Raw genomic sequence first — 50,465 nt, forward strand, 5'->3', positions numbered from 1 at the left:
GGGTAATTCTGCAGCAGTACTGTGGTTTCAGGCAACCGGGTTTCCTGTCTCACCGAGGTTATCGTCCGTGAAAGTAGGACGGCGGTCCGCCAATAGTACCACCCCGATTGGTCCAGATCCAAGCATCGTGACCACACACGCCTTACGAGGCCGGAGTCACTTGAGAACCAGAGCGAATCATAGCTATTCGGAAATGCAAGCATTGTGCATCCGAATGATTGATGTATGGGCGACATCCTCGTTCAATCAGAGAAGCGGAAAACCGGGAAGACTTGGCTCTGAAACACGACGGGGAATGCCCAGATTCGGCTGTCCTCGTACCAAGGTGAAGCTTCGGATGTGAGATTGTGATATCCGGTTGTGGATTCGCGAAGTGAAAACGTGACTGTATCTACCGCGTTCGCCCTGTAATTTATTTGAATGACCGTCCAAACACGGGTCGTGTCGGATATCATCGTGGAGTCAATAACGACACACTCTGCAATAGCCGAATCAGTCGAACCTCCCGAAGATCCCCACGACCACCAATAGTAATTCTCATGGTATTGATAGAGGCATCGCAATCCTTTGGTTAAGGGGAATATATCCGTTGCGTCGGATTGTGCAGCAGTTTCGAGGATGCCAAAGAACAGGGAAAACAGAATCGAACATGCGCGTGTCATGGTTGCGCTCCTTTCAGGAATGACGATCATCCTTCGATTGTCCGGCGAAAGGGTCGGGCTACCGAAGCAGAAGAAGTTTCATGGTCTGGACAAAATTGTTAGTTGACAATTGATAGAAGTATACTCCGCCTGCCAATCCGTTGGCGTGAAACTGCACTGAGTGTTCCCCCGCTTCCTTCACATCATCCACCAACGTTGCCACTTCCCGCCCCAACACATCAAACACCTTCAAAGTCACAAGCGACCTCACCCCGCCCCTCTCCTGAGAGGAGAGGGAGTATCGTATCGTGGTTGTTGGATTGAAAGGGTTGGGATAGTTTTGATGCAGTTTGAATTCTACAGGATTTCGAACTGGCTCCGAGGCAGCGTTTACCCTGTAATTGATAATCTCCACGTAAGCCCTACTGTAAGCGGCCGAGCTTCCGCTGCGACGATCCGTCCAGCAGGGCCATGCTTTGCCGCCGGCAGCTGCGGTCTCGTAGTAATCGCCATTGTAACCGGTTCCTCCGGGTACAATGTGGGGGGCCCAAATTGTGCGCACGTCGCTGACTATCCGATTCTGCCACGTTGCGCCGCCGTCAGAAGAGTAGGCTGCACAGCGGTTCACCATGAAATTGAATCCTACCGAATCCTGGCTGTAATACGAGACCGTGATGTCACCCGTTGTCGGATCGACAGCAAGAGAGGGCATGAATTGCCACTTACCCGGACCAACGTCTGCCTCGTTAACACGGATGGAGCCGCTCCACGTTTCCCCTGCGTCTGTTGATCGACGAACGTAAATATCTGCCTGTCCTGTGGAGGGAGTATCAAGCTCTGCCGTAACGACGTAGATCCAACCGCGGCGCGGGCCGTTCGAGCGATCGACATCGTGATAGGGATAGCTCATAGTTCGTGAATTTATTTGCGGGATGAAACCGTTGCTTATTCTTACACCATTGATAGGGAAGGCAACAACCGGCGCGCTGAATGTTTCTCCGCCGTCAACCGATTTGGCCAAACCGATTCCCACTTCAACAACGCCGGTCAATGTCGTGTAGTGTGCCCACGTCAGATATACTTCGCCATTTGGCCCGATAGCGATGTGTGCGCCTTGGCCCCGATTGGAACCTATGGGAAGCGCCTGACGATTTCCCCAGTTCAGCCCCTGATTGGTCGAGCGATTGAAGAAGACTGGATATCCGGGAACGTTGAAGTCTGTCCACGCAGCATAGATATTATCCGGATACGTACCGGAATAATCTGCGGCAGCATGTACTTTGTCATCGGATGTGCTGAGGGCATTGTCGGCATTTGTCACGGGGCTCCACGTTGCGCCGAAGTCTGTTGTGCCGGTTATGGAAATGCCTGCAGGCGCGCCAAGTGTTGCATAGTAAGCACGCCCGCTTCTGTCAAAGAACGCAACCGGATCGCCATAGGAATTGGAGATTGAGGGAGGATTGCTTTCACTTTGCAGAGAAGAGGGCCACGTTCGACCGCCGTCGGTGCTGAAAGCCCACGTCTGATGAACAACGGGATTCGACCCGGGAATTCTCCCCATGGTTGAGACCATCAGTTGGTCGAAATTCGAGAAGTTCACGGCGATGGAGTTTTCGGTTTGCCAATAGAGCGAGGGATCAAAAACCTGAATGTCGGGATTGTTCGGCGGGGAGTTGGGCATAGACTGTGGGGTCAAGGGAACCTGCGCACCTTCTTGAAGCGGTAATGAAAAGGAACGTGGCAGCGGATCAACGCCGTGATTCCACCGCTGCATTTGGTTGGACATGGCCGAGTAGTCTTGCGCAGCCAACGGATGCCCGACAGCTACAACGAACGGAAGAACCCTCACGAAACAAGATACCCTCATAGAAATGGACTCCTCATGCTACTCAAGGTAGATCATCTTCTTCGTCGAAACGGAGTTTCCCGCTTTAAGGCGGTAGAAGTATATCCCGCTCGACAGATTGCTTGCATTGAATTGGATAGAATGTTCTCCCGCTTCCTTCACCTCATTTACCAACGTCGCCACCTCTCTTCCCAACACATCAAACACCTTCAACGAAACGAATTCGCGATTGGCCCCGCCTGTCGGACGGGCAGGAATTCGAAATTCGATATTCGTCGTCGGGTTGAACGGGTTCGGATAGTTTTGATGGAGGGCGTGTGCAATCGGCGTAGCCGCACTGCTCCTGACTTCGTTCCACACCAGCGTGTTCTTGCGTACGGGCGCAATGCGGAACCCCCTCGGTGCTTCGCTGCCGCCGCTCGGAAGAATGTACCCGACAATCGAATCTATGTGAGCCCCGATGGGTGGAAGGGAGAATGTTGAGCTGGAATCCCGATGACTCCGGCACGTGTACCAACGTGAGGCGTCGTAGTCGGACATCATGTTACCGAGTGAGTCAACGAACGCAAAAGTGCAACTCGCAAAGCTGACATAGGACGTAACGACAACGTTCGTGATGACAACGCGCATTCCCTCATACTTCTCTCCGTTTGCGAAACGTATCTGTCCTCCGGGAAATAATCCCTGGTAGAAATCAGACACACGTACCGCGAGTGGGGGTGGAAGGGAGCCGTGCCCAACGATCTGGAGAGGATATGTGAAAAGAGGCACAATCCACGTTGCCGACGCGCATTCAAACGGGGGAAATTCATCCACGATTCCTACGAAGCGAACTATATCTCCCGGTTGGATATTCAGCATCCCCCACTGGATGGCGAGGATTGTATCCGGCGAACCGTTGCCGAAATAGGGCCGCACGAAAACCCCGCCCCATTCAGCAAGACTTGCTGTGTCAGCGAGAAGAAAGTTGAAGCCGGAGGAAGTGTACGTCAACTCTCTGGGCGGTACGACACACATTCCGGTGACAACAACGGTGTCGAGGTAATAGGGTGAGGCCTGCAATGTCCAGCGGGTACATCCCAAAGAGTCAAGTAGGTGCAATGAGTCCGCCGGAACTTCCTGAATCTGGCGGATGGTAACTTCCGGATATTGTGCTGCCGCGCCGGATACAACAAGCAACGCCGCAAGATGGAAAGTAACTATGGATTTCATGGAAATTCTATCGTAGGTTTGTATCAGGTGATACCAAGGCAGGATTTGGGTATTTTTGTCTTAATCCAAATACTGGAGGTATCACATGTCTATCAGTCAGAGTTTGTCAGACCGTTTACAGTCCAAGACGGTACGGCAATCCATCATCACCAATATCGCGAAGGACTTCAACCTCACACGCATCCTCGCTGAAGCGTACTTCAATCAGATCAGCGACTATTTCCTTCGGCATGCAGAACTGACGCTTTCCACGGGTCAGCTGCAATATCTCGCTGTTGAGGAGAACGAACCCCCCGGCAAACCTATCGCTCTGTGTCGCAAAGTCCCGGTCCGCCTCACCTTGCACAATGCCGACGAAGACCTGGCCGTCTACAAGAAGTCTGGTCTCCGTGGACTCAGAGAACACAAGATTACCCGCGTGACCAACGAGGCGATCGATCAAGGCGGCGTGCTCTCGTATGAAGACATCGCTTTCGCACTCACCTGCAGTGTCGTCACCATCAAGCGCGATATGAGCCGCCTCCGCAAACGGGGTAGCATTCTTCCTTCCCGGGGGTGGCGCCAGCAGATGGGCCGGGGCCAATCCCACAAAACCCAAATCCTCGACCTCTACTTCCGGGGGTTTCAGTTCACCGAGATCGAACGGAAAACCCGCCACTCTGAAACAGCCATCAAGCGCTATCTCCAAGACTTTGCCCGCGTGGCCCTCTTACATCTGAAGCGCTTTTCCTTGGACGAGATCCGTATCTCCACCGGCTTCTCTCACCGCTTGATTGGCGAGTATCTCGCCCTCTACAAGCAGCACGCCCAGCGTCCGGCCCTCCAGCGTCTGCTCCACACCTCAAAAAAAAGAAGGAGCGTATCGCTATGATGGGTAAGAACTTACGCTTCATCCGCCGTGACCTGGAGGACTGCTCTTCCCAAGCCATCAATGAACGTCGCTACAGAAGGCTCAAAGGCAAAACTCTCAAACAGATCCTTCTGCATCGCTTCCTCAACCAGTACGGCTATGACAAAGGCGCCGTCACCGCCGGTGCCATCATCGATGACCTGCTGCTGTTGGTCGAACAGTATTACCGATACTCCGACCACTCCTTCCTCAAGCAAGGACAGATGGTCTGGCATGCCGTTCCCGTCGATGAACACTGTGAGAAGCACAAATCCATGGCCCAAACACGCTTGCAGCCCGTGGTGCTCGATGTCATCAGTGACTCCGACATCGATGACTGGAAATCGCCCCTGCACCACCGTGAACTCCGGCTCAAGAAAATCGAACGCTGGACCCAGCAAGCCTTTGATCAAGGTGCTCTGCTGTCCCAACTCGATCTGGCTGTCCTGTTAACCACCTCTGAAGCAACCACTGGCCAGTACGTCCGCGAGTATCACAACCTCTACGGCAGACCGTTGCCCACCCGTGGCAATGTCCAACAGATCGGCTCTGGTCAAACCCACAAACGCGAGATCATCACGCTCCATCTCAAAGGATATCTTGTTCCCCTCATATGCAAACGAACCAACCACTCAAAAGAATCTGTCGAACGCTACATCCATGACTATGAAGCCATCAAACTGCTTGCTTCCAAGTTCGATGATGTCGATCTTATCTCACGCATCGTCCGCTTGAAACCATCTGTCGTCAAACAGTATCTCGACTTGTTGCCCCTTGACCCAAACCCAACACATACGTAGTCCACAATCCTGCCCATACCTGGTATCATCTGATACTATCGAATCAGTATCATCTTCTTGGTCGAAACAAAACTCCCCGACCGTAGCTGATAGTAATAGACTCCGCTCGCCAGACCGCGAGCATTAAACTGAACTGAATATTCTCCCTGATTCTCCACATTATTTACAAGTGTCCCCACCTCTCTACCCAACACATCAAATACCTTCAACGAAACGAATTCGCGATTGGCAATTCGAAATTCGATATTCGTCGTTGGATTGAACGGGTTGGGGTAATTCTGGTACAGGGCAAATTGCATTGGCGATGATCGTTCGTTTCCGTCAACAAACGTTTGAGAATAGTTGATCCTCTCCAACCACGCTTGAGATGTCCCCGTACGAGTATCAGTCCACGCCGCCCATGCCTTGCCGCGAAGCGTGGCAACTTCGCTGTTGGTGCTGGGGAATGTCTGGCCGCCGGGCATGCCGATGGCTCCGTAAATTGTCCGCACATCGCTGATGACCCATCGCTCCCACGTATCTCCGCCATCTGTGGAACGGGCCGCGTATCGGTTTGTGAAGAAGTTCGACCCTACGGAATCCATGCTTGAGTAGGTGACAGTAATGTCACCTGTTGTCTGATCCACGCCAATGGCCGGAAGCCACTGTTGTTTTTCGGGGGAAAGAGGGAGGTTGCTTACTTGGATAGTATCGCTCCACGTCGTTCCTCCATCCGTTGATCGTCTTATATAAACGTTGGATTGACCGAGGCTGCGATCGGGATAGACGACATACAGCCAGCCTCGTCGGGGGCCGGTGGATCGGTCAACATCCAAGTGAGGAAAGCTATGAGCGCGGGCACCATTGAAAGCAGCCAAGCCTGCGTTCGAAGTCCGCAGTCCGGAAATCGGGAAGGCCACAGCCGGTGTGTTGAAGGTTGCTCCCGCATCCGTTGATCGCACAAAGCCGATTCCGACTTCAGCCGTGCCGGTCGTGTAGTGTGCCCATGCGACGTAAACTTCACCTGTCGGGCCGACGGCAACATAAGCACCTTGCCCTCGATTCGAGCCAATGGCAAGCGTAGTGCGAGCGCTCCATGTTGCGCCGTTATTAATGGAGCGTGTGAATACCACAGGGCTGCCGGAGACGTTGAAGTCAGTCCATGCTGCGTACACGTTATTCGGATTTGTGCCTGAGGGATCTGCGGATGCATGTGCCGCATCATTAAAGTTGCTGTTCAACGGGTCGGCGTTCGTGCGTGCGCTCCACGTTGCTCCGACATCCGTCGTGCTTACAACGTATATTCCTCCCGGATTGCCGAGCGCAATGTAGTATGCACGTCCGTTCACATCAAAGAAGCATGATGCCCCGCCAAACGAGTTCCCGATTGGTGGCGGAGCCGCTTCACCGCCGGACCAGTTCTCGCCGCCGTTCGTGCTGAATGCCCAAGTGCCGAGACTCAAGACGGCCATCAGATTGTTTTCGTTTGCCCAGCTCACGGCGATCCGGGGATTGAACTGGTGACTCGTTGACGGAAAAAGCTGGATATCAGGGTTGTTTGCCGGTTGTGCAAATGCAACCGAGTGAATTGTCAGAATCAGAATAGCAAGTCGTTGGTTCATACTCTTCACTTAACGAATGAGTAACATTTTCTTCGTGGCGATATAGTTTCCGGCTTGCAGCCTGTAGTAATATACACCGCTGGAAAAACCGGATGCATTGAACTGAACCGAGTGTTCCCCGGCATTCTTTACCTCATCCACCAACGCCGCCACCTCTCTGCCGAGCAGGTCATAGACTTTGAGTGTGACATGGCCCCCCGCTGAAAGCTGATAGCTGATTGCCGTACCTGGATTAAACGGGTTGGGGTAGTTCTGATGCAAAGCAAACTCAAGCGGCCGGCCCTGCTCTCCGGCGCTATTCCAAAACATGACGGCTTGCCGAAATACCTGCTTGCTGCGCGATAGTGGCGCCCCGTCCATTATGTGAGAGCCCGGCTCAGGATCTTCCTGCCACACCAAATTCGCTGCAGCCATTGCGGCGCCGGCGTGATTCCATCGTGACACACTCGGGTAGCGTTCGTCAAGCGATGTCGTGAAAGTGAGATTCATCGGGGGAACCCAGGTCATTCCGTTGTCAATCGAAAATGTCCAGAACACATCGCTGTAGTTGAATCCCGTCGCTGAGATGTTGGACTTGAATGCTTGAAATCCGACGACAGGATATTCTCCCGACATCCCAATAACCGGATATCCCATCGAGAGGTGTCTCGATTGCGGTCGATTGAGCGTGTCGACGAGTCCTGTAACTGCACCACGAGGGATCGCAATCTTCGGCCCCGTAGCGCGGCTCCAGAAGCCGATCACGGCGCCATCATGTGTTGGCGGGCGATTGGTTTGCTGCAGCGCCATTACGACGAGAGGTTGGTTGTTGTAATAGACGAAATCAATTGAGCCCCATAATGCAAATGTGTCCGGCCCGATCACAATCGGCAAGGGAACAAGCAGCGTGTCGTGCCACGTCAAACTGCCGACTGTTGATTCGTACAAGCGGAGTCCGCTGTTGGATGTGTACAGCAATCCGACCCGTCCGCTATCACTTCCTTCTATCACATACTTCCCGCTGCAATTGTACTCCGAAGGACCTTGCCAGGGACTGAACGAGGTGAAGTCGGAAGTAACAGAGACAACAAGCGTGCATGGAGTAGCGTTCGTGCTTGCTGCAACCGCGATTGAGCCGTCGGACAGTCCGGCAACATCGGGCCAGATAGGCTGAGGAAGCCCGGGGTCGCCAATTGTTGGCGGTTGATTCAACTCGGAGAATGCGCCTGATCCTTCGGGAGAATCGACGTAGATACTTGATGTCGTTCCAATGCCGGAACTGGTGTGGTTGACAATGACGGGAAGTCCGGCATTTGGTCCCTTCAACAAGTCAAGACTTGGAAATCCTGACTGGCGACTCGGGACGTTTACGTTGTTGAAGTTATTCCATTGCGTTCCGTTGTTTATCCCGAGCGCATACGCGGTTCTTCGGGAAGATGCTATGTTGGTTGAATCATACGCGGTCATATACACCACATGGATTTTCCCGTTGACGGGGTTCACGCGTACGAACTGGCACGTGCTGTTCGTTTGATAGTCGTAGAATCCCCACAACGTTGTGTACACGTTGGTTTGTGCGGCTGCATGAAAAACAACCAGCCCGGCAACACAACTCGCGGCAAAGATTAGTCGGAGCTTCATTGGAGTCTCCTTTCTCTAAAGATGAACTGAATAGACGGGGTGTATTTGAGCGATGGAGAGAGGGTGGGTAATGGGTGGTCAGAACTCGTCATGGTGACCTCCATAACGTGAGCGAACAGGATTGGGATTAGTGACCTGCTAAATGATAGCAAAGTTCATAGCCGATGTCAAGGCAGATCCGGGAAAACGATCAAATCCGTGAGGTTGGCCGGGTCTTCGCAGGCGTCCATCTATCCCCTCAAAACGGTGTGAGAGAGGGCATTTTGAGACTAATTCCAGATGGCGGTGGCGAAGGTTCCACCGCCCATTCTGATCAGCAGTTACTTGATGAGAAGAAGTTTCTTGGTTGCAGCATAGTTTCCGGAAGTGAGCCTGTAGTAATATACGCCGGAGGCGTATCCGCCTTTGGAGGACACGCCGCTTGAGAGACTGCTGCCCTGCCCGCCGAAGTTTCCAGAACGCAGGCGTGCATCGAATTGGACGGTATGCGTTCCGGCATTCTTCACCTCATCAACCAATGTGGCCACTTCACGCCCCAAGACATCGAACACTCTCAGAGAAACAAATTCGCGATTGGCAATTCGGAATTCGATATTCGTTGTTGGATTGAACGGGTTGGGGTAGTTCTGGCGTAGTTCAAAACCGTTCCCGACGTTAGGCACATACCCTGCCGATGTCACTCCTGCGCCAAGACGGAGCAACCAAACGTCATGAACACCGGCACCTCTCGAAAGTGTGTGTCCTGTTATGATATACCCGCCATCAGAAGTCCGGTCAAGAGAATGCGCGACATCCGAGGCGGTTCCACCGTAGGTAGCGCTCCATTTCAAAATGCCCGCGGAATCTGTTCTGACAAGCCACACATCATCGCCCCCCGAACCGAACGAAAGCGTGTATCCGGCAATAAGGTATCCTCCGTCGGAGGTTTGCTGCACGGCATGGCCGTAGTCTCTGCCCGTTCCGCCGAATGTTTTTGTCCACTGTTCGTTTCCTGCGCTATCCGTTTTCACGAGCAGCATGTCATCGAGTCCGGCTCCCGAGGAAGAGGTGTAGCCGGTCAGGATGTACCCACCATCCGATGTTTGACGGGCGCTCATGGCTCTGTCCACGTCTGTTCCGCCGAAGGCCTTGCTCCAGGTTGCGTAACCCAGTCCGTTGGTTTTCACAAGCCACGCGTTTCCTACGGCACCCGGACCGTAGGAGAAAGTCCATCCTGAAAGGATGAAACCGCTGTCGGAAGTGGCGGATACAGACCGGGCTCCGTCGGAACCGAGACCTCCGAGGCTCCGGCTCCATGTTTCATCGCCTGAAGCATTCGTCTTGATCAGCCAGGCATCTCTGCCGCCCGTGGCGAATGAAGATGTAGCTCCGGCAACAAGAAATCCTCCGTCCGCTGTCTGAAGAACGCCGTAGGCTTCGTCATCCAGAGTTCCCCCAAATGTACGGGTCCATTCCGCCGTTCCTGCACTATCCGTCTTGATCAGAAAAACGTCACTTCCTCCCATCCCGAAGGACTTTGTGTAACCCGCTATGATATATCCCCCGTCGGTGGTTTGCTGCACAGCGTACGCCTCATCGTCATTGTTTCCCCCGTAGGTTTGGTTCCATTGCTCGGAGCCCGATGGAGTGACTTTGATGAGCCACACGTTTCGGCCGTTTGCAGTTCCAAACGAGCGTGTGTATCCGGCAATAATGTAGCCGCCGTCCAGCGTTTGCCGGACCGCATGACCGATGTCGATGTTGGTTCCGCCGAATGTTCGTGTCCAGAGCGTATCAGGAGTTTGGGCGTTGAGAACCGGGAAATCCGCCAAAAGAACCGACAAGGAAATGCCTGCCGATAAAACCTTTCCTGAGATGAAGCGCAGGAAAATGCTTGATGTCATGTGTAACACTTCGTAGCCCCTATTTTTGCAGAACAAGTTTCTTTGTGATAGAATGAGCCCCCGCCGTTAACCGATAGAAGTACATGCCGCTTGCCAAACCGTTCGGTGAGAAATGAACAGAATGCTCGCCGGGTCCCTTCACTTCATCTACCAATGTTGCCACTTCGTTTCCGAGAACATCGTACACCTTCAGTGTCGCCCGGCTGATTGCTGAAAGCCGGTAGCTGATTACCGTACCCGGATTGAAAGGGTTCGGGTAGTTCTGAAAGAGTGCTAAACCACTCGGGAGCGGATCAGTTTCCGACACCGCGACCGGAGCGGCCGGAAAGAACATCTCCAGCGCATTATCAATGTGAGCCCGCCAATTTCCCCAACTATGTCCTTCATGATATTCGTTGTATTGGTAGAGGTAACCTCTCGATTGCAGGATCGGAATGAAGTTGCGTACAAGCGGAATGAGTTGCGGTATGTCATACGTGCCGAGATCGAGGTAGAGTTTCAAATCCAATCTTGGATTGTTCTGAAATCCCGAGGAGATGGATGAGATGATGTTGCTCGATTGTGCCGCAACGTTGCCGAATACGTTGGAGTGATTCAGCCCGAGCCACAACGCTATGTTTCCTCCGTTCGATGCCCCGAGTGTTGCTCTGCTTTCCGGCAGGCGTCGCGTTCTGTAGCGCGCATCAATGTATGGCATCAACTCGTTTACGATGAAGGACGAGAATGCGGCCATCTGATTGCCCGCGTACTCGGGAGTACGGTTTACCGGCGGCACAAAAACGCCGATGATCGGCTTGATCCGATTGTGATTAATGAGATAGTCGAGAACGTTGTTTGCCTGAGCGAGCGTCACGTATTCAAGCCCGTCATGAAACATCATTACGCAGAAGCTGTCGGAAGATGTGTCATATCCGGGCGGCGTGTAAATGCGGATTGTTCGCGAGTTGTTAAGATTGGTGGAGAAGAATGTTGTATCGCGCAACATTCCGTGCGGGATGCTGGAATAGTAAACGATTTCCGGCGCCGGAACATAATGCGGCATGCGCAACTCGGAGTTTGGTCCGAACCCGCCCGATACCGTAAACGGATTTCTGGGATCGAGAATCCACGTGCCACCGTTAAGGACGAACTTGTAATCAAGTCGTGCATCGGGTTCATACGTTTCCGACCGGTACCACAGGTCTGTTGTGGATAGTCTCGTCATCGGCAAAGCGGAAATTGTCCAGTTGTTGGCATCACCCGGCACCGTGACGGAACTCGCCGATCCGCGATACACAAAATGCACGGTTGTTGTGCCTTCGATCAGGGGGAAATTTCCTACTGCATTCATGAAGCTGTCAACAAGTGCCGTGCGTTGACCTTCAGGGGCTGAAGTGACTCGAGTGATAAAGTCCTGAAACGTCTGGGCAAATGATGATACGGACAAAAATATCAGGCTTAGTAGAATGGTAAATCTCATTGTTCCCTGCGTTCCTTTCTTGAAAACAATTCAGGCATGTCACAATCTACCAAAATCCCATCAGGCAGACAAGATTGCTTTGACGTTGCTCCTCCGTTCCTCCATTTGTATATTGCAGATAGTCTCAATCACTATTTCTGAGTGTACCAATGCAGTGTAAATCGTGTGGCAACGAGTTATCCGGCTCGCCAAAGTTCTGTCCTGTTTGTGGGACGAGCATTCAATCTGATGAAGCAACCTCCGGAAGCAACAGAGCGACAGATAAAGTATCCGTCCGCAAGGTCGGCTTGTTTGTCGTTCTGCCTGTAGTCGTGGCCGGTATTCTGATTTTTGCGTGGTATCTTGCCCCGTCTGTTCATACCGTCATCAACAATCAACCTGTTGTCACAAATCCTGTTACGTACGATTCAAATCCCGTGCAAATGTCCACAGTGCCATTTGAGGTTGAGGGAGGAGACCTTGTATTCTCACTTCCTCAACTCATTCAACACCGGCTGATACGGTTTGAGTACACGGGCGGGCAGACTCCACGCACCGTTATGGCATACGTCGCCCCGACCGGTCAACTGGTAACAGCAATCAGCATGAGTGAACATTGCGGCTCGACCGAGTTTACGATCAAAGACAACAAGATCTTCTGTGCACGATGCGCGTCGAACTGGGACATGATGACGATGGAAGCATATGCATGTTGCGCGAAGTACTTTCCCGATCCGATACCGAGCAGGGTTGTTGGAGAAAAAGTACTTGTCTCAAAGACGATTGTTGAGAGATGGACTGGAAGATTGTAACTGCCGTTGCATGTGAACGAGCGCGATGTTGCCTTCCCCCCGAACATTTGCAATAAGAAGCCGGAATAGCTGAACCGCGATCTTCGGACCTCTCACCCCTGCTGTGCCATTCCTTTCTCCATGCTGCCTGATCAAGAGTCTATACGACTCTAAGGCAGTCACAATGATCTCTCAAGCTATCGTAACATCTTGCTCACAAGGGGCGAAGCGTGTTTGTGATATGAAGCAAACATTTCGTGTTGTGACTACGTCAGGCAATGACGCCAAGCGAAATTCACGATTCTACGGCAAATGGAATGGACCAACTTCGCAGTCGCAGATGTGAGTCGCAAAAATGTGTGTGTGACCGTGATTGAAGTCATTCTTGCAACTTCTTCAATTTACCATATTGATTTGGAGATGCTTCACATTTATCTTCTGATGAGAGCATTCAGTCCATCATCAACCACAAAAAGCAAGGGGGTAAATAATGAAGAGTAACCGATTGGTCACAGGTGGGAACCTCTTGGTTATGCTTTGTTTTCTGTTTGTGCCGAGGGTGAGTTCTCAGACTTGGGCTCCGCAGGTAACCGGCGTTTCCTCGAATTTTTCGGCCGTGAATTTTTTGGATAACCAAGTTGGTTTTCTCAGTGGTTCTTCCGGCGTCATCTACAAGACAATTGATGCGGGCGCGAATTGGATGCTGCTATCGTCGGGAACCGGAGCAGATCTTGCTGATGGATTTTTCCTGAGTGCAACAACAGGTTGGGTAGTGGGCCAGAACGGACTCATCATGAAGACCGTCGACGGGGGAAACACATGGAATACGCAACCGAGCGGCACAACGGCCGCGTTGAAGCTCGTGTTTTTCAAAGACAGCCAACATGGCTGGGCTGGCGGTGAAAACGGAACGATTGCGAGAACAACAAATGGCGGCACAACTTGGCACTTGCAGCCATCGCCAACCAATGCAACGATCACAAGCGGGTTCTTCCCGACTCTCATGGAGAATTACCTCACTTGTGATAACGGTGTCATGCTACGTTCATTGGATGGCGGCGTTAGCTGGCAACCGCAATTCATGAACTACCCCTACAATTTAAGATCAGTGTTCTTCCTGTCTTCGGCCATGGGATGGGCAGTGGGCGCGAATGGTCTTCTGAAGAAAACTCATGATGGCGGCCATGTGTGGTACATCCACGATGTTGGAACAACACAGCAACTGAACGCTGTGTTCTTCGTCAATGCTGATACAGGCTGGATTGCCGGAGACGGAGGGCTCATCAAGATGTCGACAAACGGCGGGCAATCGTGGTTCTCACAGGCTTCGGGCACGACAAATAATCTCCGTTCGTTGTACTTCTGCGACAGTCATCATGGTTATGCGGCCGGCGATAACAACACGATTCTCGAATACTCTCTTATTCACGCTGTTCCTGTACAGCTTGCGAATTTCACTGCCGCCGTTGTAGCGAACAATACTGTCAGACTGAACTGGACGACAATCAGTGAAATCAACAACTACGGCTTTGAAGTTGAGCGCGCACCCGAAGTGCCGCAGGGCTTCGTAACGTTGCCGGGAAGTTTCATTCCGGGCCACGGAACCACGAACGAGCCGCGCCATTATACCTACACGGACAATACCGCTCCCAACGGTCGCCTGTACTACAGGCTGAAGCAAATGGATCTTGATGGCACAGTCCATTATTCCGATCCTGTTTCGGTGGATGTACTGACGAGTGTGGGCGAACCTTCTCATCCGGTCGCGTATGTTCTGAAGCAGAACTATCCCAACCCGTTCAACCCTTCAACAACTATTGAGTTTGAGATCCCGGCCTCGGGCCTTGTTACGTTGAATGTGTATGATGTTCTGGGTCGTGAGGTGTCATCGCTGGTCGGTGAGTACATGAGTGCTGGCAGATATGCGAAAAGCTTCTCTGCAGGCGGATTGGCAAGCGGCGTCTATTGGTACAAACTGTCAGCCGGCAATTTCTCAGAAACAAAGAAACTTATCCTCTCGAAGTAAACCAAACCAAAGAAAGGGATTCGCCAGAAGGCGGGCAACAAGAGCCCGCCTTTTTATTTGATTCACAGCGGTTTTTTATCTACACTCTTGCAGAGTGTGTGACAAGAAGTTCTTTGACTTTCAAAGGTGAGAGGTATGATCCTTCGATGCGATGTTGCCATCAAAATCCTTTCCTCGATACTTATTGCGTACGTTGCCGAGGCCGCTCCCGGCGTTCTGACCGTCTCACCTTCGTCACAATCACTCACAGCATCGCGCAATATTCCCATCACCGTTTCGTTTAATGTTCCGCTCGACCCGGCAAGTGTAAACGCCTCGACGGTAAGCGTGTTTGGAAGGTGGACAGGAGTTGTCACAGGCTTGCTTTCCCTCGAAGAAAACAACACACGCATTCGCTTCACGCCGTCTATGCTTTTTGCTGCCGGCGATATGATTTTGGTAACCGTTTCCAAGGGAATCAGAGATCAATCAGGTGCCAACATGGTCAACGGCTATTCCTGGCTGTTCTGGATCCAGACTTCGCCCGGCAATATCCACCTCACCGAAATCGGAAGGGTGAACATCCGTCGCCCGGGCGAAGGCCGTATTCAAGCGTACGGTGCGCATGGTTGTGATTTGAACAAGGACGGGTTTTCGGATTTCTTCGTCCCCAACGAAATCACCAATGATTGCCGCGTGTTTCTCAACAACGGGCAGGGCGGCTACTCTTCGTTTACCGTTCATCCAATACCCAACGGTTCAAGGCCGAGCACGAATGATTGTGCCGATTTCAACATGGATGGAAACCCTGATGTGGCAGTCGGGAATTCGACCGGCGACAGCGTTACAGTTTTCCTTGGTGATGGGCTTGGTGGATTTCTATCTGTAAGCAACTATCGCGCCGCAGGTGGAATACGCGGACTCTCTGTCGGCGATTTGAACGGAAACGGGTATGCTGATATTGTGACGGCAAATCGCTCAGGAAACAATATTGCTGTTCTGCTCAATAACGGCGACGGAACGTTTGCCCCGAGGACGTTATTCGAAGCAAACGGCAGCGCCGAGACTGCTTGCGCCCTGGCTGATGCAAATGGCGATGGAATTCTTGACCTCTTCGTTGGTGCGTATGCGAGCAGCGAGATTATTCTTCTGCTCGGCAACGGCAACGGCGGCTTCACGTTTTCGAGCAAAGTTCCGGCAGGCGGCAATGGACCGTGGATGATAGCTGTTGGTGATATGAATGGAGACGGCAAGGTGGATGTTGTTTCTGCCAACTCGTCTTCCAACAACTGTTCGATCGTTTTTGGTGATGGATTGGGAGGGCTTTCAGCTGCAGTTGCCTACCCTACGGGGGGATTTCCAATTGCCATTGATGTAGGAGATATTGATGGCGACGGTGATCTGGATTTGGTGACAAGCAACTACTCGGGGCGGAACTGGTCTGTCTTTGAGAACACAGGAAACGGTATTCTTGCAAGCAGAGGAACTCTGCCCGCTGTAATTGCGGGCTCATGCGCAACGCTGCACGACAGAGACAACGACGGTGATCTGGATATGACAGGAATTGATGAAGAGGCCGATCTCATCTTCCTTTTTGAGAATTCTCCGGCCGTTCCGGTTCATGAATCTCCTCTCTTGCCGCCCGCCTTTGCGCTGTTACCCAATTATCCCAATCCATTCAATCCGGAAACAGAGATAACCTTTGAGATGTCCGCGGCTGCATTGGTAAACGTCACCGTGCACGATCTTCGGGGGAGTCAGGTTAGAAATCTTCTCAATGAATCCCGACCCGCAGGCAGATATTCATTGCGTTGGGATGGCAGAAGCGACTCGGGCATTGAGATTGCGGGCGGCATTTATCTGTGTGCAATGACAGCACAATCAATGGATCTTCCTGCTTTCAAGGCTGCCACAAAATTAGTGTTGGTCAGGTGACTTGCCGAAAAGGTGACCGCCTTTGTCATATTTGTTCCTCCATGTGGTAATCATTTCTCAATATTGGGAAGTTGTGTCCGGTAGCTGATGCCGAGTATTCAACTTTCCTGCCTAATTCCCCGCTTTTCCGCAGTTTAGAGCTTCGCAAGTTGGCACATTACATGAACTGAACAGGGAGGAGTATTCCATCAACGCCGGAGTAGTACATGCAAATCACTCACACGATAGCGTTCCGGCTCTTTCTCATAATCGTCTCGGCTCAGACAATCGTCCTGGGCGTGTTGACGTACGCCGCGGTCAGCATTCAACATTCACAACTGATGGAGCATGTTGAGCTCAGCGCGCAACGGGTCAGCGATATCATAGCACGCTCAACGCGCCACAGCATGTTGCTGAACAGAAAAGAAGATGTTCAACATATCGTTTCGGCTGTGGGCGGGGAGCCGGGTATCGAGGGAATACGGATCTACAACAAAGCAGGCGAAGTGATTTTTGCCACGACGCTTCCGGATATTCATACCGTGGTTGACTTGAATGCGGAGGCATGTGTCAGTTGCCATCCGAACCAGCAGTTGCAGACTCCGCATCCGCCACAAGAAAAACTCTCACGCCTCTTCACAAACCCGAACGGACAGCGGGTACTCGGATTCATCACACCGATCAGCAACGAGAGACAATGCTCGGATGCGGATTGTCATGCTCATCCTGCAAACAAAACCATTCTCGGTGTGTTGGATGTGAAGATGTCGCTGACGCAGGTGGATCAAAGGCTTGAGGCAAATAAGAAAAATTTTCTCTTGTTGAGTCTTGGCGCCGCGTTGATTGTAGCCCTCGCCTCCGGAGGCTTCATCTGGCTCGTCATCAAGAGACCCGTCCAGAAGCTCGTTACCGGTATGCAGATGGTATCATCCGGCAACCTCGAACATCGCCTTGCTCCGCGTTCGCAAGATGAATTCGGGTTGCTGGCAACGACCTTCAACAAGATGTCGGAAGACCTTGAACGGGCGAGCGACGAGCTGACGTCGTGGTCGAACACGCTCGAATTAAAGGTGAAGGAGAAGACTGCCGACCTTGAGAAAGCCCACCGGCAACTGATGCGAGTCGAGAAGCTTGCGTCGCTGGGTAATCTCTCGTCGAGTGTGGCGCACGAACTGAACAATCCCCTTGAAGGCATTCTGACGTTCTCGAAGCTTCTCATCAAGAGAATCAGGAAATCGGCTCTTTCCGAAGATGAAAAGAAAAACTACTGCGATGAGTTGCAGCTCATGGCCGACGAAGCACAACGATGCGGCAATATCGTCAAGAACTTGCTGGTATTTGCCCGGCAGTCGAGCGTGTCGATACAAACGGCTCATCTGTCACACGTTATCGAGCGATGTGTTCTGCTCATGTCGCATCATGCGAAGATGCGGGGGGTTTCGTTGAGCAAGGATGAGATGAGGGGCGATGACACCGTTGAATGCGACGCAAATCAACTTCAGCAGGCAGTGCTTGCCCTGATTGGCAACGCGGTTGAAGCAATCACAAGCGCTCACCCTGATGAGAATTCGGAAGGCAAAGTGGAAATCAGCCTCGACGGCCGGCATCCCGATCAGGTTCTCATACGGGTGCGTGACAACGGAATCGGGATGAGTGACGAAGTCAAGGCACATATTTTTGAACCGTTCTTCACAACAAAATCGGAAGGCAAGGGCGTGGGGCTGGGGCTCTCGATTCTGTACGGGATCATCCAGCGTCACCACGGGAATGTGGAAGTGGAATCGGAAACCGGAAAAGGAACCATCTTTACCCTGATTCTGCCGCGGAAGCAACCGACCAAAAATCGGGAAGAACGAACAACACCAATCGAAGGAGTTGGTCATGGATAAACGTGATACCGGAATTCTTGTTGTAGATGATGAACTTATCGTACGCGAGTCACTGACGAAGTGGTTTCGTGAAGACGGATTCCGTTCGGAAGCGGCCGAAAATGCCGCCGCCGCTCTGCGCAAGCTGCAGAATAGCAATTGGGACATTGCTCTGGTTGACATCAAGATGCCCGGCATGGACGGCATTGAATTGTTGCAACGTGTCAAAGAGTTGAAGCCTGACCTGTTTGTCATTATTATCACGGCTTTTGCCAGTGTGGATACGGCTGTGAAAGCACTGAAATTGGGTGCGCATGACTACATTACCAAACCAATTGACCCGGACTACCTCGACCACCTTATCTCGAAAGCGCTGAACGAGAGAAATCTGCTCCGCGAGAACTTGAAATTGAAGGATGTCGTCAGCGAGCTTTCCGAGCAGGATGAAATTATCGGCGAATCGCCCGAAATGCAACATGTGATGGAGTTGGTGAAAACAGTTGCACCGACCGACACAACAGTGATGATACGAGGTGAAAGCGGAACCGGAAAAGAACTTGTGGCACGGGCAATCCACAATCACAGCACGAGAAAATTCTTCCCGATTGTCACAGTAAATTGCGGTGCATTGACCGAAACACTGCTGGAAAGTGAACTGTTCGGACATGAAAAGGGCGCCTTCACCGGTGCCCAGTACAGGCGCAAAGGCAAAGTCGAACTTGCAGACGGGGGGACTCTGTTCCTCGATGAGATCGGAAACATCAGTCCGAAAACACAAATGGATTTGTTGCGCGTTATCGAAACGAAACAATTCATGAGAGTGGGGGGAAGTGAGATCATCCGCTCGGATTTTCGCATTATCTGCGCGACCAACCGCGACCTTGAAGTAGCCGTGAAAGATGGAAGCTTCCGGGAAGATTTGTACTACCGACTGAACGTTTTTACGATTCCCCTGCCGCCGTTGCGAGCACGGAAGGGAGATGTTGCCAAACTTGCGCACTACTTCCTTGAGAAATACTCAAAGGCAATGGGCAAGCCGAAGCACGGATTCACTACCGAGGCCATGCACACACTGAAAGCATACGATTGGCCCGGCAATGTTCGCGAATTGGAAAACGCCGTCGAGCGAGCGGTTGTAATCAGTGCGTGTCCGACCATCGAAAAGCATGATCTTCCCGTGCAGACCCGTTCAACGCAACAGGCGAACGGCAAACGCCTTGAGGATATTGAGAAGAAGCATATCGAGGAAATTCTCCACGAAACCGGCTGGAATATCAGCCGCAGCGCTGCGATCCTCGATATCGACAGGGTCACCCTCTACCACAAAATCGAGAAATTCGGCCTGAAGCGGAATCAATGAGAGCAATCCATCTGCTTCCCGTCGGCGATGTGAAGCACGAGTTGATGGTTGATCTGAAGAACCGGTTGCAGATTACCTTTCATGCCGATGCGCTGATCCTCGCTTCCGGTTTCGACGCGCGGCAGTTCTATGACGAACAACGCGGGCAATACAACTCTACCTCAATAATCCGGCATGTGAAGGAAACAACAGGCGGGCATGGCGGAAAACGTTCCAAGGCGTATCTCGCTGTCACCTCCCATGATTTGTTCATACCGATTTTGACGTATGTTTTCGGAGAGGCGGAATTGGCGGGCGGAGTTGCAGTCGCTTCCTTCTATCGTCTGCAAAATGAACTCTACGGACTGCAACCCGACAAGCAACTGCTGATCGACCGTTTGTGCAAAGAGGCAATCCATGAACTCGGGCACGCGTTCGGACTCGTGCACTGCCAAACACAGGAGTGTGTTATGCATACTTCAACGTATGTTGAGGATATTGATTTGAAGAGTGATACATTCTGCCGGGCGTGTTCTACTCTTCTCAAAAACTATCGCTGAATAAAAATCAGGCTATTCTGAACCATCCCTAACTTCTTCCGTAGAATTCTTCTCCTTCAATCTCCTCATGGTGAGTGGCAGCAGATGACGCGGCCAGATCTTGATTCGATTGTGCTAAATGCGAAATTTTCGCAATCACATCGGTCGGTTCGTGCGGTATGCCGTCAACCCCCGTCATGGATTCGTGAACGATCTTCTGGGTCTGGTACGCCTTGATGTCGTTGATGGTTTTGTGAACACGTTGAAGGGACGAGTCAATGCGATCGAGCCAACCTGTGGTTTCCGTATCGTTCTCGTACTTTCGGTACAGGGTTTGAGAACTGACAGAAATTATTGCAAGGGGATTGTTGATATTGTCTTGCAACAGTGAAGTGATTTCGTCAAGAACCTGCAATTTTGTCCGCTGGCGGTCGAACTCAAGCTGGACTTTCTGCCTGTATTCTTCCTGCTCGCGGACTTGCTTCCGGTATTTCTGCAATTGGATGACGACAACTGCCGTGATCCAGAGAAGAATCATCGAATCGAATTGCAGCACGAAATCGAAAAACCCCGTTGTCGATTCCCTGCTCCGTAAGAAATTGTAGGAACTCAGCAGAAAGTAAAGGTAGATGACAACTCCGGAAACGATAATCGAGTACTTGTCGATGAAGACAAGAAACCTCGTGTGAGCGCTTGCCATGTATGATTCATATTTCCCCCCCTTTTTGAATTGCGCCAACAGCTCCCTGATCATGGAAATGCCTCATTAATGTAACACGTTGTCGGTTGTGGGAATATAGCAAGGGTGAGAAGAAGAAACAACGACATCGGCATGGTTCAGAGGAACAAAATCGGAAGATGCTATTTCATTTGTCTTCGTTGGAGAGTAGTTTCCCAGCCCGCCGGCAATATGAAAATGAATCGTTGATCGCGAACATGCACTACCAATGAGTCAGGCGCGGGTGTCTCGGCAATAATTTGCGCAAGATCCTGTTCGTCAAGAGGTTGATCGAGATAGAGTGTGAGTTGAGTTGTGTTCGTAATCTGTTCAATGCGAGCAACAACTCTCGTTGAACCGACCGAAAGCTGACGCAACTGGTCCGGAGGCAGTGTCTGTATTGGTTGCTGCTTGAAGCTGAATTCCGCCGTCGGTGACTTGGTGCCCTGAGTCTGATCGGATTTGGCCACACGCTTTGCGGGTCCGTCAAGTTGCCGCGGGTCTTTCTGTTTCGCGCGCATCTCAACGTTTGCCGGCTCAACACCTCCAACCATTGGCCGTGGTTGCGGAACTGCAATGCCTTGCAGCCACACGACGTCTTCGCCTGCCACTTCAGCGGGTGATTCCGCCATCGCGAGATCGCCTTCGCTCGACGTTGCAACCCGACCGGCGCGTGCTTGCATGTGCTGGGCCTTTGATTCAGAAACCGTGTGTTCTTCATCCTTTCCGGTTTTCTCGATGGCTGCAGGGGAAGCCTTAGTTGCCATCGCCGGTTGCGTCGGCTCGGTTTGCTTGTCGCGCAGAATTCGAGGTTCGACGGCGGTTGCGCCGGATTGTGGTTGAGATTGAAGTTCGGGTAACCCGCCCGACGGCGAAGTACTTTCTGTAAGCGCAGAGTCGGAGGTCGGAGGAAGAACCATCACCACGTCGCCGGAAGTCTCAAGTGACTGAAACCAGCGATTGTAGATTCCAATACCCGTAATGATGACGACTAACGCGGCCGCGCTCATGATGTGAACCCACGGTGTTCGCATACCGGGCAGAGCCCCGACTCTCTGCTTCAGTCGCGACTTGAATGCCTCGCGCCCGCCTCGACGGATTCCCGCGATAAGCATCTGCTCGGCACGAACAGCCTTCTTGCACACTTCACAAATGCGGAGATGATCCTCGAGTTCGTTCCGTTCTTCAGGATTGAGTTCGTTCAGAACGAAACGCTCGATCAACTCACTATCATCGGTCCAATGTGTCTCGTCTGCGTGCATTACATTCTGCCTTCAACAATCTTTTGCAGCGCTTTCTTGCATTGATACTTTTTCGACTTTGCGGTTTGGGCATTTGCGAAGTTCAATGCCGCGGCAATGTGCTCCATTGTCTGTTCTTCCCAATAGAAGAGAAGAAGAAGAGACTTGCACGGCTCGCCTAACTCGTCGAGAGCTTCGTGTACGATCCTTGCTTCCTCACTTTCCACCATAATGTCCAACGCCGAGGCCGATTCAATATGCCCCGTTGTTTCCTCTATATCTGCAGGTGATTCCCGTCGCAGCCGGGCAAGCCGTCGCAGCCACAGGTTTTTGACGGTGGCGTAGATAAAGGTGCCTAAACGTGCAGTGTGTTCATACCGGTTTGTCCGTACGCGTTCCCAGAGAATAATCAATGCTTCCTGCAGCAAATCCTCGGCATCATCGTGGCTGCCGTTGTTCCGAGTAACGTACGAGAGGATCGGCCTTCTGTTCGCTTCGTACAACATCACAAGTCCCTCGTCATCACCTTTACGAATCAAGTCGAGAATCTTTGCATCGGAATTGAGGAACAAGAGAGACGAAGCCATTTACCTTTCAACTGTTAATGTCATAAATGGAAGCAAGGTGAACGCAAAAAGATAATAATTCTCAGCATAAGTTCCTTCATTCGGGCTTCGGAAGCCGACACAATCCAGTCTCAAACAAGGAGATCCTCATGAAACACATACTCGCAGTTTTCACACTCCTCACAACCTTCATCGGTGATGCGGACGCCCAACGAGGCAGCGCCGTTGCGGTTGGTGAGCGTACCTCGGTTGATTTGACCATCTACAATCAGAATCTTTCGCTCATTCGTGAAGAGCGTACGTTCAGTTTGGCCAGAGGCGTCAGCAGCGTCACGGTTCCCGACATTCCCTCAACAATTGACGGCACGTCCGTGCACTTCGTCAGTCTTACGGATGCATCAGCTGTCAAGGTGTTGGAGCAGAACTACCAGTTCGATCTGGTGAACCAAGGAAAACTCATGGAGAAGTATCTTGGAAAGAATATTGAGTTTGTGAGATTGGATGAAGCGACAAAGAAAGAGTACACCGTTGTCGGCAAGCTTCTTGCAACCGGCCATCCGACCAACTACGGCAATGTGAGTTATTCGGGAGGCATGATTGCCGAAATCAACGGTAAGATAGAAGTCAATCCGGCGGGCAGAGTCATTCTTCCGAGTTTACCGGAGGGATTGATTCTCAAACCGCAGCTTGAATGGCTCGTGTCGAATACGAAAGAAGGAAATCACAAAACTGAACTGAGCTATCTCGCGGGACAGCTTTCCTGGTCGAGCAACTATGTTGCAGTGCTGGATAAGAATGATGCTCGAATCGACCTGACCGGATGGGTTACATTGACTAACAACTCCGGTACGTCGTTCAAGAATGCCGGCTTGAAGCTTGTGGCGGGAGATGTGAATATCGTCCGTGACCAGTTTGCACAGGAAGGGAGAATGATGAAAAGCATGGCAATGGCGGACGCAGCCCAGCCGCAATTTGCGCAATCCGAACTGTTTGAATACAAGCTGTACTCGCTTCAACGCAAAACCGATCTCAACAACAACGAAACGAAACAGATCGAACTGACGTCAGGCAAGAACGTGAATGCGAAGAAGGTCTTCATCTATGACGGGCTTGCCGGTCAATGGCGCTATTGGGCAAACAACTATTCGTACCGCGGGCAGGGAAGTTTCGGGCAGCAATCCAACACAAAAGTGGGTGTGTACGTCACGTTCCGGAATGATGCCAGGTCGGGGCTCGGCATTGCGCTGCCGAAGGGGAAAGTTCGTGTGTACAAGAAGGATGATGATGGCAAAGAACAATTCATTGGCGAGGACCAGATCGATCATACACCAAAGGATGAAGAGTTGCGCCTGTATCTGGGAAATGCTTTCGACATCGTCGGCGAACGGGCGCAGAAGGATTTCAAATCCATCTCCAGCGGAAAAGTTGTGGAAGAAACGATTGAAATCAAAGTGCGCAACCACAAGAACGAACCGGTCGAAGTACATGTGTATGAACATCCCTGGCGCTGGAGCCAATGGGAGATTGTTTCGTCAAACTCTGCATGGGAGAAAGTGGATCAATCAACACTGAAGTTCCTTGTGAAGATCGGGAAAGACGGAGAAAAAGTAGTGAGCTACACGATTCGGTATTCGTGGTAGGTTGATCTGAACGTCAGAGAATTCATTTCCAAAAACAAACATACAGGGAGAGAACAATGAAGACTTCAGTTGGATGTATCGTGGTGGCGTTTATGATGGCCGCCTCAACATTGGCGTCTGCGGTTCCGACAAGCAAACCGACAATCTCAATGGAAGGAAAACTGAACTGTCCGTATATCACTTCGAGCGGAGGTACGGTATACCTGCAGATCATTCTCACAACATCCGGCTTTGAAAGACCGTCGCGTGAACGGCGCCCGATGAATCTCTCGGTTGTTCTCGACAGAAGCGGTTCAATGTCCGATCAACGAAAGATGGAGTATGCGAAGACGGCACTTGCAACACTCATCGACAAACTTGAACGGGATGATATCTTCTCGCTGGTTGTCTATGACGATGTGGTGGATGTGATGCACTCGGCTCAACGGGTTGGCAGCGACAGAAATCGACTGAAGCAACTTGTGAGCGACATCTATCCCCGTAACAGCACAAATCTTGGCGGAGGCATGATCGAGGGCTTGAAGCAAGTTGAGAAGAATGTTGGAAAAGAGTATGTCAATCGCGTCATTCTCCTTTCTGACGGGCTTGCAAACCAGGGAATCACCAGCCCGATTGAATTGAATCGCATTGCCAAACGGTATCGGGAACGATCCATCTCGCTTACAACAATGGGTGTCGGGCTGGAGTACAACGAGAACCTGATGATTGGCTTGGCGGAAAGTGGTGGCGGAAACTACTATTTTATCGAAAGTCCTACCCAACTTGCATCGATGATGAATCGGGAGTTCAACTCCGCATCTTCGATTGTTGCACAGAATGTCTCCATCGAACTGCAACTCGGCAAGGGTGTGCGTCTTCTTGATGTAATCGGTTGCGAAACAATATCCGGCCGCAATGTGTACCGCATTCCGATTGGCGATGTATATGCCAATGACACAAGGGAAATCACTGTTGAGTTGAGCATTCCGAAAGGAAGCGGAACGGCTACTGTTGCCACGGGCAATGTTCGTTACGAATCCTCCCGCATCTCGTTTCGTCCGTCATTCGCTGCATCAGTTGTGTACACGTCGGATCTGGTTCTGATTGACCGGAATCGTGACATGGAGGTGCAAGCCAAAGCCGATGTTGCGGCTTCAACAAGAGATGTAGAACGGGCAATGAAGGCCTTGGATGAAGGAAGGAAGGAAGAGGCGCAGGCACAATTGCAGTCCGCAAAGGCATTCCTTGGCTCGTCACCGGCTGCGGCAAGCAGCGGTGCAGGGGGGGATGCAATCCGGGCGCAAGCGGAACGGCTCGACTCGTACGATGCGGCAGTTCGCGACGCCGAGGTCGATGCAAATCAGGTCAAGAAAGCCATTCAATACGAGAATTACAGAGTGCAGAAGAAAAAGTAGAATCGAACGATTTCACAGGCATGTAACGAGCCTCCGGCTTCGGTGGAAGTCGGAGGCTGTGCGCAATCGTCGTCGGATCTTATCGCGGGAGAGATTCGGAAGTCGTTAGGATGTGTGACTCGGACACGATTTTTTGTGTTTCGTACGTTTTGATGTCGTTCACCGTCGAACGTACGCGAGCGAGGGCAAAGTCAATGTGGTCCACCCACGACCGTGTTTCCGGATCTTCACCGAACTTCGTGCGAAGGTTCTGCGTTGTCGTCGAAACAACAGCAATAGGTTTGTTGATGCTCTCCTGGAACAACAGCGTTACCTCGTCCAATAGTTTTAGTTTCGCGCGTTGACGCTCCAGTTCCACCTGTACCATTCTTTGATTTTGTTCCTGTTCACTGCTGAGTATTCTGTACCGCTGGAGTTTTACGACCACGAACGCAATAATCCACATAAGGATCAGCGAGTCGAACTGGAGTACGAAATCGAAGAACGTCCTTTTTGTGCTTGCGCTTCCCATCAAGTCGATTGATGTAAGAAGAAAATAGCTGTAGATGACAAGAGCCGAGACAAGAATCGAGTACTTGTCGAGAAATAGCAGCGTTGCATTCCAAAGAGATTTCATGGATTTTGTTCTGTCAAAATCTGAAGTGAATCATTGTGTGTTTCTGAACTCAGTGTCTGTTGTTGCCCGGGGGATGGTGTGGCGGAGGCGCCTTCTTTCGCACGCGATACTGCAGTGTTGTGCGCAGGAAGCGAGATTGATGCATTGCTGCTCTCTGCCCCGTCATGTGCCCGGCCCGATACAACGAAATATGACGCCACAATTGCTGAAACGATCAGTGTGGCGGAGATGATGAAGAAGCGTGACATCTTGCTTCTCCTCACCGGGCCGTCGATCATCTCCGACTGGGGCGGAGGATTCAGAGTCCCGTGTTCGGAAGCAAAAGACGACTGTGCTGCTTGCGATTTTGCGAGAATGTCATCAAAATCAGGCTCCATCATTGTCACCATTTCGTCAAGCGAAATAACAGGAGGGGCAAGTTTTTTTTCTCCCGACTGTTGCTGGATTGTGTCGGCAGGAACTGCCGTGCCGCGGTTATTACCGGGTTGCTGCGCTGTGCGTAGCTGCAGCAGGTACAGTTCTTCCAGTTTCTGAATGTATTGATGCGCCGAACTATCTGAGGGATCGAGCAACTGAACGCGCCGCACTTCCGAAAGGGCGTTGTCGAAGTCTCCCTTTTTCATCAGAGTATCTGCATGAGCGAAATACTGAAGCTTGAGTGATTCGATCGCCTTTTCTCTGTCGGTTTTTCCCGAAGGTTTCTGCGGAACGAATCGCGGTCGCATCTTCGGCCCGCTGTGAATTGATTCGGCAGATCGATCGAGCAACGGCCCGAGGGATGCGCGGATGGTTGACGCATCACTCGCCTGAGCAGCCTCCGCGTCGATCAGCCGTACGAGTTGTGTTTCAAGTCCCGCAAAGAAAATGTTTCTCGGAACAACGGTTTTCATTGTACGAACGCGTTCGAGCGATTCTGTAAGGAGGTTCTGATCAATAAGAGTACGAATCTCCGCAAGCTGCGGAGCAAGGAGATCCAGCGAAGTATGCTGCTCTTGCGAGGTAACTGTGTTCATCTCAATCTCTTTCACGACGTTTTACGCTCGGGCGGCACGGTTGTTTTTATACACAAGTTTGAGCGGCGATGCGGCAGCGCGTTGTTGTGCCTGACGAACCTTGCTCTCCATGTTTCGCGCTTCTGCACTCACGGGATCAATCAGATACGCTTGTGCAAGTTCATCGAGGGCACGGTTGAATTGACCGAGCTTTGCAAACTCCTCCGCCGCGATGACATGCATCTGCACCGTCACTGACTTTTGCACACTTGTTCGTTCATCCTCTTCACGTATCCGGGCTTGTTCGAGGCGTGACTGTGCGTCCCACATTTCTTTCTCAAGGTTCTTGAGTTCTTCATTGTAGGGTGCAAGAAGAAGCCCGAGCGCGATTTCGCTGGCCGCCTCAGCCACGCGATCGAAACGAAGCAGTTGCCTGCCATTGCGAATGTGTTCGCTCACGGCTGTTGTATGGCACTCAAACAGTTGCAGTTCCTGCCACGAGTTGTATGCTGATGTGATTTCTTCTCGTAGGGCAATGAGTTCCCGGTCTTCGGGAAACTCCTTCAACGCGGCTTGTATGTCTTCCAGTGCCTTGTCGAACTCCGTCTTTGCGAATCGTTCTCGTATTCTGCTCAAAAAGTCCCGAAGCCGGTGGTCACGATGGAGCGTACCCTGTAAGTCTATCTGTTCCAGAATGGCACCGCGCAACCAAAGCAATTCCGGATGATTCCCCTCAATCGCCAGTCCCGTTTCAACTTCTTCCAATGCTTCGGCGAATCGCTTTCGCTCGAAGTATCTCTTAGCCACGAGAAGAACTGCATTGACGGATGCCGAGGTATGGAGCGGGGATACGGTTCGTTGAGCGCTGACTTTCTGCTGAAGTTGCTGCTCAAGCTCCTGGGCTTCTTCCGCAAACGGGTTTGCAAGCAACGCTTGCGTTATCTCAGCCATCGCTTTGTCATACAACTGCTGACCACAGAATTGTTGCGCCTTTGCGAGATGCAGGTCGTACACAGTTCTTGACAACGGGGGGACATCGCCGGTCTCGTTGAATCGAGGTTCTGCGTGTCCGATCGTCCCGAGCCTTTTGTCTTCCAGCAACTCGCCCAGATGAGTGGCCAAGGATAAGGCTTCAGCGTGAGAAGAATCGATAAGGAGAACCGAGCTGATTTCATTCAGCGCGCTTTCGTACTCGCCGCTCGCAATGGCTGTACGTGCCTTGTCGATGAAATCTTTGATATGGTTTTCCCTGTTCATTCTGTGTTTGCCTCTGTCGTCTGCTCCATGTCACGCGTGCGGGATGCGTCCTGCAAATATCGGACAAATGCTACGCCAAATGGGCGCATTTGGAATTCTGACAAAAAACAGAAGGGAAAAGCGATAGTCGCTGCCGCATTCAACCTGACACATAGGAATTACAGGGACAAAATGTAAGATTTGGTTGATACGAGGCTGTATGTGTGTACAACGTTCCTTTGTGGATGGAAACGGATAAGGGGATAAAAGCTGTACGGAGTTAGTGTCGGAGGAGGAAATCGAGGACAAGAGTATTGTACTCATCGGCGTTGTCGGAATGTATGCCGTGTGAAGCATCAGGAATTCGAACTCGCTCGGCGTTCGGCAAGTGTGATTCAAGGACGTCGAGAATGGCATGAAAGAAAGGGGGACTTTTTCCTCCTTCTACCAAAAGGACAGGACATCTGACTTTGCCGATTTCATCACGTGTGAAGTCTGGAATATAGTCGGTCGACATGGTTTCAGCACTCAATTCCTCAACATTATCGAGAAATCTTCTGTGTACCGATGCCGGCATTGCATCGTAAGCTCCCTTTCCGATCACACCATCGATGAAGTAGCGGATGCCGTCTTCATTTCTGCCTTTTTGCAATGCCTCACGGGCAGGGAAAAAAGCGTAATGATTGAACCCGTCAAGCAGTTTCTTGAGCCGTGGATCGTGTTCGAGCAGAGGGAGAACAGGCGGTTCGCCAAGCACAATTGTTCGTACGAGAGAGGGATGAGACAGGGCAAGTTGTAAAGCAACGTTTCCGCCCCACGAAGCGGTTATGATATGTGCCGGAGAGTCAGTAAACCGTCGGACCAACTTCGCAAGATCTTCAGCATGGAGGCTGGCGGAATACTCGAGTGTGTCCGACTTGCGATTCGGGAAATGGTACCGTCTGCTGTAGGCAACAACACGGCAGGCATTCGAAAGGATATTGATCTGCTTCTGCCACGTCCGGTAGTCGCCCAGCGTTCCGTGAACGCAGACCGCAAGCGTTCCGCTTCCTGCTTCAACATAATGCAGTTCAGTGCTGTTAACCTGAAGCCGTTTAACGTGCAACTTCTCACGCATGATGCGGGCCAAGAGCGTGCCCGGATGCAAGCGAGGCCCGGAGGAATGTTATATCCATGAACATACGGAATCAAATTGCCCGCTCGGTTTCCTTCTCAAAGAAATGGACTTTCGAGGTGTCAAAGAACATTTCGAACGGTTTGCCGACTTCGGGAGGAGTGTCTGTGGCGATGCGCGCAACGTATTGTGAATCGGTGCCCGTGGAGAAATAAACAAAAATCTCGTTTCCAACGGGTTCAACTACTTCCACAGTTACTTTGAATGATGACACGTTTTCGACGTCGGAAGGTTGTCGGGCGTAAATATGTTCCGGGCGGATGCCTAATGTGATTTGGGACTTGACATGGGGCTTGAGTTTCTGCTCTTTCCCGGGAACGACAGGTAATGCGAAGTTCGAACGTTCCTGCAGGAACCGCAGCGAGCCGTTTTGGACAATGGTTCCCTGGATAAAATTCATCGTCGGGCTGCCTATGAAACCCGCGACGAATTTATTGGCAGGATGATGATAGAGGGCAAGCGGCGTATCGACTTGCTGCACGATCCCGTCTTTCATGACAACGATCCTATCTCCCATACTCATCGCTTCGATTTGATCGTGCGTAACATAGATCATCGTGCTCTGCAATTGGCGATGGAGTCTCGATATCTCCGTTCGCATGTGAACCCGCAGATTGGCGTCGAGATTACTCAGAGGCTCATCAAACAGAAATACTTTCGGTTGACGTACAATTGCCCGGCCGAGTGCAACGCGCTGGCGTTGTCCGCCGGAAAGCGCTTTCGGTTTCCGCTCAAGATATTGCTCGATGCCGAGAATCTTGGCAGCTTTGCGTACACGCGACTCAATTTCCTGCTTGTCATACTTTCGCAACTTCAGACCGAATGCAAGATTCTCGTACACGCTCATATGCGGGTAAAGGGCATAGTTCTGAAACACCATTGCAATGTCCCTGTCTTTCGGCGCTACATCGTTCACCACTTTGCCGTCAATGCTGATTGTTCCTTTTGTGATCTCTTCCAAACCCGCTATCATACGGAGTGCTGTTGACTTTCCGCAACCCGATGGCCCGACGAGTACCACAAACTCTTTGTCTTGAATGGTGAGGTTGACATCCTTTACGGCAGTGACTTTTCCTTCGTAGATCTTGTGTACATTTTCAAGCTTTACTTCAGCCATTGAAAAACCTTCGTTAAGAAAATCAGAACGACAGTTCGATGAGTGTTTTTGTCGGCAGAAATATATGAACGCTTTCCATCATGCACAAGGTGAATTCAAATCGGACAATCTGTGGGCGAAAATCTTCAGCAACCTTGATGATGGCGGAGAGTTTGTTACAGGTAAAGTTATGATAACTGTTGTTATTTGTGTGTATGATAAAATTTTTGTTTTGACTTTTTCGTCCTATTTCAGTTCAACCGGTTCAAGTCGGCTTTGAGGTTTCCAGCAACTTCCAATTTGAACTTTTGTCAGGCAGGTCGCGTTCTCATTTTCAAGTCACTTCCTTTCATGTTTTCCAGAATTAAGGTCAGTCTACAAGAGCTTGGAACCCGAATTTCATTGCAAAAATTAGGCAATTCAATGCAGGAAATGAGATTTCTACGATAACTCTTGACAATATCTCTGAATATACCTTATCTTCTTGGAAGCGCTTCCAAATTTTTAAGTATTCCATCCACGGCAGGTTGCCTTCGAAATGGGCATCACGATTTACGACTTGGCGAGAGAGGCAGGAGTTGGGTTGGGGACTGTTTCACGGTGTCTCAACAACCATCCAAGCGTTTCCGCGAAAACCCGCGAAAAAGTCCTTGCAGTTGCGAAACGCCTCAGCTACCAACCTCATGCTCACGCCCAGCGGCTTGCATCCCGAAAAGCCAACACCGTCTCGACAATAATTCCGTTTTTCACAAATTATTTTTTCATCGAAGTACTTCAGGGTGTGCAGGATAAGGCCGCCGAACTTGGATTTGATTTGATTTTGTATGGTGTGAACAATCCGTCGCAGGCTGAATATTATTTGCGTCGTTCCTTGCACGGCGGGCGCGTTGACGGCGTGATGTTCTTTTCGATGAAATTTCCCGAGTCGTTCGTACCAAAGTTCCGGCAGATGAAGCTCCCGGTCGTGATCGTCGATTCCTATCACGAGAAGTTTGATTCGATGTTAGTGAAGAACCACGAAGGTGCCATGCAGGCAACACGCCACTTGATCAAGCTCGGACATCGAAACATCGGCATGATCAACGCAAGCTTGGAAACACGTCCTGCAACGGAACGTCTGAACGGCTACAAGGCAGCGTTGGAGGAGGCGAAAATCCCGTTTGACATGGAACGTGTCGTCATTACCTCAAACGGCAAGCAGGATGGATTCAACAGGGAAGCAGGGTACGAATCGATGAAGGAAATCATCCGTCGAAGTATCGGGCACAATCATATCAGCGCCGTATTTATTGCAAGCGACGTGCAGGCAATCGGCGCACTGCACGCTGCGCGAGAACTTGGTGTTCGTGTTCCTGAGGATATTGCCATCGTCGGTTTTGATGATATCGAGCTTGCCCGCCATGCCCAGCTTACCACCGTGCGTCAGCCCATGCACGAGATGGGGACGATAGCGTTGCAGATGTTGGTGGAGAGAATAAAGAATCCGGAGGCTCCACCGAAACTGACCACATTCTTTCCCGAGTTGGTTGTCAGGCAAACATGCGGCGGCCAAGCCGAAAGTACCATCCAAGAACACACCGGCATCGAATTGGGAGACACTAACGGATGATGAAATTGATACAGACTCTCTTTCAATTTTCTCTTTCCTCCCTGCTGCTGATCTCTGCGGTATCTTCCGTCTATTCGTCCGTTCCGTCTGATTCCGAGTTGAGCAGCGTTCCCGCTTGGGCAAAGGAGGCTGTCTGGTATCAGATCTTCCCGGAACGATTCCGCAACGGTGACCCGAAGAATGATCCGACGGTTGAAGACATTCGAGGATCGTGGCCGCACGATGAACCCGAATCATGGAGTATCTCATCCTGGACCGGCGATTGGTACAAGCTGCAAACGTGGGAACAAACAGGAAGGGGCTTCTACTACCACGCACAACAGCGACGTTACGGCGGCGATCTGCAGGGCGTTATCGATAAGCTCGACTATCTTCAAGATCTGGGCATCACCGCGATATACTTCAATCCGCTCTTCGAATCTCCCTCGCTGCACAAGTACGATGCAACAATGTATCACCACATCGACAACAATTTCGGACCCGATCCTGAAGGTGACAGGAAGATATGGGAATCGGAAGATCCCGCCGACCCGTCAACATGGCAATGGACATCTGCCGATAAGTTGTTCCTGAAATTGATCAAGGAAGCGCATGCCAGAGATATCCGTGTAATCATCGACGGCGTGTTCAATCATGTCGGGCAGACGTTCTGGGCTTTTGAAGATGTGAAACGACACGGCGCTGCTTCGCAGTACAAGGACTGGTTCTTCATTAAAAGCTTCGACAATCCGGCAACGCCTGGCAACGAGTTTGACTACGAAGGCTGGTACGGCGTTCGTGAGTTGCCGGAATTGCGCGAAGATGAGAACGGATTGGCCGACGGCCCCAAAGCACATATTCATGCCATCGTCAAGCGCTGGATGGATCCGAACAACGACGGCAATCCGGAAGACGGCATTGACGGTTGGCGGCTGGATGTGGCGGAAATGGTGGCGCTCCCGTTTTGGAGGGAATTCCGGACGTGGGTTCGCGCTATCAACCCCGAGGCGTATATCGTTGGAGAAGTGTGGTGGGAGGATTGGAACAATGAAAAAATGTTCAACGCAGAACCATGGCTTCGGGGCGATGCGTTTGATGCTGTGATGAACTACCGCGTCGCACGCGAGGCAGGCTACTTCTTCAAAGCGAAACAGCGCAAAATTTTGGCAACGGAATTTCTGCGCCGCCTCGACAGCCTTCGGAGCGAGTATCGCCCGGATGTCAACCACGTTCTCCTGAACCTCTTCGACAGCCACGATACGGACCGCCTCACATCGCAAATCGTGAATCCGGACACGAAGTACGACAAGCATGTCAATCTCAATGATAACAAGGACTACGATGTCCGCAAGCCGAATGATGCGGAAATGAAGACGTTGAAACTGATGGTGCTGTTTCAAATGACATACCTCGGCGCGCCAATGGTGTACTACGGAGGCGAAGCCGGAATGTGGGGCGCCGATGATCCCGACGAGCGCAAGCCGATGCTGTGGGCAGACATGAAGTACGAGAATGAAGCAAGCCATCCGTTTGGCTCGCAACGCCCGAACGATAGGAATGAATTTGATGCCGGATTGTTCGCCTACTACAAAAAGTGCATTGCCGCGAGGAAGGCAAGTCCTGCACTTACAAAAGGCGATTTTGTCGGTCTGTTGGGAGATGACAAAGGAGACGTTATCGCGTACAAACGCTCATACTCAAACGATATTGCCATCGTCATCTTGAACAATTCTCGAATGAGCCGGTCCGTACGGGTGCCTCTGCCTGCTGACCTGAGGAAGTTGAAATGGAGAAATGTTTTCGATTCCACACGCTTCAAAATTAGCGGCAACCATTTGACCATCAAGCTGAATGAAAAATCAGGAGTGGTACTGAGGGCGACAGGACAGTGAGGAAGAGCGTTACAGCATTTCTGTTTGCCGGACTCATCTTTTCCGGCTGCGGCAAGAAGGAGGATATCGTGGCGGAAGCTGACGGGCATAAGATAACAGCCCGTGAGTTCAAAGAACGGTATGAGCAACTACTGAGCCAGGGAAGCAACCGTGACAATATCCGTCTTCGCAACGAAATTCTGACCAATATGATCAACGAACGGCTGATTTTCAACGATGTGTCGCGTCAAGGTTTCGACCGGGATGAAGCATACAAGAAACGGATGACAGTGATTGAAACCCAGGCATTGCTTGATCGCTATGCGCGTGCGATAAGCTTTGATACTCTCACGATTTCCGAACAGGAAGGCGAGGAGGAGTTCCGCCGATTCAATACAACTGCTGCTGTGCGGTATCTGTATGCAAAAACCAGGAACGAAGCATTGCGCCTCAAGTCCCGTCTGGAAAACGGAGAGACGTTCGATAAGCTTGCCCGCGAAGTCTTCGATGACCCCGGACTTGCCAACAACGGCGGATATCTAGGTGTTTTTGGTTGGGGAGAGATGGAACCGGCGATGGAGGAAACAGCATTCTCTCTTCCGGTCGGGTCGCTGTCTGATCCGGTAAAACTGAATGTCGGATATGCCATCATCAAGGTGGAATCACGGGTCGTCAATCCGCTCGCGTCGGAATTTGACTATGCGAAAGTGAAACAAAAATTAGCCGACAGGATTCAAGAGAAGAAAATCGCCCACCTTGTGAAGGCCGCTGCCGAAGAAGCGAGCGTAAGCTTGTCTGCCCGCTTTCATGAGGCTGCTGTCCGGCAAGTGTTTGAACATTGGGATATGCTTTCGGACGATGCAGATGCAAGACCCGAAACCGGTGCGTCACTCACTCCGGATGTTTCTGCAATGAAACTTATGGAATTCTCGAGTGGATCGTGGAGCATCGGGGATTTTGTGCAGAAAGTGGAGTGGACGACCGAGAAGCAGCGCCGCCGTGTTAGAGACGCGGGCGATGTCAAGGATATGGCAATAGGATTGGCAACGAGGGATGTATTGGTGAAGAAAGCAAGAATGATGGGGCTTGAGAAAGACTCAATCTATCGCCATCAAGTGGCTCACCTTCGCGAGCGTTATCTGCTGCAACGGTGGGCAAATTCTGTCCAGGATACAGTCGGCCAATCCGGTTGGTCATCACATGTGCTTGACTCGATGTACGCGGAAAACAAGGCGCAGTACACAATTCCGCCCGAAGTGAATGTGGCCGAGATACTCGTCCGCACGGAGGACGAAGCAAATAAGTTCAAGTCCCGCGCACTTCGCGGAGAGAATTTCTCCTCACTTGCCCGCAGCCACTCGATCCGCTTGTGGGCGGCTAAGAACGGCGGGGAGCTGGGCTACGGTACAAAGGCGTCATTCGGACCAATGGGAGATGCATTCTTTGATGCTCGCGTCGGCGACATTATCGGTCCGGCCAAAGTCGATCCGTATTGGGGTGTGTTTAAGATTATCGGGAGACGTCCGGGGCGGCAAAAAACATTCGAGGAAGCGCAAAGCCAGATTGCAGGCGAACTGCTTCCGTTTCGAAAGCGGGAGGTGGCGGCCAAGGCGGTCGGAGACCTCCGGGTTCGCTCGTCAATCACAATCCACAATGATGTATTGGAAAACGTAAGCATAGTAGTAAGCAATCAAGACAAAAGGTAAGCGTATGAAAACTCTGTTACGCGCATGTATGATCGTGGCGGTCGCCTTTTTGTGGCGGGTCGCAGCTTTACCGGGAACAACAGGCAAGATTGCCGGTGAAGTCAAAGACAGCCAAACCGGCGAAACAATTATCGGGGCTTCGGTGGTGATACAAGGGACAACGCTGGGCGCCGCAACCAACATCGAAGGGTACTATGTTATTCTCAACATCCCACCCGGCACGTACACGCTTGTCGCCAGTTCTGTCGGCTACAACAGAAAAATCGTGACCGGGGTATCAGTTTCGGTTGATCTTACGACGACGCAAAGATTCGAACTTGTTCCTGAGGCCGTGCAGGCGGAGGAGGTAGTGGTTACAGCAGACCGGCCTATCGTTCGCAAGGACTTGACATCATCCGAAGCACGCGTTGACGCAACGACGATCAGGACACTCCCCGTCTCCGAAGTCTCGGAAGTCCTTTCATTGCAGGCGGGCATTACGCAGGGCAGAGATGGCGCTATCCACATCCGCGGCGGCAGAGCGAGCGAGGTGGCTTATTGGATTGATGGTGTTTCCGTTTCTGACGCTTACGACAACAGCCAGGCTGTACAGGTGGACAACAACTCCGTTCAGGAATTGCAGGTAATCAGCGGAACGTTCAACGCGGAATACGGTCAGGCGATGTCGGGAATCGTCAACATCGTCACCAAAGACGGTGACCGGAGGTTTTCAGGAAACCTCTCGACATACACCGGCGACTATGTGACTGCCGATGACGGCATTTTCTTCCATCTCGACGACGTAAAACCTTTTGCCAATCACAACATCGAAGGAAGCATCGGTGGGCCGGTGTTTGATCTGCCACTGACGTTTTATCTCTCAGGAAGATATTTCAGAACTGACGGCTGGCTCTACGCAAATGAAATCATCAACCCGAACGGAACGCCCCTGCCGGGAAACTCGGCGACATTTGATCCGGCCGGAAATCTTCTCACACGGACGTTTGTGGACCGGCCGACACCAATGAACGGAAGAATCCGGCGATCGGGACAGGGGAAGCTGACGCTGAACTTGACAGGCGGAACGAAGATCAGCCTGAGTGCCATTGGCAGTCAAATTGACTTTCGCGACTTCAATCACGACTATCACCTGATTCCTGCTGCAGATGTAAAGAAATTCGACCGGAACTACAACCTGACGGGATTGTGGACTCAGGCTCTTTCGAATACATCGTTCTTTACCATGAACTTCTATTATCTCTACAAGCAATTCAGAGAATACTTGTATGACAACCCGCTTGATCCGCGGTACATCGTTGACCCTGATATTCTCTCGAACAACGCAGGAAATTACAAGTTCAGGGTCGTGGGAACGAACAACCATCAGTTCAGGCGAAATACCGAGACACGCGGTGTGAAATTGGATTATACGGATCAAATCAGCAGGCTGCACCAACTGAAAGCCGGGATCGAGGGAAAGCTCCACCGCCTTTACCTTGAGGACTACAACGTAACGAACGGTCAGGATGCACAGGGACAAATCATCCCTGTCATCCCGCAACGGACCGGGCCGCTCTACGAAGAATACACGGAAAAGCCTGTCGAGTTTGCAGTGTACATCCAGGACAAGCTCGAATACGAGCGGATGATTGTGAACATCGGCGTCCGTTTCGACTACTTCGATTCGCGCGGCAACGTACTTGCTGACCCTCAGGACCCGAACATCTACAACCCCATCAAGCAGGAAAACCGTGTTGATTTGAACGGTGATGGAGTAAAGAGCGACGAGGAACAAGCCGACCCGTCAGTCGTGGCTGCGCGCCGTGCACACTGGTACAGGAAGGCGTCGGCGAAGACGAGCATTAGTCCGCGGTTTGGCATCTCGTACCCCATTACCGACCGCGGGGTTTTGCACTTCTCCTACGGGCACTTCCTGCAATTCCCTTCGTTCAGCGATCTGTACCAAAAGCCCGGATACAAAGTAACCACGGCTTCGGGAGTTCAGGGGGTGTTCGGCAATCCGGACTTGAGTGCGCAGAAAACCGTTATGTATGAAATCGGATTGCAGCAGCAAATAACCGAAGATATGAGTTTCGACATTACTGGCTTCTACCGCGACACACGTGACTGGACTTCGACGAGCGCGCAGATTCCGGTGCTTCGGGCGGATGGCGAGGGGGTAACGACATTCTATACAATGTTTGTGAACAAGGACTATGCAAACTCCCGCGGCATCACGCTTTCTGTAAATAAGCGCCCCACGAAGCTCTTCTCATTCAATTTTTCCTATACCTTCCAGACGGCAGAAGGAGTCAACTCGAGCAAGGATGAAGAGCAGGCACGTCTGCAATCGAATGACCAAGGCACGGTTATTTCGGGTGTGACGCTTGCGCCACTTGATTGGGATCAGACACATACAGCCAACCTCACTCTCGGATTGGGCGAGTTGGATTGGGGAGCTTTCATTATTGCACAATACGGTTCCGGTCTCCCGTACACGCCTGTTCTGAACCAAAGCGAAGCACGCGGCAGTGATGCCATCAAAACAAAAAACACCAGAAGGCTTCCCGCCAACTACAATGTTGATTTGCGCGTATTCAAGAGTTTTGCGCTTGATCCTCTCAACATCACGCTGTTTGTGAAAGTGCTCAACCTTCTCGACCGACGCAACGAAGTACAGGTGTACGGAGAAACAGGACGGGCAAGCGCCACACCGGCGGCTCTCGGCATTGGCAATATTTCCGGAGGCTTCCGCGTCAATACGCTTGAAGAGTATTTGTTGAGAAGGTACCACTACTCCGAACCGCGCCAGATTCAAATAGGCATGGACATCAATTTCTGATACAATCATGAAGATGACACGAATGAAACAAGGAGATGTTTCGATGAACCTAATGAAGCGTCTGCTGCCGTTGGCTGCGCTGATAATGGCCATCAGTGTTGCGGATGTGCAGGCCCAGCATGTGCCGAGTCGGGAGCGCGTTGATCCGACATTGCGGCGCAGGACGGAAATTGACGGGAACAATCTGAGAACAAGCGTTTTCAATTTCTGCTTCTCCGGTCGTACCGGCGCCGGTCAGGGAGTTCCGTACGAGTGGCCAAAGAATACCGGGCGTCACTATGTCGCGCTGGTAGCGTTGTTTGTCGGCGGCGAGGTAGTGGATGATACCGGCAGAACAGTCCGCATTGTTGACCTTCCCGCGTTTCGCACAAACCAGGCAACAGGAGGCGACTGGAATATGAATCCCGTCGCGGGGTATTTTAATGTCGCAACCGGGAAGCTCGCAAAGAGCGATGAGCCTGCAACGTGGCCTGCGTTCTGGCCCGACAAGATGTCCGACCCTCAAGACCCGGGTTGGAGCGGAAAGTGGAACGGATTTTTCGGCAAGGATCAATTCAATGCCGATCAGGAAATCTACGCCCGTATCGGCGACGACAACTACAACCGCTACCGTTACACGCCGGATACTACTGATCTCACACGACGCGGATTGGGACTGATCATTGATTATCGTGCGTTGCAGTGGTCGCAGGCTTCCGTTGCGGACGGCGTGTTCTTCATTCATGAAATCAAGAATGACGGAACAAAGGATCTCAAGAAAACAGGTGTAACACTCTGGCTTGCCGATTTCGTCGGCGGCGACGGCGATTCGCAGGACGACACTCCCGGCTTCGACCTGATACTCGACGTGGCTTTCTCCCTTGATGCGGACGGCATCAGTTCAAACCCCGCGTTCGCGAACGCATGTGTCGGCGCTGCGGCGACTCTGTACCTCGAAACTCCCGGCAACGCGGTTGATCGTATTGACAACGACGGCGACAGCCCCGAGTATGGAGACGGGCCGAGAGTACTTCCTTCACTCTTTGAAGCAAGAATACCGGGAACCACGGTGGAAATCTCGGGAGATCAAATAGACAACAATCATAACGGCTTGATCGACGAGGATTCCACCTACATTCCGTTTGGTCAGCAGCGCGGTGTCGGTTTTGCGGATGGTATTGACAACAATGATAACGGAGAGTTACTCAGTCCGGTTGTCACCCAAACGATGATCAACCAGGCGGCGACTGATGCTTGGGGACGCTGGCCTCCGAATCCGGAAAACGATCTCGCATTCTGGCCCGGCAATGATGTCAATTTCCGACAGGAGTCCATTCATCTTATTCAAGTCGGGCCGGAGGATCTCGGCAAGAGGTTCAAGGACAATATCGATAACGACGGCAATTCATACGGCGATTTGCCCGTGGTGACCCAGCAGATGATCGACATTGCGGCAACTGATCCTTACAAGCGATATCGAGTGCCCGGCACCAATGTTATTCTCTACGACCTCGGTCCCGAAGATCTCGGGAAGAAGTACATCAACCGGGATGGCTTGCGCGATGCCGGCGTTGACGAACTCATTGACGAGATGATCGACGAGAGTCGGAATGACGGTATCGATAACGATGGAGACTGGAATCCATTTACTGATGATGTCGGTCTCGACGGCGCGCCGAATACCGGTGACTTCGGAGAGGGTGATGGCATACCCACATCGGGTGTTGGAACGCCGTTCCCCGGCGAACCGAACATCGACAAGACTGACGTTTCCGAGGCCGATCAAATCGGATTGACGAACGTCCAGTATCTCGCAGCCGGCGCCATCAACTTCAGCCAGACAGCCGACATCTTCTTCTGGGCGGAATTCATGATCCCCGGTTCATTTGTGAATCCGGAATTGATCGGGACGGGCGAGTACGATCTGTTTGTGTCATCGGGTCTCTTTCCGCTGAACGCCGGACAGATTGAGCGCATTTCTTTTGCGGTGGTTATGGGCAATGCTGTCCGTTGTCCGGGTAATGCGGACTTCACAGGCGCCAAGGCGGATGCTCTCCGCAAGCGCACGTTTGCGCAACTTGCCTACAACGAGGACTACCAATTCGCACAAGCGCCCCTTGAGCCGACCGTGACCGCCGTCGCGACGACAAATGAACGCGGACGCCCCCAAGTAACATTGTACTGGGATGAAGTTGCGGAAAGCTCGGTCGATAGGTTTCTGGCGGGGATCCCGGGCGTCAACGGCCAGGATTTCGAAGGGTACAGGATTTATCGTGCAACGGATCCCGCGTTTCAAGACGCCCAGAAAATCACCGACGCATACGGCAATCCCGCCCCGTGGCTGAAACCTATTGCGCAGTTCGACCTTGATAACGGAATTCGGGGAGATTCCGCGGCAGTTCCTTTCAACGGCGTTGCATTCTATATGGGAGATGATACGGGGATTCAGCACACATGGACGGACACCACCGTGCAGGCCGGACAACTCTACTACTATGCCGTGCGGGCGTACGACCAAGGGTATCGTCCATTGAACATCTCACCGGCGGAAAGCAATCTTCGCCTGAGCATCGATCCGATTACCGGAAAAGTAAAGGACTTCGGCAAGTCCATTGCCATCATAACGGCGGAGGCTCCCGTTGCAGGTTATATGCCTCCCAATGTGAGTGCCATTATACCCGTAGCCGGAACTGCGACGGGTTCAATAGGGTATCGCATCGTTGATCCTTCGAGGGTTCGTGACAATGCAACGTATCGCATCACATTTGAAGATACAGTGCATATCGGGCGATCGGGCGACCCTGACACGCTGCGAACGAAGTTCTACACTCTTGCGAACGCTACAAACACATCACTTCTTGACACACTCATTGCAAGTCGTCGCCCCACACCGACCGGACTGGATTTGCCGGTCGTTGATGGCGTGCAGCTTGTATTGAACAACGACAGGCGGTTCGGAATGGATACAAGCCGTTCCCGTTACAGTCGAAATAATATGTGGAAGGTGGAGATGCAGGGATGGCGCGAGGGATTTGTCATCGGGAAGCAATATCCTAACGACTACAAGATCATCTTCGGGCCGGTCGGCATTGATACGTCCACGACGTATGATCTGGACGGTCAGGGATTCATTGTGCCTGCTGCGCCGGTGAATTTCACAGTGCGGAACCCTACTACCAATGCGAAGGTTAAGTTCGCATTCTTCGAGAAGGATCCTGCCGGCGGCCCCGGAATCTATTCGGGTCAACTCGATCCCTTCTTCCGGGATAATCTCATCATCCTCGAACCGGATGCGGCAAATAACCTTCTCATCTCTTGGGCGATTGTACCGGATTACGACACGGTACATACTCTCTACACGACCGGCGACACGATCTCGCTGGTAACGTTCAAGAGCTTTGGCAGGAATGATGTGTTCGAATATACAACCAGAGCCCAACGTGTCGATAAGCAGCTTGCGGCTAACAGTCTGGACAAGATCAAGGTTGTTCCGAATCCGTACGTGGCGGCAGCAAACTGGGAACCGCGCAATCCGTTCCCCACGGGTCGGGGGCCGCGTTCTATTCATTTCACACACCTTCCGCAACAATGCACGATTCGCATCTACAATATCAGCGGCGAGCTGGTGGCAACAATCGATCATGACAGTCCCTTGCTCAACGGAACGGCGGAATGGAACCTTCTATCCCGTGACCAGTTGCAGGTTTCCTACGGTGTGTACATCTACCACGTGGAAGCACCCGGCGTCGGGCAGAAGGTCGGCAAATTTGCTGTCATCAAGTAGGAAGGGCAATGAACATGAAAACAATGAACAGATACAGTGTACGTGTTATTCTCCTTGCAGTGTCAATTGCCTCTTCCGGTATTTCGCAACCTGTGACCAAGGTCGGTACCACGGCCGCAAAATTCCTCAGCATCCCGGTGGGTTCACGCGCCATCGGCATGGGCGGGGCGTTCACCGGAATAGCGAATGATGCTTCTGCAATGTATTGGAACCCCGGCGGGATTGCGCGCATTTACCAAACGGAGGCGGTGTTCTACCATTCGGACTGGATAGCCGATATTAAGTTCAATTACGGCGGTGTGGTGATTCCGGTCGGAAGTCTGGGAACAGTGGGTCTTAGCTTCACATCGGTTTCGATGGATGATATGGAGCGAACTACGGAGCTGCAGCCCGAGGGCACAAGCCAGTTTTTCAGCGCCGGGAGCTTTGCGGTTGCGGCCTCCTATGCAAAGAATCTGACGGATTGGTTCTCCATCGGCGGAACCGTGAAATACGTGAACGAACATATCTGGAATTCCAGCGCTACCGGTTTTGCGGTGGATATCGGTACGCTGTTCTCCACACCATTCCCGGGCCTTACATTCGGAGCAGGAATTTCCAATTTCGGGACGAAGATGAACATGACGGGAGACGACTTGTTGGTTCCTGTCGGTGTTTCGAACAACAGCGGCTCGAATCAGAACATCAATGCACGACTCGCCACCGACGATTTCGATTTGCCGCTGACACTCCGGATCGGCCTGGCGTACCAGCCGCTGAACGACGAGGATCAGCAACTCACGTTTGCGGTGGATGCGTATCATCCCAACGATAATTCCGAAAGCATCAATATCGGCGGGGAGTATATCGTGTTCGAGCGGATTGTTGCTCTCCGGGCGGGGTACAAGGGGTTGGGGTTGAAAGGATCTGAAGAAGAACTCACGTTGGGCGCCGGCCTGAACTATGAGATCACACCGGGGCTCAGACTCAAGTTCGACTATGCGTTCCAGAAATTCGGCAGGCTGAGCAACGTGAACAACTTTGCCGTAAGCGTCGTTTTCTAATTCCAACATCAATCCATATACAAGGAGGAGGCAGATTTCATATTCGTTGATGCAATTTTCGAATCACCACGTACCAATTCACAATTTCACAACTACAACAACCAAAGGAGGTCAATATGTACAAAGCATGGTCAATTGCCTTGCTGCTGTTTGCGTTCCTGCTGACCGTCGGTAATGTGGCAGAAGCGCAGAACAATGTTACCTTCAATGTGCGCATGTCGATCAAGATGCTGGAAGGATCGTTCCTCCCCGGCAGCGGCGACATTGTGCGCGTTGCGGGGAGTTTCAACGATTGGGGCAACTCGCTCGATACGTTGCGTGATATCGGCACGGTTGACAGTATCTACGAGAAGACCGTCAGTTTGCCTGCAGGCCAGATCCAATACAAGTACCTCAAGACATTACGGGGAGGATTGGATTGGGAAGGCGGCGACAACCGGACGCATGACGTTGTTGCTGGAAACCAAACCGTATCCCTTGCCTGGTTTGACCACGACTCGATCTACACACCTCCCGCAAACGCCAATGTCACGTTTCGTGTCAACATGCGGGTGAAGATGCTTGAGGGTACATTCCGCCCTGATAGCGGTGATATCGTAAGGGTAGCCGGCAGTTTCAACGACTGGGGTAACTCGCTCGATACATTGAGAGACGCGATACCGACCGACAGTATCTACCAAAAAACAGTTTCGCTTACCGTAGGCCAGAACGTTCAATACAAATTCCTCAAAACCCCGAATCGCGGCGGCTTGGATTGGGAAGGCGGCGACAATAGAACGTACACCGTGGAAGCCGGAGATCAAACGCTTCCGGTTGTCTGGTTTGACTACGATTCCGTGGTGAGCGTGCCTGTCAGCGGAAACGTCACGTACCGTGTCGATATGCGCGCATTGCAGCAAATCGGCTGGTTTGTTCCGCCCGGTGATACTGTGCAGGCTCGCGGCGGTTTCAACAGTTGGGGAGGTACGGCTATGTCCTTGAGTGCGCTGACCGGATTGTACCAGCTCACGCTTCCTTACAATGGCTTCTCCGGCGAGCAATCGGACTACAAATTCTTCCTGCAACTCAACCCTGCAACGGCGGAAACACGCTTTCCCGGATTCAGCACGAACAACGATGGTGTGCAGTATGACCATCCGTACACTCGCGGAGATGGAAATCGCAGACTTACGTTTCCTCAAGTAGGCGGCAACTTCAATACGGATCCGTTCTACTTCAGCGACATCCACCGGTTCGGTACGATGAACAATACGACGGATACCTGCCGGGTAACGATCAGCGTGAATATGGGTCCGGCCACTCGCTACATCGACCCGTTCATTCTTGGGACTGACACGCTGTACCTTCAGTGGCAGGATCAGGCTTGGGTCTTTAATCAAGTAGGAAACCAGGGCGGTGCCCCGTTCCCGTTGCGACGCCTCATGACACGCAACGGTCCGACCGACAGCATCTACTCGACTACATTCAAAGTCCAGGGCAGAACGTATTACGGCATGATGTACAACTATGAGTATGTACATGCCGGCGGCGGTTCGGTTTCCGAGGGTGGCGGGCTTGGAACTCAGAATCCATACCGTTCTCGCTTCATCCAGCCGACAGCGGCGAATACATTCCCCGCTACCTATTCGGCTCCGGTAGATCAATGGCAGAAAGCGGCTCCGCTTCCCGCGGAAGTGCCGCCGTACGGGATAACCAACGTTCGTGAGGACAACGCGCCGGGAATTCCGGTTGTCTATACGTTGAACCAGAACTATCCGAACCCGTTCAATCCTTCAACACGCATCAAATACTCGATTCCCGAGAATGCGAAGGTAACGCTCCGTGTATACAACCTGCTCGGCCAGCAAGTGGCAGAGTTGGTAAACCAGGAGCAAACGAGAGGGAACTACGTTGCGCTGTTCGAAGGCCAGAGTCTCGCATCGGGTGTCTACTTCTACCGTCTCGAGACCAAGAATTTCACAGAAACGAAGAAGATGGTTCTGATGAAATAAGCTGTGGGAGGAAGATAAGTTGTACGAAAGGGATGGACTCCGGTTCATCCCTTTTTATTTTCCGGCCTGCGGTGATGACGTGATCTGTTCGATTTGTTGAAGTAGGTCGCGTGCGTCTTCGTTCCTCGGATTGATTGCCAATGCTCTCTGTATTTCTTGTTTCGCGTCAACGAACCTTCCTAACTTTGCGTATGCAACACCAAACAAGTACCTCGCTGCCGAAGCAGCATCGGCCGGGAGCTTGTCGGTAAACTCCCGGTCAGCGTTGAATACAGCTTGAAACTCCTCCAAGGCGTCTTGGGGCCGCTCGTCCTCAAGATATGTCAATCCGAGTTTGATATGAGCGTAAGGGTTATCTTCGACAGCAATACATGCCTTATATACTTCGACTGACTCCTTGCGCTTTCCCTCCATCCGGTAGTAGTCGGCGATACGGAGAAGAGGATTGTAGGAAAAGGGGATTACCCTTGCAACGGCGTTGCATTCCCTCCGCGCAAAATCGTACTGACCGATGCCGGCGTAATACTCGGCGAGCTGATATCTCGCATCGGACCAGGGGATTCTGTTTTGGACGTACTGTAGAGCGAACTCCTCGACGCGGTTTCGTGGAACAAAATTGAAATCCGTTGTGCCCGCCTGAAAAGGCCAACGTCGTTTGAGGAACTCCACTTTCAGCGCGCCGACAATACTGTCGAACTCCGATACCGTCGAGAGTTCCATCAGTTCTCTGTCGCTTGGCTCGTTCCCTTCCGACCACTCCTGTGGCGTTGCAAGAAGTCCACGACTTCTTACCGTCTCGAACATCGTCTTTGCCATCAGAAAATAGCCCTCGATGTTCGGATGCAGATGTTCCAGAATCAGCTCCCCGCCGATGATTCCGCCGGGGGAACGGGCTGCAAACGCGGAATCAGCGCGGGCAACGGGGACATTGTTTTCCGCGCATGTGGTTCGGAGTAGGTGCTGGAATTCCTCGGTTGCTCTGAATCGCAATGCATCTTTGTCCTTTGCTTCTATCAGGGCGGCGAGAGATTCCCTGTATTTATGAGAGGTGAAGAGAGCCTTCCCGAGTTTGTAGTATGCTTCGGCGTTCATGGTATCGAGTTCAGTTGCTTCGCGATACTTCACTGCCGCATCTGCCGGAAGTGTCGCTTCATCCCCCTCACGGATAAGTCGCTTCCACGCGGCGTGATGTTCCCGGGAGGAGTCTTCGTTGAACACCGACACAAACGGGGGATGATCTTTGAGATTGCTCACCAATGTCGTGAAGACAATCGGGACGTTCTTCTTTTTCGCGACATTAATGATTCGCCTGATGTTATCCCGATAGATTTCCTTCGCTTCATGATAGGTCGAAGATCCGAGCGGGATGGTTTTGGTTGCCGCCATTTGCTGCATCATTGTTCCCACGGGTGTGCCTTGTTCCGACGAGAACAATCGGAATACCCACGCATAGCAATCCCTGAGAAGAAGGAACGACTTGAACTTGAGCAGAGTCAGGGTCAAACGCGTCAACAGCGGGCCTCCGGCAACAGCCACCGTCGATCCTACGCCGTACGCGCCGTAGAATTCATTGTGGCCGACGTACAATACAAAGAGGTCGGGTTCGTACCGGGCAAGTTCATCAATAAAATCAAGAACCACGTAGCTGCCGACGGCGGAGAGGCCGACATTGACGACTTCGATATTGTATTGTGGAAGTGCTGCTCTGAGGCGGTCACGCAGGAATCCCGGGGAAGTTGCGTGAAATTCATACGGAAACCCCGCCATTGTCGATTCGCCAAGACAGAAGACACGTTTGGTATTCGGCTGCTTCTTGATCTCAAACGTATCATCCGCTGGTTCGGGAACCGTTGTTCCGGTTTGCGCGAAATAACGATTTGCCACAGACCGGTTGATAGAGTAGAATTCATTCTTTCCAACCTGCCGCCTGACAACAAGGTCAAGGTCGCCGCCATATTCAAAGAGGCGAAGTGTGACTTCGAGCGTGCCGAAGAAGAGGAGAGGCAAAAGAAGAAGTACTGCCGAGAAGAGAATCTTTCGGGAGGAAGGCAGTTCAGCAGAGGAGCGCGGGTCACGTTGTTTCCGACGTTTTTCCAAATCAGGTACCCTTCGCGGTAAGGAGATCGAGCAATTCACGTGCGGGGGTAAAACCCGGACTTGCTTGAACGGCTTCCCGAAGCTGCTCCAACGCTTTTGCGCGCTGTTGTGCGCGCAAGTGTGTTGCCGCAAGAAGATACAGAGCCTCGGCCTTCTGATCGGGGTTTGATGAGATGCCCACGGCGTTCTGCAAAAATGGTATTGCTACCTCCGGTTCGAGAGCGAGAATGCCCAATGTCTTGTACGCAAACCACGTCTTCTCGACATGCAACGAACGCAGCAATACCGACGCGGCTTCCTGGTTTTGTTGCTGCTTGAGGTACGCTTTGGCCAAGAACAGGTAGGGCGATACATTCAGCGGCAACAATTTCATCAGCGTACGGTATTCACGGATTTCGTTCTCAATATCGCCGCGTCGTTCGTGGTATTGCGCTGCCCTGACGTGAGCTTGCTCCCAAGTCAAGTTTCCTTTTGTCCATTCATGAACGATCAAGCCCAAAGTGTCGGTGTGTGCCGGAGGCGGGACAGGCTTGTCAACGTCAGTGAATGGCCATGACGACGTAAGAACTTGTATTCTACGTTGCGCGGCAAGACGGTCAAGCTCTGTTACGGTTCGACCCTCCCACAACAACTCGTCCGGCGTGGCCGCCCTCCGGTTCCATTCCTCTTGAGTTGCCATGATTTTATGCCAATGCATCATCCACTGATACTCTTTGGCAATCAGGAAATTGCCGAATTCTGTCGGGTGAAGGTGTTCGAGCAACAGTGTCTTTCCGATGAGAGAATCCTCGGCGTTGGCGCGAAACTTCCTCTCTATATCAACAAAGAACATTGTGCTCTCGTCGGCAACTTCACGCATGATTGTATTCAAATCCGTGCTTGCTCTGAATCGCAGCAGATCAAGGTCACGCGCCTTGGTGTATTCCCGTAGCGCGTCGGGCTTCTGGCCTGATGAATCGAGACTCTGAGCAAGCAGAAAGCGCGCATCGGCACGAAGTGAGTCATACGTTGTTGCTTCCACGAAGTTCGTGACAGCGGATGAGAAATTCCCATTTCGAAGGTCGTTGAGTCCGCTTTTGTATACATCATCGAACATCCGCTTCCGGTCTGGTGTAAGGTGGCCGGAAGGTTCAGATACGAATGGCGGCTGGTCACGCAAGTTCGATACCTGCGAGCCGACTAAGACGGGAACGCTATGCTTTCGGCAGAGCTCTCTCAGGTCGACAAGGTTTTGCCGGTAGATGGCGTGAGCCTGCCAATATTCTTCGTTTCCATAAGCGACGTATTGTCCTTTCGCAAGCTGCTCCATCATAGTCCCTCCGGTCTGCTGCGGTGGGGTGTCTTTCCTAAATAACGAGCCTGCCGTGAAGTAAGCATCGCGCATTACGAGGAATATCTTGAGATGAACAGCTTTGAGATACAGCCGGGTCAACCAGCGGGTTGAACCAAGAGTTTCGTTTGACGAGATGCCGAGAGCGCCGTAAAACTCGTTGTGGCCATCATAGACTATCAAGAGATCGGGTTTGTAGGGGAAGATATCCTCGGCAATGTCGAGAACGGTGAAACTATTCGTTGCAGTCATCCCGAGGTTAATTACCTCAATATGACGTTCGGGGAACTTTGCGTGCAGACGATCCCGAAGGTGCGCGGAGAAAGCCCCGCCGAATTGATAGGGGAATCCTGCTGTGGTTGAGCCTCCAAGACAGAAGATCCGGTACGTTGTGTCCGGCTTGCTTGCCAAAAAATAGTCAGGCGCCGTGCTGGGATTGAAGGTGATTGAGGAAAAATATCTCGAAGCAACTTGAGGGTTGACGATGCAATACTCCGTTCCGTTGTGAGTTTCCTTGTTAAATAGACTCAGGTTCGGTCCATAACCGAAGACCCGGAGGGAGCCTTCCGCAACGGCCAACAGAATTACCGGAGTGAGAAGCGTAAGGATGGCAAACGCCCGCTTCTTGCTTGATGGGAGAGTAGCGTGTTCCGGCTCGTTTCGGTTGGTTGCGTTGGAGGGACGTTTCTTTTTCATTGCGTGTAAAATATGGATTCTCTCAACCGAAATCCATCGGCAACCGTATGCGGATTACGATAGCGCTCGTTAACGGTGATGCTCGAGTTGAGCGAGCAATGCCACTGCCGGTTGAAAATCCGGAATCAAGTTGAGTACCGACCTCAGTTCGTTTCGGGCCCGTTGAATGTCGTTCGATTTGAACAAAGCTGTCGCGAGCATGTGGCCACTCTCGACGCGATCTGCTGTTGTGGAACTGAGGTTGATGGCTTTTTCAGAATGGTGAATAGACTGTCCGAATTGCCCCTCCTTAAGGTAAATGTCCCCCAGCATCTTGTGTGCTGAAAGAGTCGGTTCGAGATCGAGCGACATCAAAAGAACGGTGGTAGCTTCGTATGCGTGATCCTGTTGAAGTGCGAGTCGCGCCAAACTGAGATACGGTTGTACATCCAGCAGCGGCAGTTGATTGATGATTGTCCGGTATTCTCGTCGTGCTTTCTCCCATTCTTTTCTGTTCAGAT

Annotated in this window: 36 protein-coding genes; 17 read left to right on the forward strand and 19 right to left on the reverse strand. The window is 51.8% G+C overall.

Going from position 1 to position 50,465, the window contains the following annotated elements; genetic code table 11:
- From KF749_14830 to KF749_14845, 4 genes are all read right to left on the reverse strand, one after another.
- The coding region (locus tag KF749_14830) for a hypothetical protein (GenBank protein MBX2992424.1) at positions 1 to 203 on the reverse strand (203 nt) is incomplete at its 3' end.
- 39 nt (positions 204 to 242) lie between these two features.
- A complete protein-coding gene (locus tag KF749_14835) occupies positions 243 to 662 on the reverse strand; it encodes a hypothetical protein (protein MBX2992425.1) in 420 nt (139 codons plus the stop codon).
- Between the two features lie 58 nt (positions 663 to 720).
- The gene (locus tag KF749_14840) at positions 721 to 2,508 is read right to left on the reverse strand and encodes a T9SS type A sorting domain-containing protein (protein ID MBX2992426.1); all 1,788 of its coding nucleotides are present in this window, start codon (positions 2,506 to 2,508) and stop codon (positions 721 to 723) included.
- Between the two features lie 18 nt (positions 2,509 to 2,526).
- Positions 2,527 to 3,117 carry a T9SS type A sorting domain-containing protein gene (locus KF749_14845; protein ID MBX2992427.1) on the reverse strand — a complete coding sequence of 197 codons (591 nt, stop codon included), beginning with the start codon at positions 3,115 to 3,117 and terminating at the stop codon, positions 2,527 to 2,529.
- A 667-nt stretch (positions 3,118 to 3,784) separates the two neighbouring features.
- On the opposite strand from KF749_14845, the gene KF749_14850 reads away from it, so the two are divergent.
- Both KF749_14850 and KF749_14855 read left to right on the forward strand, forming a co-directional pair.
- The gene (locus tag KF749_14850; protein MBX2992428.1) at positions 3,785 to 4,570 is read left to right on the forward strand and encodes a DUF1670 domain-containing protein; all 786 of its coding nucleotides are present in this window, start codon (positions 3,785 to 3,787) and stop codon (positions 4,568 to 4,570) included.
- Positions 4,567 to 5,388, forward strand: a complete 822-nt coding sequence (locus tag KF749_14855; GenBank protein ID MBX2992429.1) for a DUF1670 domain-containing protein — start codon at positions 4,567 to 4,569, stop codon at positions 5,386 to 5,388. Before KF749_14850 ends, KF749_14855 begins: the two co-directional genes overlap by 4 nt.
- A 35-nt stretch (positions 5,389 to 5,423) precedes the next feature.
- Here KF749_14855 and KF749_14860 read toward each other — a convergent pair whose 3' ends face one another.
- The 4 genes from KF749_14860 to KF749_14875 all read right to left on the reverse strand — a co-directional run bounded on the left by KF749_14860 (position 5,424) and on the right by KF749_14875 (position 11,951).
- Positions 5,424 to 6,989 carry a T9SS type A sorting domain-containing protein gene (locus KF749_14860; protein ID MBX2992430.1) on the reverse strand — a complete coding sequence of 522 codons (1,566 nt, stop codon included), beginning with the start codon at positions 6,987 to 6,989 and terminating at the stop codon, positions 5,424 to 5,426.
- A gap of 9 nt (positions 6,990 to 6,998) precedes the next feature.
- Positions 6,999 to 8,609, reverse strand: a complete 1,611-nt coding sequence (locus KF749_14865) for a T9SS type A sorting domain-containing protein (protein MBX2992431.1) — start codon at positions 8,607 to 8,609, stop codon at positions 6,999 to 7,001.
- Positions 8,610 to 8,929: 320 nt separating this feature from the next.
- Positions 8,930 to 10,492, reverse strand: a complete 1,563-nt coding sequence (locus KF749_14870; GenBank protein MBX2992432.1) for a T9SS type A sorting domain-containing protein — start codon at positions 10,490 to 10,492, stop codon at positions 8,930 to 8,932.
- Positions 10,493 to 10,511: 19 nt separating this feature from the next.
- Entirely contained in the window at positions 10,512 to 11,951 is a 1,440-nt protein-coding gene (locus KF749_14875; GenBank protein ID MBX2992433.1) for a T9SS type A sorting domain-containing protein, read from the reverse strand.
- 149 nt (positions 11,952 to 12,100) lie between these two features.
- Between KF749_14875 and KF749_14880 the strand changes: the two genes are divergently transcribed.
- The 6 genes from KF749_14880 (at position 12,101) to KF749_14905 (ending at position 20,407) form a co-directional block, all read left to right on the forward strand.
- A complete protein-coding gene (locus KF749_14880; protein MBX2992434.1) occupies positions 12,101 to 12,742 on the forward strand; it encodes a DUF2318 domain-containing protein in 642 nt (213 codons plus the stop codon).
- A gap of 538 nt (positions 12,743 to 13,280) precedes the next feature.
- Entirely contained in the window at positions 13,281 to 14,747 is a 1,467-nt protein-coding gene (locus KF749_14885) for a T9SS type A sorting domain-containing protein (protein MBX2992435.1), read from the forward strand.
- A 135-nt stretch (positions 14,748 to 14,882) separates the two neighbouring features.
- Positions 14,883 to 16,661 carry a VCBS repeat-containing protein gene (locus tag KF749_14890; protein MBX2992436.1) on the forward strand — a complete coding sequence of 593 codons (1,779 nt, stop codon included), beginning with the start codon at positions 14,883 to 14,885 and terminating at the stop codon, positions 16,659 to 16,661.
- A gap of 206 nt (positions 16,662 to 16,867) precedes the next feature.
- Positions 16,868 to 18,529, forward strand: coding sequence for a HAMP domain-containing protein (locus KF749_14895; protein MBX2992437.1), 1,662 nt, complete (start codon positions 16,868 to 16,870; stop codon positions 18,527 to 18,529).
- Positions 18,522 to 19,868: a sigma-54-dependent Fis family transcriptional regulator gene (locus KF749_14900; protein ID MBX2992438.1), complete on the forward strand. Its 1,347-nt coding sequence runs from the start codon at positions 18,522 to 18,524 to the stop codon at positions 19,866 to 19,868. Before KF749_14895 ends, KF749_14900 begins: the two co-directional genes overlap by 8 nt.
- Positions 19,865 to 20,407, forward strand: coding sequence for an archaemetzincin family Zn-dependent metalloprotease (locus KF749_14905; GenBank protein MBX2992439.1), 543 nt, complete (start codon positions 19,865 to 19,867; stop codon positions 20,405 to 20,407). The genes KF749_14900 and KF749_14905 overlap by 4 nt, the downstream gene beginning before the upstream one ends.
- A 28-nt stretch (positions 20,408 to 20,435) precedes the next feature.
- Here KF749_14905 and KF749_14910 read toward each other — a convergent pair whose 3' ends face one another.
- From KF749_14910 to KF749_14920, 3 genes are all read right to left on the reverse strand, one after another.
- A complete protein-coding gene (locus KF749_14910) occupies positions 20,436 to 21,140 on the reverse strand; it encodes a hypothetical protein (protein MBX2992440.1) in 705 nt (234 codons plus the stop codon).
- A 107-nt stretch (positions 21,141 to 21,247) separates the two neighbouring features.
- Positions 21,248 to 22,366, reverse strand: a complete 1,119-nt coding sequence (locus KF749_14915; protein ID MBX2992441.1) for a zf-HC2 domain-containing protein — start codon at positions 22,364 to 22,366, stop codon at positions 21,248 to 21,250.
- A complete protein-coding gene (locus tag KF749_14920) occupies positions 22,366 to 22,932 on the reverse strand; it encodes a sigma-70 family RNA polymerase sigma factor (GenBank protein ID MBX2992442.1) in 567 nt (188 codons plus the stop codon). Before KF749_14920 ends, KF749_14915 begins: the two co-directional genes overlap by 1 nt.
- A gap of 128 nt (positions 22,933 to 23,060) precedes the next feature.
- Here KF749_14920 and KF749_14925 point away from each other — a divergent pair, with 128 nt between their 5' ends.
- Both KF749_14925 and KF749_14930 read left to right on the forward strand, forming a co-directional pair.
- Complete coding sequence (locus KF749_14925) at positions 23,061 to 24,551, forward strand: DUF4139 domain-containing protein (protein MBX2992443.1); 1,491 nt, start codon at positions 23,061 to 23,063, stop codon at positions 24,549 to 24,551.
- A gap of 56 nt (positions 24,552 to 24,607) precedes the next feature.
- Positions 24,608 to 25,945: a VWA domain-containing protein gene (locus KF749_14930; protein MBX2992444.1), complete on the forward strand. Its 1,338-nt coding sequence runs from the start codon at positions 24,608 to 24,610 to the stop codon at positions 25,943 to 25,945.
- Between the two features lie 79 nt (positions 25,946 to 26,024).
- Here KF749_14930 and KF749_14935 read toward each other — a convergent pair whose 3' ends face one another.
- The 5 genes from KF749_14935 to ugpC form a co-directional block, all read right to left on the reverse strand.
- Positions 26,025 to 26,561 (reverse strand): hypothetical protein, encoded by a 537-nt coding sequence (locus KF749_14935; GenBank protein MBX2992445.1) that lies wholly within the window; start codon positions 26,559 to 26,561, stop codon positions 26,025 to 26,027.
- The gene (locus tag KF749_14940; protein MBX2992446.1) at positions 26,558 to 27,574 is read right to left on the reverse strand and encodes a hypothetical protein; all 1,017 of its coding nucleotides are present in this window, start codon (positions 27,572 to 27,574) and stop codon (positions 26,558 to 26,560) included. The genes KF749_14935 and KF749_14940 overlap by 4 nt, the downstream gene beginning before the upstream one ends.
- Before the next feature lie 21 nt (positions 27,575 to 27,595).
- Positions 27,596 to 28,810: a hypothetical protein gene (locus KF749_14945; protein ID MBX2992447.1), complete on the reverse strand. Its 1,215-nt coding sequence runs from the start codon at positions 28,808 to 28,810 to the stop codon at positions 27,596 to 27,598.
- A 259-nt stretch (positions 28,811 to 29,069) separates the two neighbouring features.
- On the reverse strand, positions 29,070 to 29,906 hold the full coding sequence (locus tag KF749_14950) for an alpha/beta hydrolase (GenBank protein MBX2992448.1): 837 nt from the start codon (positions 29,904 to 29,906) through the stop codon (positions 29,070 to 29,072).
- A 70-nt stretch (positions 29,907 to 29,976) separates the two neighbouring features.
- Positions 29,977 to 31,080, reverse strand: coding sequence for a sn-glycerol-3-phosphate ABC transporter ATP-binding protein UgpC (gene ugpC / locus KF749_14955; protein ID MBX2992449.1), 1,104 nt, complete (start codon positions 31,078 to 31,080; stop codon positions 29,977 to 29,979).
- A 517-nt stretch (positions 31,081 to 31,597) separates the two neighbouring features.
- Here ugpC and KF749_14960 point away from each other — a divergent pair.
- From KF749_14960 to KF749_14990, 7 genes are all read left to right on the forward strand, one after another.
- The gene (locus KF749_14960; GenBank protein ID MBX2992450.1) at positions 31,598 to 32,668 is read left to right on the forward strand and encodes a LacI family DNA-binding transcriptional regulator; all 1,071 of its coding nucleotides are present in this window, start codon (positions 31,598 to 31,600) and stop codon (positions 32,666 to 32,668) included.
- On the forward strand, positions 32,668 to 34,539 hold the full coding sequence (locus KF749_14965) for an alpha-glucosidase C-terminal domain-containing protein (protein MBX2992451.1): 1,872 nt from the start codon (positions 32,668 to 32,670) through the stop codon (positions 34,537 to 34,539). The genes KF749_14960 and KF749_14965 overlap by 1 nt, the downstream gene beginning before the upstream one ends.
- Complete coding sequence (locus KF749_14970; GenBank protein MBX2992452.1) at positions 34,536 to 36,224, forward strand: peptidylprolyl isomerase; 1,689 nt, start codon at positions 34,536 to 34,538, stop codon at positions 36,222 to 36,224. Before KF749_14965 ends, KF749_14970 begins: the two co-directional genes overlap by 4 nt.
- Before the next feature lie 4 nt (positions 36,225 to 36,228).
- A complete protein-coding gene (locus KF749_14975; GenBank protein ID MBX2992453.1) occupies positions 36,229 to 39,045 on the forward strand; it encodes a TonB-dependent receptor in 2,817 nt (938 codons plus the stop codon).
- A gap of 43 nt (positions 39,046 to 39,088) precedes the next feature.
- Positions 39,089 to 42,808, forward strand: a complete 3,720-nt coding sequence (locus KF749_14980) for a hypothetical protein (protein MBX2992454.1) — start codon at positions 39,089 to 39,091, stop codon at positions 42,806 to 42,808.
- Between the two features lie 8 nt (positions 42,809 to 42,816).
- Positions 42,817 to 43,851 carry a PorV/PorQ family protein gene (locus KF749_14985; GenBank protein ID MBX2992455.1) on the forward strand — a complete coding sequence of 345 codons (1,035 nt, stop codon included), beginning with the start codon at positions 42,817 to 42,819 and terminating at the stop codon, positions 43,849 to 43,851.
- A gap of 116 nt (positions 43,852 to 43,967) precedes the next feature.
- Complete coding sequence (locus KF749_14990) at positions 43,968 to 45,842, forward strand: T9SS type A sorting domain-containing protein (protein ID MBX2992456.1); 1,875 nt, start codon at positions 43,968 to 43,970, stop codon at positions 45,840 to 45,842.
- A gap of 54 nt (positions 45,843 to 45,896) precedes the next feature.
- On the opposite strand, the gene KF749_14995 is transcribed toward KF749_14990, so the two are convergent.
- From KF749_14995 to KF749_15005, 3 genes are all read right to left on the reverse strand, one after another.
- The gene (locus KF749_14995; GenBank protein ID MBX2992457.1) at positions 45,897 to 47,939 is read right to left on the reverse strand and encodes a tetratricopeptide repeat protein; all 2,043 of its coding nucleotides are present in this window, start codon (positions 47,937 to 47,939) and stop codon (positions 45,897 to 45,899) included.
- A 1-nt stretch (position 47,940) separates the two neighbouring features.
- Positions 47,941 to 49,965 (reverse strand): tetratricopeptide repeat protein, encoded by a 2,025-nt coding sequence (locus tag KF749_15000; GenBank protein MBX2992458.1) that lies wholly within the window; start codon positions 49,963 to 49,965, stop codon positions 47,941 to 47,943.
- Positions 49,966 to 50,034: 69 nt separating this feature from the next.
- Positions 50,035 to 50,465, reverse strand: a 431-nt coding sequence (locus tag KF749_15005) for a hypothetical protein (GenBank protein MBX2992459.1), incomplete at its 5' end; no start/stop codon positions are given.

The sequence above is a fragment of the Bacteroidota bacterium genome (assembly GCA_019637975.1).
Taxonomy (GTDB): Bacteria; Bacteroidota; Ignavibacteria; order UBA10030; family UBA6906; genus CAADGV01.

What these genes read in the sequence shown, in the direction of transcription:
- KF749_14835 (MBX2992425.1), bottom strand. Translation starts at nt 662, where the DNA reads ATGACACGCGCATGTTCGATTCTGTTTTCCCTGTTCTTTGGCATCCTC.
- KF749_14840 (MBX2992426.1), bottom strand. Translation starts at nt 2,508, where the DNA reads ATGAGGGTATCTTGTTTCGTGAGGGTTCTTCCGTTCGTTGTAGCTGTC.
- KF749_14845 (MBX2992427.1), bottom strand. Translation starts at nt 3,117, where the DNA reads ATGCGCGTTGTCATCACGAACGTTGTCGTTACGTCCTATGTCAGCTTT.
- KF749_14850 (MBX2992428.1), top strand. Translation starts at nt 3,785, where the DNA reads ATGTCTATCAGTCAGAGTTTGTCAGACCGTTTACAGTCCAAGACGGTA.
- KF749_14855 (MBX2992429.1), top strand. Translation starts at nt 4,567, where the DNA reads ATGATGGGTAAGAACTTACGCTTCATCCGCCGTGACCTGGAGGACTGC.
- KF749_14860 (MBX2992430.1), bottom strand. Translation starts at nt 6,989, where the DNA reads ATGAACCAACGACTTGCTATTCTGATTCTGACAATTCACTCGGTTGCA.
- KF749_14865 (MBX2992431.1), bottom strand. Translation starts at nt 8,609, where the DNA reads ATGAAGCTCCGACTAATCTTTGCCGCGAGTTGTGTTGCCGGGCTGGTT.
- KF749_14870 (MBX2992432.1), bottom strand. Translation starts at nt 10,492, where the DNA reads ATGACATCAAGCATTTTCCTGCGCTTCATCTCAGGAAAGGTTTTATCG.
- KF749_14875 (MBX2992433.1), bottom strand. Translation starts at nt 11,951, where the DNA reads ATGAGATTTACCATTCTACTAAGCCTGATATTTTTGTCCGTATCATCA.
- KF749_14880 (MBX2992434.1), top strand. Translation starts at nt 12,101, where the DNA reads ATGCAGTGTAAATCGTGTGGCAACGAGTTATCCGGCTCGCCAAAGTTC.
- KF749_14890 (MBX2992436.1), top strand. Translation starts at nt 14,883, where the DNA reads ATGATCCTTCGATGCGATGTTGCCATCAAAATCCTTTCCTCGATACTT.
- KF749_14895 (MBX2992437.1), top strand. Translation starts at nt 16,868, where the DNA reads ATGCAAATCACTCACACGATAGCGTTCCGGCTCTTTCTCATAATCGTC.
- KF749_14900 (MBX2992438.1), top strand. Translation starts at nt 18,522, where the DNA reads ATGGATAAACGTGATACCGGAATTCTTGTTGTAGATGATGAACTTATC.
- KF749_14905 (MBX2992439.1), top strand. Translation starts at nt 19,865, where the DNA reads ATGAGAGCAATCCATCTGCTTCCCGTCGGCGATGTGAAGCACGAGTTG.
- KF749_14910 (MBX2992440.1), bottom strand. Translation starts at nt 21,140, where the DNA reads ATGATCAGGGAGCTGTTGGCGCAATTCAAAAAGGGGGGGAAATATGAA.
- KF749_14915 (MBX2992441.1), bottom strand. Translation starts at nt 22,366, where the DNA reads ATGCACGCAGACGAGACACATTGGACCGATGATAGTGAGTTGATCGAG.
- KF749_14920 (MBX2992442.1), bottom strand. Translation starts at nt 22,932, where the DNA reads ATGGCTTCGTCTCTCTTGTTCCTCAATTCCGATGCAAAGATTCTCGAC.
- KF749_14925 (MBX2992443.1), top strand. Translation starts at nt 23,061, where the DNA reads ATGAAACACATACTCGCAGTTTTCACACTCCTCACAACCTTCATCGGT.
- KF749_14930 (MBX2992444.1), top strand. Translation starts at nt 24,608, where the DNA reads ATGAAGACTTCAGTTGGATGTATCGTGGTGGCGTTTATGATGGCCGCC.
- KF749_14935 (MBX2992445.1), bottom strand. Translation starts at nt 26,561, where the DNA reads ATGAAATCTCTTTGGAATGCAACGCTGCTATTTCTCGACAAGTACTCG.
- KF749_14940 (MBX2992446.1), bottom strand. Translation starts at nt 27,574, where the DNA reads ATGAACACAGTTACCTCGCAAGAGCAGCATACTTCGCTGGATCTCCTT.
- KF749_14945 (MBX2992447.1), bottom strand. Translation starts at nt 28,810, where the DNA reads ATGAACAGGGAAAACCATATCAAAGATTTCATCGACAAGGCACGTACA.
- KF749_14950 (MBX2992448.1), bottom strand. Translation starts at nt 29,906, where the DNA reads ATGCGTGAGAAGTTGCACGTTAAACGGCTTCAGGTTAACAGCACTGAA.
- ugpC (MBX2992449.1), bottom strand. Translation starts at nt 31,080, where the DNA reads ATGGCTGAAGTAAAGCTTGAAAATGTACACAAGATCTACGAAGGAAAA.
- KF749_14960 (MBX2992450.1), top strand. Translation starts at nt 31,598, where the DNA reads ATGGGCATCACGATTTACGACTTGGCGAGAGAGGCAGGAGTTGGGTTG.
- KF749_14965 (MBX2992451.1), top strand. Translation starts at nt 32,668, where the DNA reads ATGAAATTGATACAGACTCTCTTTCAATTTTCTCTTTCCTCCCTGCTG.
- KF749_14975 (MBX2992453.1), top strand. Translation starts at nt 36,229, where the DNA reads ATGAAAACTCTGTTACGCGCATGTATGATCGTGGCGGTCGCCTTTTTG.
- KF749_14980 (MBX2992454.1), top strand. Translation starts at nt 39,089, where the DNA reads ATGAACCTAATGAAGCGTCTGCTGCCGTTGGCTGCGCTGATAATGGCC.
- KF749_14985 (MBX2992455.1), top strand. Translation starts at nt 42,817, where the DNA reads ATGAACATGAAAACAATGAACAGATACAGTGTACGTGTTATTCTCCTT.
- KF749_14990 (MBX2992456.1), top strand. Translation starts at nt 43,968, where the DNA reads ATGTACAAAGCATGGTCAATTGCCTTGCTGCTGTTTGCGTTCCTGCTG.
- KF749_15000 (MBX2992458.1), bottom strand. Translation starts at nt 49,965, where the DNA reads ATGAAAAAGAAACGTCCCTCCAACGCAACCAACCGAAACGAGCCGGAA.